This window comes from Arthrobacter sp. LjRoot14, assembly GCF_964253905.1.
Taxonomy (GTDB): Bacteria; Actinomycetota; Actinomycetes; order Actinomycetales; family Micrococcaceae; genus Arthrobacter.
The window spans coordinates 2102340-2160010 of record NZ_CAXURL020000001.1 but is presented as its reverse complement, the minus strand read 5'-3'; the positions used below and the strand labels follow the sequence as shown (position 1 = coordinate 2160010).

46 protein-coding genes (2 of these 46 cut by a window edge) are annotated in these 57671 nt (G+C 62.4%); 16 read left to right on the top strand and 30 right to left on the bottom strand.

Annotation, left to right across the window (positions count from 1 at the left end; translation table 11 throughout):
• From ACSQ12_RS09660 to ACSQ12_RS09600, 13 genes are all read right to left on the bottom strand, one after another.
• Positions 1-1699: the start of a hypothetical protein gene (locus tag ACSQ12_RS09660; protein WP_436065227.1), read on the bottom strand. It extends 2231 nt beyond the left edge of the window; 1699 of the gene's 3930 nt are visible here — the first part of the coding sequence; it begins with the start codon at positions 1697-1699; its stop codon lies beyond the left edge, outside the window.
• 134 nt (positions 1700-1833) lie between these two features.
• The gene (locus ACSQ12_RS09655) at positions 1834-3462 is read right to left on the bottom strand and encodes a hypothetical protein (RefSeq protein WP_436065226.1); all 1629 of its coding nucleotides are present in this window, start codon (positions 3460-3462) and stop codon (positions 1834-1836) included.
• Positions 3463-3508: 46 nt separating this feature from the next.
• Positions 3509-4441, bottom strand: a complete 933-nt coding sequence (locus tag ACSQ12_RS09650; RefSeq protein ID WP_436065225.1) for a carbohydrate ABC transporter permease — start codon at positions 4439-4441, stop codon at positions 3509-3511.
• Positions 4438-5451 carry an ABC transporter permease gene (locus ACSQ12_RS09645; protein ID WP_436065224.1) on the bottom strand — a complete coding sequence of 338 codons (1014 nt, stop codon included), beginning with the start codon at positions 5449-5451 and terminating at the stop codon, positions 4438-4440. The genes ACSQ12_RS09650 and ACSQ12_RS09645 overlap by 4 nt, the downstream gene beginning before the upstream one ends.
• A gap of 149 nt (positions 5452-5600) precedes the next feature.
• Complete coding sequence (locus ACSQ12_RS09640; protein WP_436065223.1) at positions 5601-7529, bottom strand: glycoside hydrolase family 127 protein; 1929 nt, start codon at positions 7527-7529, stop codon at positions 5601-5603.
• A 70-nt stretch (positions 7530-7599) separates the two neighbouring features.
• Positions 7600-8553 carry an N-acetylglucosamine kinase gene (locus ACSQ12_RS09635; protein ID WP_436065222.1) on the bottom strand — a complete coding sequence of 318 codons (954 nt, stop codon included), beginning with the start codon at positions 8551-8553 and terminating at the stop codon, positions 7600-7602.
• Between the two features lie 36 nt (positions 8554-8589).
• Positions 8590-9840, bottom strand: a complete 1251-nt coding sequence (manA, locus tag ACSQ12_RS09630) for a mannose-6-phosphate isomerase, class I (RefSeq protein ID WP_436065221.1) — start codon at positions 9838-9840, stop codon at positions 8590-8592.
• Positions 9841-9949: 109 nt separating this feature from the next.
• Positions 9950-12046, bottom strand: a complete 2097-nt coding sequence (locus ACSQ12_RS09625) for a glycoside hydrolase family 36 protein (protein WP_436065220.1) — start codon at positions 12044-12046, stop codon at positions 9950-9952.
• Between the two features lie 2 nt (positions 12047-12048).
• On the bottom strand, positions 12049-13098 hold the full coding sequence (locus ACSQ12_RS09620) for a hydroxyacid dehydrogenase (RefSeq protein WP_436065219.1): 1050 nt from the start codon (positions 13096-13098) through the stop codon (positions 12049-12051).
• Positions 13095-13943 (bottom strand): sugar phosphate isomerase/epimerase family protein, encoded by an 849-nt coding sequence (locus ACSQ12_RS09615; protein ID WP_436065218.1) that lies wholly within the window; start codon positions 13941-13943, stop codon positions 13095-13097. The genes ACSQ12_RS09620 and ACSQ12_RS09615 overlap by 4 nt, the downstream gene beginning before the upstream one ends.
• Positions 13944-13965: 22 nt before the next feature.
• Positions 13966-14835 (bottom strand): carbohydrate ABC transporter permease, encoded by an 870-nt coding sequence (locus tag ACSQ12_RS09610; RefSeq protein ID WP_436065217.1) that lies wholly within the window; start codon positions 14833-14835, stop codon positions 13966-13968.
• Complete coding sequence (locus tag ACSQ12_RS09605) at positions 14828-15784, bottom strand: carbohydrate ABC transporter permease (protein WP_436065216.1); 957 nt, start codon at positions 15782-15784, stop codon at positions 14828-14830. The genes ACSQ12_RS09610 and ACSQ12_RS09605 overlap by 8 nt, the downstream gene beginning before the upstream one ends.
• On the bottom strand, positions 15781-16929 hold the full coding sequence (locus ACSQ12_RS09600) for an extracellular solute-binding protein (protein WP_436065215.1): 1149 nt from the start codon (positions 16927-16929) through the stop codon (positions 15781-15783). The genes ACSQ12_RS09605 and ACSQ12_RS09600 overlap by 4 nt, the downstream gene beginning before the upstream one ends.
• Positions 16930-17212: 283 nt before the next feature.
• Between ACSQ12_RS09600 and ACSQ12_RS09595 the strand changes: the two genes are divergently transcribed.
• The 3 genes from ACSQ12_RS09595 to ACSQ12_RS09585 all read left to right on the top strand — a co-directional run bounded on the left by ACSQ12_RS09595 (position 17213) and on the right by ACSQ12_RS09585 (position 20564).
• Positions 17213-17836, top strand: a complete 624-nt coding sequence (locus ACSQ12_RS09595) for a DUF624 domain-containing protein (protein WP_436065214.1) — start codon at positions 17213-17215, stop codon at positions 17834-17836.
• A 39-nt stretch (positions 17837-17875) separates the two neighbouring features.
• The gene (locus ACSQ12_RS09590; protein WP_436065213.1) at positions 17876-18913 is read left to right on the top strand and encodes a LacI family DNA-binding transcriptional regulator; all 1038 of its coding nucleotides are present in this window, start codon (positions 17876-17878) and stop codon (positions 18911-18913) included.
• A 1321-nt stretch (positions 18914-20234) separates the two neighbouring features.
• Positions 20235-20564, top strand: coding sequence for a recombinase family protein (locus ACSQ12_RS09585; RefSeq protein WP_436065212.1), 330 nt, complete (start codon positions 20235-20237; stop codon positions 20562-20564).
• Between the two features lie 123 nt (positions 20565-20687).
• Here ACSQ12_RS09585 and ACSQ12_RS09580 read toward each other — a convergent pair whose 3' ends face one another.
• The 10 genes from ACSQ12_RS09580 to ACSQ12_RS09535 form a co-directional block, all read right to left on the bottom strand.
• Positions 20688-22190: an esterase/lipase family protein gene (locus tag ACSQ12_RS09580; protein WP_436066968.1), complete on the bottom strand. Its 1503-nt coding sequence runs from the start codon at positions 22188-22190 to the stop codon at positions 20688-20690.
• A gap of 50 nt (positions 22191-22240) precedes the next feature.
• A complete protein-coding gene (locus tag ACSQ12_RS09575) occupies positions 22241-22606 on the bottom strand; it encodes a hypothetical protein (RefSeq protein ID WP_436065211.1) in 366 nt (121 codons plus the stop codon).
• 135 nt (positions 22607-22741) lie between these two features.
• Positions 22742-23281, bottom strand: coding sequence for a hypothetical protein (locus ACSQ12_RS09570; RefSeq protein WP_436065210.1), 540 nt, complete (start codon positions 23279-23281; stop codon positions 22742-22744).
• A gap of 161 nt (positions 23282-23442) precedes the next feature.
• Complete coding sequence (locus tag ACSQ12_RS09565; RefSeq protein WP_436065209.1) at positions 23443-23778, bottom strand: hypothetical protein; 336 nt, start codon at positions 23776-23778, stop codon at positions 23443-23445.
• Between the two features lie 31 nt (positions 23779-23809).
• Entirely contained in the window at positions 23810-23977 is a 168-nt protein-coding gene (locus tag ACSQ12_RS09560; RefSeq protein WP_436065208.1) for a hypothetical protein, read from the bottom strand.
• 16 nt (positions 23978-23993) lie between these two features.
• On the bottom strand, positions 23994-24752 hold the full coding sequence (locus ACSQ12_RS09555) for a hypothetical protein (RefSeq protein WP_436065207.1): 759 nt from the start codon (positions 24750-24752) through the stop codon (positions 23994-23996).
• A gap of 12 nt (positions 24753-24764) precedes the next feature.
• A complete protein-coding gene (locus tag ACSQ12_RS09550) occupies positions 24765-25031 on the bottom strand; it encodes a hypothetical protein (protein ID WP_436065206.1) in 267 nt (88 codons plus the stop codon).
• A 186-nt stretch (positions 25032-25217) separates the two neighbouring features.
• Positions 25218-26216, bottom strand: coding sequence for a hypothetical protein (locus tag ACSQ12_RS09545; RefSeq protein WP_436065205.1), 999 nt, complete (start codon positions 26214-26216; stop codon positions 25218-25220).
• Positions 26213-27406 (bottom strand): sensor histidine kinase, encoded by a 1194-nt coding sequence (locus ACSQ12_RS09540; protein WP_436065204.1) that lies wholly within the window; start codon positions 27404-27406, stop codon positions 26213-26215. Before ACSQ12_RS09540 ends, ACSQ12_RS09545 begins: the two co-directional genes overlap by 4 nt.
• A gap of 2 nt (positions 27407-27408) precedes the next feature.
• Positions 27409-28149: a LuxR C-terminal-related transcriptional regulator gene (locus ACSQ12_RS09535; protein ID WP_436065203.1), complete on the bottom strand. Its 741-nt coding sequence runs from the start codon at positions 28147-28149 to the stop codon at positions 27409-27411.
• 166 nt (positions 28150-28315) lie between these two features.
• Here ACSQ12_RS09535 and ACSQ12_RS09530 point away from each other — a divergent pair, with 166 nt between their 5' ends.
• Both ACSQ12_RS09530 and ACSQ12_RS09525 read left to right on the top strand, forming a co-directional pair.
• On the top strand, positions 28316-28690 hold the full coding sequence (locus ACSQ12_RS09530) for a hypothetical protein (protein WP_436065202.1): 375 nt from the start codon (positions 28316-28318) through the stop codon (positions 28688-28690).
• 563 nt (positions 28691-29253) lie between these two features.
• Complete coding sequence (locus ACSQ12_RS09525; RefSeq protein ID WP_436065201.1) at positions 29254-29721, top strand: hypothetical protein; 468 nt, start codon at positions 29254-29256, stop codon at positions 29719-29721.
• A gap of 392 nt (positions 29722-30113) precedes the next feature.
• Here ACSQ12_RS09525 and ACSQ12_RS09520 read toward each other — a convergent pair whose 3' ends face one another.
• On the bottom strand, positions 30114-30539 hold the full coding sequence (locus ACSQ12_RS09520) for a transposase (protein WP_436065200.1): 426 nt from the start codon (positions 30537-30539) through the stop codon (positions 30114-30116).
• Between the two features lie 487 nt (positions 30540-31026).
• Here ACSQ12_RS09520 and ACSQ12_RS09515 point away from each other — a divergent pair, with 487 nt between their 5' ends.
• From ACSQ12_RS09515 to ACSQ12_RS09490, 6 genes are all read left to right on the top strand, one after another.
• The gene (locus ACSQ12_RS09515; RefSeq protein WP_436065199.1) at positions 31027-31494 is read left to right on the top strand and encodes a sensor histidine kinase; all 468 of its coding nucleotides are present in this window, start codon (positions 31027-31029) and stop codon (positions 31492-31494) included.
• Between the two features lie 594 nt (positions 31495-32088).
• Entirely contained in the window at positions 32089-32415 is a 327-nt protein-coding gene (locus ACSQ12_RS09510; protein ID WP_436065198.1) for a histone-like nucleoid-structuring protein Lsr2, read from the top strand.
• 880 nt (positions 32416-33295) lie between these two features.
• Positions 33296-33811 carry a hypothetical protein gene (locus ACSQ12_RS09505; RefSeq protein ID WP_436065197.1) on the top strand — a complete coding sequence of 172 codons (516 nt, stop codon included), beginning with the start codon at positions 33296-33298 and terminating at the stop codon, positions 33809-33811.
• A 111-nt stretch (positions 33812-33922) separates the two neighbouring features.
• Positions 33923-34996, top strand: coding sequence for a hypothetical protein (locus ACSQ12_RS09500; RefSeq protein WP_436065196.1), 1074 nt, complete (start codon positions 33923-33925; stop codon positions 34994-34996).
• 235 nt (positions 34997-35231) lie between these two features.
• The gene (locus tag ACSQ12_RS09495) at positions 35232-36653 is read left to right on the top strand and encodes an EAL domain-containing protein (protein WP_436065195.1); all 1422 of its coding nucleotides are present in this window, start codon (positions 35232-35234) and stop codon (positions 36651-36653) included.
• Between the two features lie 712 nt (positions 36654-37365).
• Complete coding sequence (locus ACSQ12_RS09490; RefSeq protein WP_436066967.1) at positions 37366-37710, top strand: Hpt domain-containing protein; 345 nt, start codon at positions 37366-37368, stop codon at positions 37708-37710.
• A gap of 35 nt (positions 37711-37745) precedes the next feature.
• Here ACSQ12_RS09490 and ACSQ12_RS09485 read toward each other — a convergent pair whose 3' ends face one another.
• The gene (locus tag ACSQ12_RS09485) at positions 37746-38537 is read right to left on the bottom strand and encodes a response regulator transcription factor (protein ID WP_436065194.1); all 792 of its coding nucleotides are present in this window, start codon (positions 38535-38537) and stop codon (positions 37746-37748) included.
• A gap of 412 nt (positions 38538-38949) precedes the next feature.
• Between ACSQ12_RS09485 and ACSQ12_RS09480 the strand changes: the two genes are divergently transcribed.
• Complete coding sequence (locus ACSQ12_RS09480; protein ID WP_436065193.1) at positions 38950-39399, top strand: DUF7793 family protein; 450 nt, start codon at positions 38950-38952, stop codon at positions 39397-39399.
• Positions 39400-39831: 432 nt separating this feature from the next.
• Here the strand turns inward: ACSQ12_RS09480 and istB are convergent, their stop codons facing one another.
• The 4 genes from istB to ACSQ12_RS09460 all read right to left on the bottom strand — a co-directional run bounded on the left by istB (position 39832) and on the right by ACSQ12_RS09460 (position 46463).
• Positions 39832-40620, bottom strand: a complete 789-nt coding sequence (gene istB / locus ACSQ12_RS09475) for an IS21-like element helper ATPase IstB (protein ID WP_436065192.1) — start codon at positions 40618-40620, stop codon at positions 39832-39834.
• Entirely contained in the window at positions 40617-42089 is a 1473-nt protein-coding gene (gene istA, locus ACSQ12_RS09470; protein WP_436065191.1) for an IS21 family transposase, read from the bottom strand. The genes istB and istA overlap by 4 nt, the downstream gene beginning before the upstream one ends.
• A gap of 45 nt (positions 42090-42134) precedes the next feature.
• Positions 42135-43295 (bottom strand): IS110 family transposase, encoded by a 1161-nt coding sequence (locus ACSQ12_RS09465; protein WP_436065190.1) that lies wholly within the window; start codon positions 43293-43295, stop codon positions 42135-42137.
• A 723-nt stretch (positions 43296-44018) separates the two neighbouring features.
• Positions 44019-46463 (bottom strand): sensor domain-containing protein, encoded by a 2445-nt coding sequence (locus ACSQ12_RS09460; RefSeq protein WP_436065189.1) that lies wholly within the window; start codon positions 46461-46463, stop codon positions 44019-44021.
• Positions 46464-47241: 778 nt separating this feature from the next.
• On the opposite strand from ACSQ12_RS09460, the gene ACSQ12_RS09455 reads away from it, so the two are divergent.
• The 3 genes from ACSQ12_RS09455 to ACSQ12_RS09445 all read left to right on the top strand — a co-directional run bounded on the left by ACSQ12_RS09455 (position 47242) and on the right by ACSQ12_RS09445 (position 50559).
• On the top strand, positions 47242-47484 hold the full coding sequence (locus ACSQ12_RS09455; protein WP_436065188.1) for a DUF4192 family protein: 243 nt from the start codon (positions 47242-47244) through the stop codon (positions 47482-47484).
• A 470-nt stretch (positions 47485-47954) separates the two neighbouring features.
• On the top strand, positions 47955-48845 hold the full coding sequence (locus tag ACSQ12_RS09450; RefSeq protein ID WP_436065187.1) for a hypothetical protein: 891 nt from the start codon (positions 47955-47957) through the stop codon (positions 48843-48845).
• A gap of 1192 nt (positions 48846-50037) precedes the next feature.
• Positions 50038-50559 carry a hypothetical protein gene (locus ACSQ12_RS09445; RefSeq protein WP_436065186.1) on the top strand — a complete coding sequence of 174 codons (522 nt, stop codon included), beginning with the start codon at positions 50038-50040 and terminating at the stop codon, positions 50557-50559.
• Positions 50560-55107: 4548 nt separating this feature from the next.
• Here the strand turns inward: ACSQ12_RS09445 and ilvD are convergent.
• Positions 55108-56814, bottom strand: a complete 1707-nt coding sequence (gene ilvD, locus ACSQ12_RS09440; protein ID WP_436065185.1) for a dihydroxy-acid dehydratase — start codon at positions 56812-56814, stop codon at positions 55108-55110.
• Between the two features lie 517 nt (positions 56815-57331).
• On the opposite strand from ilvD, the gene ACSQ12_RS09435 reads away from it, so the two are divergent.
• A protein-coding gene (locus ACSQ12_RS09435) for a gluconate 2-dehydrogenase subunit 3 family protein (protein WP_436065184.1) crosses the window boundary here: on the top strand, positions 57332-57671 show its 5' portion. The gene runs 305 nt beyond the window's last position; the window shows 340 of its 645 coding nt (coding positions 1-340); its start codon is at positions 57332-57334; its stop codon lies beyond the right edge, outside the window.

Genomic DNA, 57671 nt, shown 5'->3' with positions numbered 1-57671 from the left:
GGATGTCATCGTTGAGTGCTTCGTCCCCGGTGTGCCCGAGGGTCCGGAAGAACCAGCAGGGGAAGTAGTTCGTGGCTTCCCCGTATACGCCCACGTAGCCATTTTCGCGGGTGAGCCCGGCCAGGCCCAGCCCGTAATAGCAGTGACCGTAGGGGATCCGCCGGACCTGGGTGCCTTGGTTATCGAGCTTACTGCGGGCCAAGCCCTTCATGATCACCTGGATGTAGTCGCTCGTGTATTCGGCGTTGCCGTCGTGGTGAAAGAGGGAATGGTGGACCTCAAGGTCGCGGCCGTCCGGTCCGGTCAGGACTTCCTCGCCAAGGAAGGGCGCAACGCCCAGAAATTCGCGCACGATGCGGTGGCTGCGTTCACGGCCCTGGTAATGCCCGGAGCCTATGATGCGCAGTCCTTCGTGGGCTTTCCAGGCGCCTTCATAGGTGTACATCACCTGGTTGTAAATGTAACTGAGCCGGGAGCGAGCGAAGTCAAAACTTGCTTTCAGAACGCGTTCCCATGCGGCCATGCGGGTCAGCGGACCACCGTCCCAGCCGGCGTCCGCAAGTGACGTGTGGCCTGCCTCGCTGCCGGTTGAAAAGGGTTCCAGCAGGAACGACTCGAACTCCTCTCTGCCGCACACTTCCGGGGCAGTGATCAGGTTTTCGACGATGTACAGCGCTTCACCGAGGGCTGCGTAGTAGCCGCCCCAGTCGGATTGGTGTCCTCCGGTTCCAAGGAGCATGACGTTCCCGTAGTACTCGCGGGTGTAGTGGTCTATCGTCGCGAAGACGCGCCGCAGTCCTTGCCTCCGGCGTTCCGTGGTGGCGGAGGGCGACCAGGGCATAAGGAGCGCTTCGGCGTAGAAGCGGAGGTCGTCGTCGTACCGGCTGATCGGCAGGGGCTCCCCCGAATCGGCAAGGGCTTCCAGGGCCTCAAAATGCTCCTGTTGCCAATTGCGGAAGCCGTCGACCAGGGTGCTCTCCTGCTCCAGAGCCGCCCGTTCGGGTTTGATGTACGAACGCCTGCCGGGGTCGGCAGCAGCTGGGGGGTGGACGGGCAGTAGCACGGGGAGTGGCAGGACCGCGGTCGTATGGGTACCGGCCGAGAAGAACCTCCGCGACGGCTCAGTCGCCTTTTCGAAACCGGTCTGGCCGGCGAGGGTCCTGTAAGACAACACATAAGTCCGGAGCGTGATCTCAACGCTTCGTTGCCCGGTCGTGGACGCCAAGGGAAGCGCAGCGGTCGAGTGGAAGAAGCGGCCGGGCAGGCCACCCCGCGTCCCGACATTCAATGGTTCGTAGTCACCAACGGTCCGGTACTGTGCCTGCTCGCCGTTGACCAGGACCAGGGTCTTGTACGGGGATGAGTCTTCTCCCCAGAACTTGACCGTAAGGTAGTTTTGCAGCGCCGGGTCGACCTTCATGGTGAAGCGCAGGTCTGCCAGCCGGGTCGCTGGCGGATGAAGGGGCAGTGCTATCCGCCCGGGTTCACCGGGGTTTCCATGAAGTACCGTTGCAGCGCCCGGGGCCAACGGCCCGGTCGCGGGATCAGGGCCCTCGGCCATGACGGTGCTCCGTTCACTGCTGAAGGCATGCACGGTTTCGGACGCTGTGTCCCCAAAATCTACGAAATCGTGCCAGTGACCGGTCCTGGGTCGTTCGGTGTCCTGCGTTGGCGAGGTCAGTCCGGTGGCGGATGACATGGGGTCCTTTCGGGACGGATGCATGGCTCGGGGCAAGAGTGGGCCGGATGGAGTGCGACCCAGTGGTCTTTCGTGACTGGCCGGTGCAGGAACGGCGCCGAGGCTGGTCACCGTTCCCGCCGCCGGCCAGATGCTTACTGTGCGGCGAGAGCCTCCTCGAATTCCTTGCGGGCCTGCTCGCCGCCTGCAGCTTTCCATGCTGGAACCAGTTCGGATTTCACGGTTGTTAGAGGTTTCCGGCCGAGTACGACATCGTTGATGGCGGTAGTGATCAGCGTGTTCAGCTGTGCCTTTTTGTTGCTCCAGGTATCAGAGAAGAGAACGAGGCTCGGATCAGTGATGAGCATGGTCTCGGTCTTGGTCTGGAATTCGTGGATCAGTTGGGTGCCGTCCTCGAAGCCGGGGTTGAACTGCGGGATAGGGGCGTTGCTGAGGTAGCTGAAACTGACGCCCTTTTCGGTCTTCGCCAGGTCGGTTGGTTTGATGGTTCCGCTCTTCTCTGTCCAATGGAGCTCTTTGACGCCATAGGTGATGTTGAGATGTTCCTGGCTGCCAAACGGGGATGCCATGTAATTGGCGATACGGAGCATTTCCTTGATGCGTTCGGTGTCCTCTGTTTTTGCAAAGGCAGTGAAGAACCCGTACGGGCTGCTGGCGTGGAGCACCGCCTTCTTGCCTGGGGCGCCGGGAGCGACCCAGGGCGCGACTTTCGTGCCGGCCTTCGCAGCAGAAGCGTAGACGCCCGGCCAGCCGGTAGCACTGCCGAGGGTTGTGGCCACGTTACGGGCACCGAACAGCCGGTTGCCGTCTTCAACCGTGATCCCGTCCGGGTGGATTGATCCGTCCTGTTTGACCCCGACTGCCCACGCCAGCGCCGCCTCGAACTCTTCGGTTTCGATTTCGTGGGTGAATTTGCCACCATCTTCACGCCAGTTGTTGGGCGAACCGTTACCCAGGCGTCCGTAGTAGGCAGCCGAAAAGGGGTTGGAGACCCCCCACAGGGATTTGCCCGGCTCAGTGACGGCCTTGAGGGCTTCACGCAGCTCATCAAGGCTCCCGGGTGCATCCGCCACGCCGGCTGCCGCGAAGCTGTCAGTGTAGGCCAGAATGGGCGCCCCGCCTGTGGGCCGCGGGCAGGGGACCCCGTAGATGCCGCCGTTGAAAACGGTCGCCTGCCAGGCCTCCGAGGGGATGTTGGCCAGGTTCGGGTAGTCCTTGATGGCGTCCCCGGAGACATGGGTGGTGATCTCGGTGAATTTGGACTTCAGCAGGGCCGGGGTCTGCGGAATCGGGTAGTTGCTGCCGAAGGTCACCATGTCAGGGATCTGCCCGCCGGCGACGACGGTCTGGACCTTCTGCAGATAAGAATCCGCGAGGGTGGTCTGGACGTCCATGTCTGCGTTCAGTTCCTTGTTCATGAACTGCCAGTACTTGTTCTGCTCCTTCGGGGTTCCTACCGCGCCAAACGTCAGGGTGAGGAAACTGAAGGCGCTGCCGACACCCGGGGCCTGCTCTACGGTCTTTTTCAGGTCATCGAGCGGGTACTTAAAGAAACCCGGCTGAATTGCCGCGCCCTTGCCGGGCAGATCAGCGGCCACCAGGTCAGAGGGGATGTAGGTGGGAAGAATCACTGTGGTGTTGGCGGCGGCGTTCCCGGTGGAGGAACCGCCGCCACAGCCGGACAGCAGCCCGGTGCCTGCCGCGCCGCCCAGCAGGACTGCTGCGCTGAGGAATCGCCGCCGCGATGGTTTATGAACGGTCATGTTGTTTCTCCTTTGAAAAAAATTGCGGACTGGAACCTGCAGGGCGTCAGCCTTTGACAGCACCGGTGAGCATGCCTTTAGCGAAATGCTTCTGCAGGAATGGGTAAACAATGAGGATGGGCACAATGGAGACCACGAGGATGGCCATTTGCAGAGCGGCCTGCGGCGGCGGGATGGAGCCGTCCAGCGATTGCTGGTAGGTCTGGCCCTGCACAACAAAGGTTCGCAGGACGAGCTGCAGGGGCCACTTGGAATTGTCGTTGAGGTAGAGGACGGCGTTGAAGAACGCGTTCCAATAGCCCACCGCATAGAAGAGGGCGACGACGGCGATCACCGCGCGGGAGAGCGGGAGAACGATGCGGGTGAGGACGGTGAACTCGGAGGCGCCGTCAATCCGGGCGCTGTCGATGAGTTCCTGCGGAATGTCCATAAAGAAGGACCGCACCACGATCACGTTGAATGCGTTGACGGCAACTGGAAGGATGAGTGCCCAGTAGGAGTCGATCAGGCCCAGTTCCTTCACCATCAGATAGGAGGGAATGAGCCCGGGGGCGAAGAGCAGGGTGAAGAGGACTGTCATCAACAATGGCTTGGCCCCCAGCGTTTTAGGCCGTGCCAGCCCGTAGGCAAGGGCGACTGTCGTAACAATGCTGATGAGCGTCCCGACCAGAGTCACGCCTGTGCTGACCATGACGGAGCGGGTGACCACGCCCCCTGAGAATATCTGCTGGTATGCGGCGAAAGTCGGGTCGCTGGTCCAGAGGACGAAACCGCCGGCCTGCCGCACCGTTTCCTCATCGGAGAGGCTGGTTGAGATCACTGCAACGAAGGGCAGGATAACCAGGGCGCAGGCAACAGTGAGAACGACAGCCTTGAGTGCCTGAACAGCAGGGTGTGGCTTGCCCATCCACATGGGCCGATCGCTGGCCGCGGAACGCCGCTCGCGTCCCGTGCGCTTGGTGGCTGTGGAACTGATCATGAGTGGTACACGCCCCTTTCTCCGAACATGTGGGCCAGTTTGTTCGCGCCAAGGACCAGCGCCAGGCCCACGATCCCCTTCACCAATCCCACTGCTGTGCTGACGCCCCATGCTCCGCCGATGACTCCGTTATTGAAGACGTAGGTGTCCAGAACTTCTGAAACCTCAAGCCCGACGTGTTGTTGCTGAAGGATGATCTGCTCGAAGCCGACCGTCAGGGCGTCGCCCAGCCGGAGGATGAGCAGCAGGATGATCAGTCCGCGCAGGCCCGGCAGCGTGACGTGCCAGGTTCGCCGCCAGGGTGAGGCCCCGTCTACTGCTGCAGCTTCATGCAGTGACTGGTCGATGCCGGCCAAAGCGGCCAAAAACAGGATGGTGGCCCACCCGGTGTCCTTCCAGATCACTTGCGAGGTGATCAATGCCCTGAACAGGTCAGGGTTGCCGATGATCGACACGGTGGCCAAGTCTGCAGACCGCAGCATCGAGTTCAGCAGCCCTCCACCACCGAGCATGTGCTGAAACACAGCCACGACGATGACCCAGGACATAAAGTGCGGCAGATAGAGGATGCTCTGGACCCACTGCTTGAGCCGGTTCGACATCAGGCTGTTGAGCAACAGCGCAAGCGCGATGGGAGCGGGGAAAACCAATACCACCTGCAAGACCAGAATGATAAGCGTGTTCCCGAGGGCCCTCATGAAGGCAGGGTCGCCATTGAAGAGCACCCTGAAGTTTTCCAGCCCGACCCACGGGCTGTCCCAGATGCCAATGAACGGCTGGTAATCCTTGAAAGCGATGACATTGCCGAGGAGCGGCACATAGTGGAAGGCCAGAATCAGCACGATTCCCGGCGCGGCGAGCAGCAGCAGTGGCCAGTCGGTACGAAGCCGGGCCTTGAAAGATCGTCTATTCCTTGTGCCGCTGCCGCGGTCGGGCAGCGGACCTGACCCTGTTGGCGGATCCTGCGTGGATGCCGGATCCGCAAAGGGAGCCGTCTTGATGTTGGACATAGTTCCTGACGCCTTTGTTGGAGTCGAGCTTTTACGGACTGGGGACGCGGTGTGCTGCATCTTGAAAAATGGACCCAGTGAAATCGATATCAGAAACCCTACGACAAACGCCCGGTGTTATTCAAGTCACATTCGACGCTATTAAAGTGCTATTGGACGGTCGGGCTGTACGCCGGGATCCAGATCCGCATGGTGGAGCTCCCCCGCTCTGCCCAGGAGTGGTACGGCACCAGCGCCGCTTGGGCGCTGGCAGCGGTCACCGCCTCATTTAGGCTGTTGAAGGGCCAGGCGCTGCCGGACTTCCTGCGGTGCAGTCCGACAAGCCGTACGGTGACGGTGCCGTCCTTTTCGCCGATGCCCGCTGTGGTGTCTATTTGGGCGTCGGAGAGTCCCCATCCGACTGGGAGGTCGATGGATTCCAGAGCGAAGACTTCGGGGCCGCGCTCGATGGCCACGCAGCCGCGGACAGCGTCAATCCGGTCATCGGGCCAGGAGAACCGCGGGTCCATGGGAAGGTCGAGGATGATTTGCTGGCCGGGCCGGAAAACCCGGGTGACTGTGGTTGTCCCGAGGACGGCAGGCTCCGTGCCTTCGCCGGCATCCAGCGTTGCGCCGGTGGCCCAGGCGGGAACCCGCAGACTGATGCTGACGGGAGTACCGGGCGCGTCCGCCACGGTCAGCGTGATCCGTCCAGTGGCCGGGTAGCTTGTTTCGATGTCCAGGATCAGGGCGCCGGTGGCCAGTTCGGCGCGGATGCGTCCTGCCGCATACTGGTGGATCTGCACCCCGTCGGCGTCCATGGTTGCTACATAGGAGCTGAGGCTGGCGAGTGTCCGGGCCACGTTGGGCGGGCAGCAGGACACTTCAAACCACGCTTCACGGCCGCTTGAGCCTCCCCGGATGCAGACGCCGTCTTCGTTCAGTGGCGCCTCTCCTGCGGTGGTGCGCTGGTGCAGGGTGTTGGCGTAGAAGAAGGACCTGCCGTCGGCGGAGGGCGAGGTCGCCACAATGTTGTAGAGTGTGCGCTCGATCAGGTCCGCGTATTGCGGGTCGCCGGTGGCCAGCAGCAGGCGCCAGCTGAACATGTTGGAGGCGACTCCGGCGCATGTTTCGCAGTACGAGCGGTCCGGCGGGAGCACGAAGTCTTCCCCGTAGGCTTCGTCCATGTGGTGAGAGCCCATTCCGCCGGTGATGTAGGTGCGGCGGGCGACGGTGTTTTGCCACTGGAGCTTCAGGGCATCGAGGAGTTCGGTGTCGTTGGTTTCAACCGCAGCGTCGACTGCGCCGGCTGCCAGGTACAAGGCGCGAACGGCATGGCCGCGCAGGACGGTGGCGGCCCGGACGGGCATGTCGTCCTGCCAGTAGGCTTGGCCAAATTCGAAGAGGGGCAGCGTTCCGGTGCCTCTGCGTTCGATGAAAGTCTTGGCCTGGTCCAGGTAGCGCCGTTCGTCGGTGACCCGGTAGAGCTCCACGAGGGCTACCTCGATTTCGGCGTGTCCGCATACTTGATCCAGCCCGTCGTGCCCGAACATGGTGCAGACGTGGTCAGCCAGTTTTCGGGCAACGTCCAGGAGCTTTGTCGCTCCGGTGGCGCGGTGGTTGGCGACTGCGGCCTGGATGAGGTGGCCGAAACAGTACAGCTCATGGCCCCACTTGAAGTCGGAGTAGCGGGGTTGCTGCCAGGGCCGGCCAAAAAGAGTGTGGAGGTATCCGTCGGGATCCTGGGCTTGGGCCACCTTGTCGATGAAGGCATCCAGGATCTCACTGAGTTCCGTTTCGCCCGAGCGGGCATGTTCCCAAGACATGGCTTCGATCAGCTTATAGATCTCCGAGTCGGCGAATTCCCGTCCCCGGTGTTCGTACTTCTCCTTCCCGGCCGCCTTTTCAAGGTTGCCCAGCCAGTCAAGGCGGGTGACCCAGGAGACCGCATGGGGAATGATGGCGGCGCGGTTTAGTTCTTGGCGTTCCCCCCAAAAGCCTCCCGACAGCGATACGGCAGGTAAGGGCAGTGGCGAAAAAACACCCGCCGAAGGGGCGACCGGGAAAATATCTGTTGCGGGGACGTGAACGGACTGCATGAAGGCCTCCATGCCGCTTCAACGCGGCGGGCGAAATGTCGACAAGGATTGAGACGATTGAAAACTACGGCTAGTTCGAGCGCGTCAGATGTTCGGCGACGAGCTGGGTGACACCGAAGACAGGGGCCTGGTCAACACTGCGGACATCAGTGATTCCGTCCTTGGCCAATTCTTCACGGAAAGCTGATTGAAGCCGCGGTACGTGCATGCCAAGGCCTCCGCCCAGAACAACAGGTCCCGAGATGCCCAATTGAGACAGTGTCTGCGCGGTCATATCAGCGAGATCCTGCCCGGCACGATCAAGCATCTTCTGACTGGGGACGTGTCCAGCGTCAGCGGCGTCTACTACCAAACGTGCCTGCTGCGCCCAGTAGCGGCGTCCTGTGCCCGCCGAGTGGAACAGCGCGATCAGTTGGTTCGGATGGTCCAGGTCGCAGGCGCCTAGAAGAGCCCGGGTGAGGGTGTCCGCTTCGTAGCCTTGGTTCATCCTGCGCAGGCTGTGGCGCACAGCTTCCCGGCCGAGCCAGTATCCGCTTCCTTCATCTCCCAGCAGGTATCCCCAGCCCCCTGCCCGGGCCTCGGCTCCGCGCGGATTACGCCCCCAGGCCGCTGACCCCGTCCCGGCGATGACGGCGACGCCGGTGCTGACACGGCCTGCTGCCAGCAGCAGCCGCGAGTCGTGGACGACGGTGGTCACGGCTGTCGGCGCGAAAGGGCCAATGAGAGCTTTCAGGGCTTCGGCATCGGCTTCGGTGTCGATTCCGCCGGCACCGGCGTACACCTGCCTGATGTCTCCGTAGCCAATGTCCGCGAAAAGCTCTGCGAGGTTGGCCTGGGCAGCTTCCCGGCTAACGTTCTGGACGTTGGCACTGCCTGCGATACACTCAGCGACAGGCACGCCGTTTTCGAACCGTACGCCGTGGGTCTTGGTTCCACCAATATCCAAACCGATCAAGGCTCCCGTTGCACCGCTGGCCGTACGGATCCCCTCAGCTGTGAACTGGGAGTTTGTTGAGTTGGTCATATCACGCCTGACGTGGTCGTAAGGAAACGGTCATGATCAGTGTGGCGTCGGTTCCTGGATCCCCGTGGTGGCGACGAATGCCACCACCGGCTCCGTGGCTGCCCGCAACGTCACAGGGGTCTCATTGGCGCCGGTAAAAGCGCTGTCGCCTTGCCCCAGTTCAAACGACTGCGCTCTTGTCTCAAGCACACCACTGCCGGAGGCCACCAGGACAAGCACCGGAACCCCTGCCGGCAGCTCCGGGCTCCGGCCTCCTGGTTCCAGTTCGATCCGCTGCAATTGGAACTCGTCGAAGGGAGGCTGCCAGATCAGGTGGCCTTTTGCGGGAGAAGTCGGGGCGAGTCGTGGAACGGGCAGTGGCATGAAGACCACTGTTCTCAGCAGCTCGTCAACGTCGATGTGCTTGGTGGTTAGTCCGCCGCGCAGCACGTTATCCGAAGATGCCATCACCTCGATACCCAGGCCGTGCAGATAGGCGTGAATGTTTCCGGCGGGCAGGTACACCGCTTCGCCCGGACGAAGGGACACTCTGTTCAGGAGGAGGGATATCAGAACCCCCGGGTCGCCCGGGTACGCTTCGTTGAGCTCCAGTGCCGTTTTCAGCGCCGCGGGGTGGGGGCCATCGTAAGGGGTGGATTTCAGCAGCGCCGCCGTGGCCTGAACCGCGCGGGAGACTTCGTCGCCGCCCCTGATCAGACCCGCGAAGGCTTGCTGGATGGAAGTTGGTTCGTCTGCTCCGGCGAGAATGCAGCTTATCTGGTGCAGGACCTTGGGGCTTTCGGTGCCTGTCTCCCTGAAAGATGTCACGAGCGCTTCGAAAATCGCTTTGGTCTCGGCGGCGGAGCGGAATCCGCACAAAGCGTCGAAGTCCGTTAGGGCCAGGATCATCTCGGGCTTGTGGTTGTGGTCCTTGTAGTTGCGTGTCTGCGCATCTTTCGGGACACCGAGGGCCTCTTCGGCTGCGAAGCCGGTGGCAGCCTGTTCCCGGTTTGGGTGCACCTGAAGTGACAGCGGAGATTCAGCAGCCAGCACCTTCATCAGAAATGGCAGGGCGTTCCCAAAGGCAGCCCGGCTGCGTGGCCCCAGCAGACCTTCCGGGTCAGCATCTATCACCTCATCCAGGCGTGTGTGACCTGTGTCCAAGAGTGCCACAGACGGCGCTCCGGGATGGGCGCCTATCCACATTTCCGCCTCGGGAGCACCTGAGGGGCTCCGGTCAAGGTAGTCGGCGATGAGTGTCTTGGACCCCCAGGGGTAATCCCTGATGCTGTTGGCCAGTTTGTACATAGCTTCTTCTTCTCCGAATCAGGGAATCGCAAGTTTTTCGACGAAACCGGCGGGAGGGATGCTCAGTTGCCGGGCACCCGGTGCTGAGGCGCACCCCCAATGCCCGCCTCTATGCAGCCTGCACGGTGAAGGTTGCTGCGAAAGGGTGCCGGCTCCGTGGCGTGGCAGAGAGGAATAAGTACCCGGATGGGTCCCACTTTGTCTCGAAACCTCTACCGGATCCCAGCCAGCAAATCGTAATTTCCTGCCCGGTCCAACGAGGCAAATGCAGGGTCAACTCGTTCTGATCGTGACCGCGCTGCCATACGGTAACCAGGTCCCTTTCGGAAGCCCGGAGTCCGACAGACAACCACTGATCATTCCAGAGGGGTATTCCTGAGGGATAGAAGGCGCTGGACGCTTCGATTTCCGGAAGTAATGCCTTGTGCTCCGAAACGGCTTCACGTACCAGCGCCAGCTGGCCGGCAGTCATCTTGTCCAGGAAGCCCGAGAGGCACATCCGGCCGAGCATCCCGGTTGCCATGGTGAAGCGGATTTCCTCATCGTCCATCTCGGGTTGTGGGTAGGCCCAATGGGCTGCCTGTTCCGGCAGGACACTGAAGAAGGCATTGGCTGCGATCGGCGGGTACCTGAGCAGGTCCTGCTGGTCGGACGTGGACTGGAGGTCCAGGCGGGACAACAGGGCGTAGTCCTGCCGCATGGCCCCCGAAGCGCAATTTTCGATCGTGACCAGCGGGTGCCGGGCCTTTATGCCGTCGAGCCAGTCAAGGTAGGCGCGGTTGTGCCCGAGCAGGCCGGCGCCGGTGGAGCTGGCATCGACGTCTGATCCTGGGCCGGCGGTGATGTTGTAGTCAAGCTTGAAATAGCTCACTCCGAAGTCACGGACGAGCCGGTCCACAGTTTGGTCAAGATGTGCCCTGGCGGCCGGGTGGCGGAAGTCCAGGTGGTATCTGCCGTGTTCCACCACCCGCGTACCGTTGCGCTGCAGGAAGGCCGCTTCCGGCAGCGCATCAGCGATGGGGCTGCGTACTCCGATGACTTCGGGTTCAAGCCAGATGCCCACGCCCATGCCATGGAGTCCAATGGCGTCGGTGACTTCGCTTAGCCCGTTGGGAAAGCGGGCGGTGGACGGTTGCCACTCCCCGACCGCGTCCCACCAGTCGGTCCCGTCGTCGTACCAGCCTGCGTCGATGCAGAACACGTCTGCGCCGGCGGACTTCGCACTCTCGATCAGGGGCAGGAGTTTTTGAGTGGTGGGGTCACCCATGAGGGTATTCATGAAATCGTTGTAGATTACTGCCGGCCCTGAGGACGCGGGCAAGCCACGGAGTGCCCGGCGGTGCGATGTCATGTCAGCGAGTGCACCCTGCAGCCCTTCCTGGCTGATAGCCAGGGCTGCCGGCACGGTGGAAAATTCCTCGCCGGGCTGCAGGGAATGCAGCCAGCTATGTTGGTCATCTGTCGGCCCGAGCAGGGCGAGGCAGAGACCGTCGCGGGTCTCGCTCAGTTCCCAGGCCCATCCCCCGTTATGTTCGACCTGCCACATCCAGCACCACCGGTCATCGGCGTCCACGAGAGCCGCTGTGGGCAACGGCCCCCCGGTGGACCAGGATGAGGTCGAAGCACGAAGCAGATGCCCCCGCTGGTCCTGTGCATGAAGACCCAGGTTCAAATCAGGCAGAGCACGGCGTACGTCCTCAAGTGTCCATTGGTTCTCACCCAGCCATTGCGAGGTGGCCGAGGCCAGCCGCAAGCTTCCGGCGTCGGCAGGCCGGTGTCCGGCCAGGATTGGGAGTGCCAGGGTGGACACGGCCTGGAGCGAGACCGGGTTGCTTCCGTGGTTGCGGATAGTCGTCACAGCCTGGATGGTACGGCCGCCGTTTGCGGCACGGAGGACAGCTTCTACTTCCAATCCGGTTTCTGCGTCGCGCTGCAGCACTGTGAGGACGTGCCAGTTACCCTCCGTTGTGGCTGTGTGGTGGGCGTATCTGAGGCGCTTACCGACGGCTGATTCGGCGTACCGTTGACTGGTTCTGGCTCTTCCCTCCTCTACAGTGAGAATTTCCACGAGTGCAGGACCGGATGCCAGCGGAACCGACGGTGCTTCTGCCGGGTGCAGGTAGGCGATCCCGACCGGGCTTTCCATATCGATAATAAGCGCCAGATGCAGCGTGCCGTTAGACCACGCAATATTGCCGGTTTCCATGTTTATGCCATCCTCATCAGGTCAGTCAGGCCGACCGGGAACCGCTGCGGTGCGGCCGCGGCGTAACGTTCAATTTCATCCAGTGCATAGGCTGCCAGGCGGTGAAGCTCCGTGCCCATCGAACCGGCAATATGGGGTGTCAGCAGGACATTGGGAAGGCTGAATAACGGGTGGCCGGCCGGCAGAGGTTCCGGGCTGGTGACGTCGAGGAAAGCATTGAGCCGCCCCGTCTCCAGCTCATCAACCAGTGCATTGTGGTCCACGAGTTCACCCCGTGCCGTGTTGATGAGTGTCGAGCCGTCCTTCATTGCAGCAAGCTGGGCGGGGCCGATCATGTGCAGGGTCTCTGGCAGAACCGGCGCGTGCAAGGACACGATATCGCTGCAGCTCATGAGTTCATCCAGGCTCACCCGGCGTGCGCCCAGCCGCAGTGCTTCGGCGTCGCTGATCGTGGGATCGTACACTGTGACATCGAAGTCGAAGGGCCGGAGGCGCTCAAGAACGAGTCGTCCGATGGTGGATGCTCCGACGATCCCGATGGCCCGCTCGTAGTTGCCGGTTTCCGGAAACTCCCGCTCTCGATCGATTTTGGTTTGGCGCTGCTTGTAGAGGTGGCTGGCAGCGATCGTTGATTTTCCGGCCAGGAGGATGAGTCCGAGGGTGTACTCGGCCACCGGCAGTGCATTGGCCTCTGCAGCCGTTGTCACTGTTATTCCCCGCTCCCAGCATTCGGGCAGGATGTGTCCTTTGACGCTTCCCCCTGCGTGGGCAATGAGCCTGAGCCGGGGCATGCGGGCAAGAACCGTTGCGTCGATGCGCGGAGAGAACCAGCCCGTGAGGAGAACATCGACATCTCGGATGGCATCATCGGGTGTCGCTTCGAAGTCCTGAATGACCATGCTGAAGTCGCAGTCACACATTGATTCGAGCCGACTGCGGAGACGTTTGGAAAACAGTGCGTCCCGCAGGTCAGCATCCTGCATCGCCAGGGCAACTTTGGGCCTGAACACAGGCGTTCCCGGCGCGGCGATGCTGTGCAGTGCTGCACTCAATTGATGTCCCCATCCCAATGTCTGTCGAGCCATGTCCGGAGGGAAGGCAGCGCTACGTCCAGTTGCGCCGCCTCCGGATACCATGCCTTCTCCCACTCAAGAGTGACCGCTCCGCGGTAGGCGTTGCGGACCAGCAGCTGGCCAATTTCCTCAGTCGGCAATGAACCTTTGCCGATGGGCAGCGGTGTGCTGCTGGCCGGCATGTCGGCGTCTTTGATCTGGACGCTGCCGCGGCCGGTCGCCAGCCAGGGTTCGAGGGTCTTCCACGTCTCTTCCAGCTGTTCGCCCACACGCCAGGGATGCAACAAATCCCACACCACCCCAACGGGGCCGTCCACACGGTTGAGGATCGCTGCGATGTCTGTTCCGGCGGGATGCGAATCGTGAGTCTCCAGCACCGGCAGGACGCCGGAGTCGGCAGCGTATGAGGTGACGGCACTGAGCCTGCGTGCCGCGCGTCCATCCACCTCCTCACGTGGTTCCGTCAGGGGCGGGGCATCGGTGAAGGCGGCAGGTCCGGTGTCTGCTCCGGGGAATACCCGGACCATTGGTGCTCCAAGGTCCCTGGCGAAGTCAACCGCCCGGATGAGCCCGGCGACAACTGTCTCATCGGCGCCAGGGGCCGCCACCTTCACGTAGCTGGCGATGCCTGTGACCTGCACGCCTGCTGCGTTTATCTGGTGGCGGAGGTCATGCCGGGCCGCAGCGTCCATGTCCGGGTCGGCAATTTCGCCTCCAGCGAGCCGCAGTTCGACGCCATGGATGTGGTGTTGTTGCAGCCATGACAGGACGACGTCCACGGGTACTCCGGGCGCGCCCAGCGTTGAGGCTGACGGCGTAATCATGTTGTTCCTCTTGTTTGAAGGGTTAGCCCTTGAGACCTGCGCTGGCCATGCCCTCGACGAATCGTTTCTGGGCAAAGATGAACAGGGTGATCATGGGCAGCGTGGCGAGCGTCGCCCCGGCCATGAGGTAGGGCCATTGCACGTTGAGCGGATCCTGGGAGAAGATCGCGAGTCCCACTTGCAGGGGGCGGAGCTCATCGGAGTTGGTGACAATGAGGGGCCATAGGAAGCTGTTCCACGCCGCTTCTACCTGAAAGACGCCGATGGTGACCAGAGCGGGCTTGACCAGGGGCGTCATGATCCGGAAGAAGATTCCGAATTCCCCAAGCCCGTCCACCCGCGCCGCGTCGGCCAGCTCGGAAGGAAGCGTGACGTAGAACTGGCGGGCAAGGAAGGTGTAGAGCGGTGCGATCGCCAGCGGGATGATCAGGGCCCACCAGGTGTTGAGCCACCCGGTCCCGCCCATCCCGAGGATGTCGTTGCCACCGAAGAACGGGATGGACTTCACCAGGAGAAACAGGGGCACCAGAATGATCTGGAAGGGAACCATCATCAGGGCGATGAAATAGTTCAGGATTCCCTTCGCCCCCCGGATCGGAGCTTTTGCCAAGGCGTAGCCAGCCATAGTGCAGAAGACCAAGGTCAGGGCTGTCTGCCCGACCGTGAGCACCAGGCTGTTCCAGAAATACCGCAGGAATGGTGCTGCGTCCATGGCTTCCACGAAGTTGGACCAGTGGAACTCCCTGGGCAGCCAAGTGAATGTGCCGACCTCGCCGGTTGATTTGAGCGCGGTGAGGATCATCCAGATGAACGGACCGACCATGAGCAAACTGCCCAGTGAGAGTACGGCGTAGAGGGCCACGCGTCCTGGCGTTAGTTTCGTCTTAACCATCCTGGTTCTTCCTTTGCGAACGACCACCCAGGTAGATGAAGGCAGCGACAAGTATGAGCATGATGACCGTTTCGGCGGAAGCGTAGCCCAGCCGGAGGCCTTCAAAGGCGTTGTTGTAGATGTCGAAGGTCAGCACGGTAGTGGAATTGACCGGACCGCCCTTGGTCATCACGAAGACAAGGTCGAAGACCTGGAACGTCTGCACGATCGCGGTGATTAGCACGAAGTAGTGGGCCGGTCCCAAAGCTGGCCAGATCACATTCCGGAATACCTGCCAGCGGTTGGCACCATCAAGGTTTGCAGCCTCCAACAGTTCCTTGGATACGCCCTGAAGAGCGGCCAGGTACACGATCATCTTTGCACCCAGTCCCTGCCAGATGCCGACGGCGATCAAGGCGGGCAGCGCTGTGGAGGGATCATTCAGCCACTCGGAACGGGATAATCCGAAAAGGCTTCCAACAGCGTTGGCAAGGCCGGCGCCCGGATGGTAGATCCAGAGCCACACTGAGGCGACAGCCACAGTCGCGGTCACGACTGGCAGGTAATAGACCGTCCTAAAAAACCCCAGACCGCGAATCTTTTGGTTCAAACCCAATGCGATCAGCAAAGCCAAACCCATGGACAGGGGAACCACGGCGAGGGTGTAGAGGATGGTGTTGCGGAACGCGGCCTGGAACCGGGTGTCCTGAAACAGCTCTACGTAGTTCTCTGTGCCGATCAACTGCCAGGCACCCGAGAAATCGTAGTTCGTGAAGCTCAGGAAGATTGCGGCGAAGGCCGGAACAGCGAGAAAGAACGTTGAGTGCAGCAGGGCCGGCGCCAGGAGCAGCCAGCCGGCGCGTGACTGCTGGCGGGTGAGCCGTGACTTCCGCCCCGCAGGGCGCGCGGCGCGAGTGTGAGCCGCCCCCGCCGCGCGCACCGCTGGTTTGGATTCCTTGAGAGCGCTCACTTTGACTGCTGCTCCAGAGCCTTGAGCGTCTCCTCAGCTGACTTCTTACCCAGGAGGGCGTCGTCAAGGCTTGTTCCGAACGTCCCCCGGAGATCGAGCCAGTTGGCCGCTCCGCCCTCAAACTTGGCGTCATCAAGGTTCGCGGCCACGAACGTGCTCGCCGGGTTCGACTTTACGACCTCCGAGTCCGCGGCATCCTTGCCCGCCGGGACGGCGAAGTTCAGGGTAGCGATGCCCGCTTCAGCTTCCGGCTTGCTCAGCTCCTGGATGAAATCCCAGGCCGCAGCTTTCAACTTGCTGCTCTTACCAACCGAGGCAAGCTGCCCGCCGGTGAACATGGAGCCTTCCTTGTCCTCGAGGTTGAAGTAGACAAGGTCATCACAGACGGCCTTCCCAACGCCCTTGTCGGAGCAGTCAATGTAGCCGCCAGTGAACCCCATGGCAGCTTCGCCCGTGTTGACAAGCGGGGATTTCGCCGCGTTCTGCGCACCGTACTTCTGCACGTTGTTCACCATGCTCTTCATCCATTCAAGGGTCTGAACGCCCTCGGAGCCGGCGAACTCGGCCTCACCGTCGGTGTTATACAAAGGCTTGCCCAGCGAACCGAGCAAAGCGACGAAGTCCTGACGGTAGCCGCCCGGCGCGGCCCAGAAGTCAAAGCCGGCCTGGGTGATGTTCCCGGCTGCATCCTTGACGGTGAGCTTCTCGGCAGCGGTCTTGATTTCGGCCATGGTTGTCGGCGGCTTTGACGGATCAAGGCCTGCCTTTTCGAAGAGTGACTTCCGCAGGGCCAAGGGCTTTGGCCCTGCGATCAGCGGAACGGCATAGACCTTGCCCTTGTACTCCGCAGCCGGCACGAGAGCCGGGTTGGTCGACGCGCCGAGCGAATCCGCCGTTGCGCCGAACGTGGACAGGTCTTCAAAGACGTTCTTGGCAGCGAACGGAGGGACCCATCCGATTCCGGTGACCAGGACGTCATATCCCTGCCCGCCGGCGATGGAGGTAGAGATCTTCTGGTTCAAAGTGTCGAAGGTAGCGAAGTCGGGTTCCACCGTGACCTTCGGGTACTTCGTCTTGAACGAGGTGACGACCTTCTCAAGCTGGGCCTTGCCCTCATTACTGGCAGGGTAGCTCGGCACAAGCACCCGGAGCGTACCTGTCACCTCCGCAGGGTCGGAAGCCGGTGCGCCAGCTGTACCACCCGAACCACAGGCCCCAAGGGCCAGAGTGCCAGCAACTGCCAGCGCGAGAAACCCTGCACGTCGACGTGCCATATCAATCCTCCTGAGTCGGCCATCCACCTTTGGAAGGCGCCTGCACCCACTGTATGATATCGATATCAGAGATGCAAGTCACAACTTCCTGCACCTAGGATGGAACGGTCTGCGGCCCTGGCTCGCAACGTCGCTGCAAGGAATGGATGAACAAATGGATCAGCAAAAACGCCGACCTCGGAGCACCGCCCTCATGGCCGGATTTGAAGTCGTGGGCGACATCTTGCTGCTGCAGATTCTGTTCGTGGTGGCCAGTCTGCCACTGGTGACTATCGTCCCTGCGGCGATAGCCCTGCAACGCGCCTTGCGGAAAACCGTGATAGAGCAAAAGCCCGGTCTCACTCGAACCTTTCTCAAGGAGTTCAAGTGGGCCTGGCGGCGCTTGGGACTGGTCGGCCTTATCGCTCCGTTCGTTGTGGCTGCCGCCGTGCTGTCCATCCTTTTCTGGCTCGCCTCGCCGGGAGTTGTTGGACTAGTGGCCCTATGCGTGATCATTCCTGTGTGTGGCCTGGCCGCCGCAGCCTACCTGGCGCTGCTCGGAGCCGCAATGACTGCCGAAGAGAACACCACACGGAGTGGGCTAATCGCCAGGACACGCGCTCTCTTGCTCAGCAATGCCCTCCCTCTTGCCGGGGCCTTGATCGCCCTCTCCACGTGGCTGCTGCTCGCCTTCCGCCTGCCGACGTTGATTCCGATAGGAAGCGGCCTCGTCCCGGCACTCTTGGCCTGGCTGCTTGTCCGCCGGCAAATATCCGCCCTCGGCGGCATTTCAGGATAACGTTCGCAGGAGACCAAAGAATTGAAATACGAGGGCCCAATGAGAGTTACTAAGGATTCCCGCCAACCGGTGATCGCTGACGTTGCGCGCTTGGCCGGCGTTTCCGTGCCGACTGTCTCCCGGGTGTTGACCGGCAACATCCCGGTGAGTGAAGAAAAGCGCGAGCGTGTCCTGGCTGCCATCGAGGAACTGAATTACCGTCCGAGTTCCCTGGCAAGGGCACTGAAAAGCGGTGAGCGGACCATGATCGCCATCTTCGCATCAAGCACGTCTGCCTACGGGTATGCCGTGACTCTCGCCGGCATTGAGGAAGTCGCCCAGGCGGCGGGATTTTCCGTAGTCATTTCCGCGGTGAAATCCCCCGATACGGCTGATGTGTCGGCCGCGTTGGAAGTAGCACTTCAACAGCAACTCGCCGGGATTATCGTGCTGGACTTCGATCCGTCGGCCGCTGAAGTGCTCAGACAACTGCCGAAGAACATCCCCACAGTCGCGGCGTCCGGATTTCCGAAGGGACAACCAGGCTTCCCCTACGCCTTCATTGACGAATATGCCGCCGGCCGCGAGGCCACACAGCACCTACTCAGGCTTGGACATAAGACGGTCTACCACCTGGGCCTTTACCCTCTGACGCAGTTTTCGGGCAGGTATCAGGGGTGGCACGACGCGCTGACAGAAGCGGGCATCACGCCCCCACCTGTGCTGGAAGCTTCGCGCGCCCCGCGCTCTGGCTATGAACAGGGTCTTCGAATTGCGGCGGACCCAGGCATCACGGCGGTTTTCTGCTCGAACGACGGGCTGGCCGCGGCCGCCCTCCGGGCCTTGTTGGAGAGGGGTGTCCGAGTTCCGGACGACGTCTCGATCATCGGCTGGGACAACCAGCCGTTCAGCGAGTTTACGTGGCCTTCGCTCAGCACGGTCGCACCTGATTTCAAGGATCTGGGAGTGCGGACTTTCGGCCTGCTTCAACAACGCCTCGCCGGGTCGGATGCTGTGCCCGACTCCACTGCAGCTCCGGTCCTCCTCGAAAGGGAATCCACTGGACCGGCGAGAGTCCGTGACGGGAACCGAGACTGACGGGGCCTGGGCTTTTACATCACGTTTGGCCCGTGCTCTCTCGGCGTCACAGTCCTGACATCAAGAGAGTCATTCCCCGGAGATATCGTGAACGGCCGCGTTCTAAAATGGGCCACGATCCAGTCCGGCTGGCTGCCCGGCTGGTCTTAATTTCTAAGACTTTGGCGCACCTTGAGGTACCAATGTTCGCGTGTCCAAAAGTCCCTGGCAATTTGTCCACCTGTTTGGACTGAAACGCCTCTGACCTGTGGCAACGCTGAGTCGATAGGCGGGTGCAGTCCCACACACTTTCAGTCTCCGATGCTCCCCCGCACGTCGCACCGTCAGGTGCTCCTGCCCTCGACGTCGTCCTGGCCGCGGTCACGCGGGGCTGCCGCAATTGAGTTGCCTGCTGATCACGTGAGGCTCCGGCGCGGGCATGACGGATGTCACCAAAAGGAATAAGGAGTGGAAAGACTCACGATACGGCCGCGCGTCATGTTGCACAGAACGTTTGGACGCATGAACACCTACCAACTCAGAGTTCAGGAAGGACCAAGAATGGAGTTCCAGTGACCGCCCGTGTACAGGGTGTGGACAATGTCCACACCCCTTTGACCAGACAACGATCACGTTTTCCGCCCCACTCGACCACAGAAATCGGCTGAGCGAAGCGAAAATACTTCGAGAAATCGCACCCAGGTCATGTCGTCAACACAACTCGTAGCCATGAATGAGTGATGGCTTACCAAGCCATCAGGACACCCCAGAAAGAGAGGACAAATACCCCTAGATTCCATCAGGCGGAGGGCCCACAGGCCAGGACCCTGACTCGCCACCCGCACAACCGAACAGGCCACCGCGGCGCCAGGCACAGACCGCGGACAGTGTCAGAGGGACCCGCGGAGGGTCAATGTCCACACGTTAAAGCAAAAACCCCTCTGACGAGGGGTTATGCGTGCCCGAGGTGGGACTCGAACCGGGTTCCAGCCCTTGCCGACACTGGGCTCCCGCGGAAACATGCCGAGTACGGCCCGATCCAGCCCCAGTACGACCGAGTCCGAAGCCCAGAGTGTGCACAATGTGCACACCCCCTTTTGCCTACTTACCTGCCCCATATAGCCGGCCAGACCGTTGATCCAGAACTTGTCCCGCGCGTCCTCTCCTCTCGCCCTCCCCCGGGCCGCTGGTTCGCTACGGACAACGACAGCCTCGAAGGGTGACTGCACCAAGGCAACACCAGGATGAGCCGACTTAGGCCAAGACGACAAAACATCCGATATAGGCGTTATCAAGCACGGGAGTAGAAGTAGCTGCGAGAACTCCTGCCTCCTTGGCGAACTTGACGTTTTCGCATGACCCCAGCACCAATGGGTATTCCGCCGAGCCTCACCCGGCCGGCACATCCACGCCGGACACCTCACAACCGCGTGACTCCAAAGCTGACGGGGCGCAGACCACGGACCTGCAGCGCGACGCGCTCCTAGCCTCCGGCATCGACGCGGACTCCCTGTACGAAGATCGGGCTTCCGGGAAGAAAGCCGACCGCCCCCAGTTGGCCGCTTGTCTCAAAGCCCTCCGGCGCGGCGACACCCTCGTGGTCTGCCGAGATCGCTGCGACGAGCGCGTCGCCGATGGGCTCGACGAGCGCATGACCACGTCAAGGGGATAGCCACCGATTCAGATTTCCCCAACCTATCCTGACCGCAAATGAACCAATGCCACCGTAAACGTTGGCCTAATAATCCCTAACCGCTGCAGGTGGCCCTGCAACAGTCGGGGATTGGTTTTTCGTCTAGGGCTGTCTGCAGGTTGTAAAGGAGCATCGGTCGAGCAGTGTGACGGGTTGGTTGATAGTGGACGTCGTCCCATTGTCTAGCTCAGCGCGAATGCTGAGGACATAATCTCCGGCAGGAACCGAATCCACGTTCCCCCCGATGTAGATGGACTCCTGGCACCAACTCGAGCCACCTTTTTCGTGCGGGGTCGTCGATCCGACCCTGGTGAATGTCCACGTCACAGCGCAAGTGTTCCAATAGGTTGACTCCTCAAGGGTCACCCGGACATCGTAGGCAAGGCAGAAGACCCTTTTTTCCTTCTCCGGGCACGCAATTCCCTTGCCCTTTCCCATCTGATAAGGGCCGCCCAGTTCTGCCGTGATGGCGAGTTTCTCGTTGGAGCTCGAAGCTGAAGGTGCGGGTATGGTTCCGTCGCCTGCCCCATCCGCCTCCGGTTCACCGCCTGATCCAGGCGACATGGTGTTCAAGTAGTTCGCAACTGCCGTCATAGCGTCATCATTGTTGGGAAGCTCGTTGTGGTAGCACTTTGAAGCCATTGCCAGCGCCACGAGGCCCGATTGCGAAGCGTCGGCTTTGCCCTCAAGCATCGTGTCCAGTGCCCGTATATCGACGAGCTCCTTGGCGATGGTCAGGGCCAGCGTGGCTATGACGCGTCCAGCAATGCCAAACCGGGCTGGTGTCTTTACGAGTTGCTGGGTGAGGTAGCTGGATTCTTCTGTGCACTCGAGCTTGGTCTCACCGTCAAAGAACCCTGTCGGGTATGCGCCCTTGGCGGAGTTGATATAGCCGTTGGCGGATAGGGCAGGAACGATGGAGTCACCGAACAGAGGAATATCCGCAGTGGGGCTCTTTATCAGCGGCAGGTCAAAAAGAGTCCGTCGGATGGTGATCTGGGATCCGATGGTGGCGATTCGAGTACCTTCAGGAAGGTACGGAACAGCGGCGCAGGATGATGCTCGAGGCCATCCGAGGCACTGCGCTGCTGATGATGCTGCGGCAGGAAGTGGGGTTCCGCCGGTGAGCCCGTTCAAGCGTTGCAGCAGGTCTGCGTACACGGTGCCTCCCCATGGAGAGCCTTGATGGGGCGTCCCCAAGGTCACGACGCCGGCAAGGCTGGATGCTTCCCCGGTGTCAGCGAGTACCGCAGCAGCTGACCTGATCACGATCCCGCCCATGGAGTGCCCGACCGCCAGAACTCGGCCGTCGGCTCCCGAGGCCTTGTAGGCGGAGGAAGCTTTGCTGATGTACTCCGCCAGGCACGTCCGGGTTTTTTCAGACGCCCCCCATTCCTGATTCGCCCATGAATAGTTGAACGAGAGGACGTGGTAGCCCGGGCCCAACTTTCCGGTCAGCAGCTCGGCCGGACCAGCGTTGGGCTGTGCGGCGCCTAGCCAGCCGTGGACGTAGATGACCGGTCGCTCTGACAGGTTTCCGGGGACCGGGTCAGGCTGGGGCGGGCAGCCCGCGGTGGACGCATCGTCGGCAGCAGCCGGGGACATCCCGCTCAGAAGCAGGGCCAGGGACGCCGCAAAGATCGCAACCAGTCCCCTCATCGCGATGCCTCGGCGTAAATAACTATCAATTGCTCCCCGTCCCTGGTCAAGCCCACTTCCCATTCCTTTCCGGTTCGGTCCGTGGCCTGGATGCTCCAGACGCCCGGAGCCGCTTCCAACTGCGACGCTCGGTCGAGGACCAAACCGAGCTCATGGACGCCGTGCGTGAAGCCCGAATCGAGCTGATCCGTCGCTTCCACCGCAAGATAGGGCCGAAGGGAGTCAGCCGATCCAGACCCGAGCGCCGCACCTAGGGAGTCCACCTCCTCCGCCTTCGGAGCCGTCGTGGTTGCGGTGGTGGCGGTAGGGCTGGGCGTCACCGCTGCCTCGCCGGGTGTCGTCCGTGCTCCGAACAATGTCATTGCCGCAATCGCTGCCCCGCCTAATAGCAGGCAAGCGATTAGAGCTACCACAATGACCTTTCTGCGAGTCATTTAGATTCCCCCTTCAGATAGGACCGGCCTCACTTGGCCGAGCCTGTTCTTTCCTGTGATGGCCTACTGACCGGATGGCAGGATTTTTTTTGCGATGGCTTCCAGAGCCTCACGCCTGGTCTCGATGACAGGTGGGTTATTGACGGGGAACGTGTAGACAGTGATGAGCGTCGCGCCATCCAGCACGCTCAGCTGCCCGCCAGGACCTTGGTCCCACCAATACGCTTCATCGCCTAAAGCGACCTTCTCACCTGTGCCCCTGCGCTGAACGACAGCGGCAAAATCTTTGGCGCCCTGGTAATTCAGAGAGACGCTCAGGAAGTCCCTGGAGATGTAGTCTTCTTTCCCCTCGGGCGACGCCCCACCGACAGAAAACACACAAGCGGTAATGGGGGACGCATTGGGGTTCGTGAGGGTGCTGCCGGTGAGTGTGGACTTTCCGATGGCGGACTCCACCACTTCATCGATGTCGAGGTACGCGCATCGTTCCACGGTCGCAGGGGGCACATTGACCGCGACATCGTAGATGGCTGGCTGGTCCCTGGATGATGAGATGCCTTCCGGTGCTTGGGCGTGAGTCAGGCCAGTCGCTTCGTCGGACATCGCGGCCGTGCTGGGTGTTGGCGCTGTCGCGGCTGGGGGCGTCCGAGCTGAGGTCGTTAGGGCCGGCGCGGCCTGAGGTGCGCTGCAGCTGGCCACTGAGATAACGAGTGCGAGCCCGCATACTGCACTCAAACCAAAGCGACCGGCAACGCGCATTCCCCTCACCAACGCTTTGCCGACCAGTTCACAGCCTCATCGAGCGGGGTGCTCGCGTTACGGGAAGCCTTACCCGGCTGAAATCCGCCGCTAAGGCCGCAGAAGGAGTCAAGGGCTTGACTCAGTCCTACCGTATTGCCGACGTCATTGGGTTCCAGGTCGTGTTCGGCAAGCAGCGCCTTGGATGTGTTCTGTTTGTCCGAGTAGCTCTTCGCAGCGTACTCCGAGCAAGTTGTTTTGCCGGCGTTCGAACAACCGGTAAGGCTGGCGGCAGCCAGGATCGCGAGAGCAGCGGCGGCCAGGACGTGAGTCTGGCGCCGTGATGATACGAGTGAGTGCATAGGGATTCCTCGGGGTGCGAGTGCGGGGTGGCTATTTGGTGGGGAGTTTTTGGGCAACGAAAGTGCAGATGGCTCCGACGGCGAGGATGCCGATGAAGAGCGGTGCTTCTCGGGGGTAGTAGCCCAGGATGGAGACTTTGAAGATGCCGATGGCGATCAGGATGATACCGATGGCGATAAGGATTCGTTTGGCGTTCACGGGTGACCTTTCGGGGTTATGGGAGCGGTTCGGGGTGCTCTGCGGGAGGAGTTGCCGGGGGTCCGGGCGGCAGGGTCGGTGGTGCGTACTGCGCAGCGGAACCGGCGGGCCAGCTGCTGGGGAGCTTGTAGACGGCCATCGTGCCTTTCTCGGGTAAAGGCACCGGCCGTGCGGACAGGAGTGCGTTGAAGCCTTCCGCTTCGTCATCCTCGAGCGGGCTGGTGTCTGCTTTGCGGTAGGCCACCGTGCGCTTCATCAGATCGTGGGCGAGGGCGGCGGTATCCGTCGATCTGTCCAGGGTCAGCTGCAGGTACATGGCGTTGCCTTCGGAGTTGAAGGCAAGCCGAAGCGTCTCGGCTGTCAGCACACCTTGGCGTGGCTGGAAGAGGATCGAATCCAGCCACGGGTATCGCAGATGCCCCGCGAGGGCATTGCCGCGGCTTCTGCCGGCCGCGAGCAGCTTACTGCCGGCGTTCAGCAGTAGCGCGGCTCCTCCGCCGACCCAGCCGCCTCCCTTGTCGTAATTGGGACATACCATCGCGAAGCGCGAATCGGTGACGTAGCAGTCGATTCGCACCTCGTCCACGCCTGCCAGTTTGCGGAACCGGCTGCTGCCTGCATCGTAGATGTGCACCTCGGCGGAGGATGCGTGGATGGGACCGATGATGTCCCCGTCCAGGTCCTCCCAAATCAGTCGAAGTTGCTGGTTGATGCTGGGGTAGGCGAATGATTCAGGTTCCCCGGGCTCAGTTATCGTCAGCGGGCTGTAGGCCACGGTGCGCTCCGTTCAGTGCTTCACGAAAGGGTTGGGTCGGACCCGCGGGTCCTCCGAGACGGCGGCGTTTCCGCCGCGGAGCATGCGTGGCAGCACCAGGAGCAGGAACGCCGCGTCGGCAATGAGACCTCCGGCACCGAGGACCCCGAAAATGGCGAGTACGGTGATCCAGAAAACCCGGTTCCGGTCAGCGGACAGCCACAGCGCGGACGGGCGAGTCAGCGCGTAGACGAAGACGGCGGTATTGGCGATGTAGCAGATGGTGATAAAGGTGTTCATGCGGTCCCTCCGGCGGCGAAGAACTGCACGCCGGATTGCCCGCAGTCCCGTAGACCAAGCTCAGCGGCCCGGATCCATGCAGGATCCTAGGCATGAGTCCGCACGATGGTGCAGGGTTTGCAGCCGCCGCAGCTGAAGTGTCCCCGGAAGGGCGTACACTCGTCAGCTATATGACGGGAGGTGTTCTCAGATGTCCGGCGAACGTTCGGCGAACTCCACGAATGTCGGCTCGTCGGGGTTGTCAGGCGTGGACGCGACAATCGTGACGGCGAGCTCGCCGCCCTGAGGCCTTGCACGGGCGGTAACGGTGCCGGCCCGGGCCTGGTTGAGGATGCTGACGACGCGCTCTGAGACCGCTGCAAGGACGCGCGGGGTCAGGTCCTGGCGCCTGTCATCCAGCAGTTGGACGGTCACGCCGCGCTCACGGGCCCTGCGGGCCGCTTCGACGACCTCTGCCGTGGCCAGGACGCGGCCACGGATCTCGTCACGGAACTGTGCTTCGGCGAGTTTGAGTTCCTGCCGTTCGGCGTCCGTAATTTCGTGTCCAGCGTCAGCGATCCGGACCAGTGCCGGGCCCGCAACCTCCCGAACGTGCTGCAGCCACTGGGTGCGGGCGACGTGCAAGGCCTGCTCTGCGGCGTACCAATCCGCGGCTGCCTCGGCATCAGCGCGGTACTGGCCGACCTTGCGGTCGTTGCTGCGCAGCAGGTGACCGATCCCGGTGCTGACAAGGACCCACCCGACAGTGGCGATGTTCAGCATCAGTCCGCCAACCACCCCCATGGAGGCTCCTGACGCCCAGGCGGTCGTGATGATGATGGACAGCAGTACGCCGATCCAGGACAGCAAGACACGACCGCGGATGTTGACGACAACGAGCAGCGTGTAAGTCGCGGCCAGATGCCAGGACGCGTAACCGGGCCATCTGTCGGTGGGAAGGACGGCGCTGACCAGGATGGTGACAGCCGTGGTGGCGGCCAGCGCGGCAATTCCCGAGGCCAGCGGCAGCCGGCCGGGGCTGGGCTTGACGACGACGACGATGCCGGCGAGATAGACGACCATGGCCAGGTACACGGGCCATGGTGCGGACACCATGTCCAGTGCGAGCAGACCCAGAGTGATGTGGACGGCGACGAATACGGCGCACAGGATCGTCATGATTTTGGTGGAAATGGCGCGGATCATGCCTCTTCCCCTTCCCAACCCAGCCGGACTTCCGTTCCGGCACGGGGAGCGGTGATGACCGTGGCCGAGCCGCCCGCAGCCTCCATGCGCCCGACGATGGAAACCCGGATACCCAGTCTGCGGTCTGACACGAGGCCAGGGTCGAACCCGGTACCGTTGTCCTTGATGCAGACGTTGATCTTAGCTGTTCCGCCGGCCCGGTGCCCCGTCAGGATGACCTCGCAACGGCTTGCCCCGGAGTGGCGGATAGAATTCTGCACGGCCTCGGTGGTCGCTTCGAAGACAGCCCGGACCACGTTGCCAGGTAGGAGCAAGTGTTCAGGCGTTTCGCATGGGACGGTGACCGTAGGCTTGGACGTGCCTGACCCGACCGTAAACCGGATCCGGGCTGCAACCTCGGCAAGAGCAGCCGGACCCCTTTCCGAGTCCTCGGTTCCCTGTTTTTCAAGGCGCTGCAGTGCGCTTTGGGCCAGCCGTGCTGAGGCCTCCCGTTCTTCGCCGGAGCCGGCGTGTGATGCCGTGAGCAGGGCCGTCATGACGGAGTCGTGCAAGAGTCCGTCGAGGCGGAGCCGCTCGTTGCTGAGTGCTGTCGCTGAGGCGGCTTCCCGGTACTGGTCGATAGCCTGGTCGGCTGCGGTGTCGGAACGGTCAGCGGCGTGCCTGAGAATACCGATGGTGACGCAAATGATGAGACCCAGGACTGTAGCAAACAGGGCATCCTCCAGCGCGACCTGGAGAGTGGCTGAGCCTCCTTCAGGCGTGGTCCTCACCGGAACGAACACGGCGCCGATCACCAGAGCGTAAACGCACCCGACCCGGGCCCCGAAGCTGAAGGCGCACCAGGCCGCGCCGACGTTGATCATGGCCCACAGCCATGGCGTTCCAAAGTCACCCGGGACGGCCGTCGCCACACCCAACGGCCAGGTTGCCAGGCCAGCAAGGACCAGGACGGACAGGATTCCGGCGATCGCAGACAGCCCCCTTCCGCGGACGGAGGCCAGTGTGAAGCCCGCAACCAGGGCCAGGAAGAGCCACAGGAACACCGCGTTCCACCAGCCGGCCGCGTACGGTGACTGGCTTGCTAAGGAGCCTGAGGCCTGGTACAGCAGAAGGAGCGCGAAGGCTGCAATGCCACGCCCCATCAAACGGTGTGTGTCCAGGGCCGAGATCCCGGTAGGCAGCTTCAGCATCTTCACCGCTTCCGTAGCGGCAGCAGCGGGGGCAGGATGCCGTCTTCAACAGCCCGCCGGTAGAGATCGATCTTGGTGCTGGCCGGACGGCCCGCGGCCTCATACTTTTCCCGGATCCGGTCGACGTTTTTCTTCACCGTGCTCTCGGCGATACCCATGCGCCGTGCCACCTGATACTGGCCGAGCCCGGCTGCGTACAACGCGATGCATTCGCGTTCCCGGTCAGAGAGGTTGGCCTCGACGAAATCGGCGTCCACTTCGATCGCTGCGGCGAGCTCCTGGCTGTCGATGGTCTCGCCGGCCGCGATACGCCGCAGCTTGGCGAACGTCTCGGAGATCGGCTCCGACTTCAGCGAGACTCCCATGGCCCCGGTCGAGAGGGCGTCCTGGATCTGCCAGACATTGTCGCCAAGAGTGAACACGAGGATCTTGTAACCTGCGGCCGTCAGTTTGGCGACGTTGTCCCCTGGCTGGGAGCCGTCGGCGAGAGACAGGTCGAGGGCAATGACGTCACAGATGTCCGTCCCGGCCCGAAGAAACACGTCCACAGTCGGGGCGGCGCCCATGACGGTGATCCTCGGCGTCTTGTGCGGCGCTTCCCGCGCCGCCGACAGTGCGAAGCCAACCCGCACCGCTTCGTGGTCGTCAATGATTCCAGCACGTACTGTTTCCAACCCCATTGCCCCCTCTGTGATCGGCAGGCCGATGAGGATCAGTTTGGGGTTCGACGCGAATTGTTCCAAGTGTGACGCGCCGCCTTTTCGCTGCCTGACTCGCCCTGGGCGGTGTCCACACTTCCGGTGACAACTCAGGGCCGACCAGCATCTCCGCGGTCCGCACATCAACTGCACGGTCTAATCTCGGACCGTGCCCCCGCAGCGGGGGTTACCAAGCATCGAAAGGCAGGCCATGGTCTCCTCAACAAAAAGGGTCAGGGCAGGGGCCATCGCGGCCATCCTCGTCGGCGCCGGCGTATCTCTGGCAGGATGCGGCGGTGAACCCACACTGACGGGCAACTGGTCAGCCGATGACGGAAGCGGCACGAAAGTAATCAACGAAGCCGGCGCATGCCGCGGGATGCTCTACTCCGGCGGCAAACCCTTGGACATTGGAGGGGGCATGTCCTGCTCCCTCTCCGACAAGAAGGGATCCAACGGCCGGTACTCCCTGGTCGTCTCCCAACCGCCAAATGAGGCCTCCTACCAAGTGGAGTTCAGCGGCAACGACTCAGCCACGGTCTACGACCGCGCCGGCGCCCGCCTCTACTCAATGAAGCGGCTCTAAGCAGAGCCACCACCGGACCGCGGGGATTCCAACGGCGATGATGTGGGGGGCCGTTGGATTCCCTGCAGTCGGGGCGCCCTGACAGGCTGAAATGTTTAGAGGACTAGGCCCGTCGCTCGAGGCCCTGACGCTCGGCGGAACTGTATGTTTCATCCCGCGCAGGAGGATGGTCTCCCGTCCCCCGGACCGCCGTGACTTAGGCGCAAATTGTCCATTCACATTCGACCAGGTCAGACCCCCGGCGAAGTGGTAACCTCACCAGCGAAAAGGCGTTTGCGGACGGATGGGTCCTTTTCGATGCGCCGAGTGGATACGATGTCCGAAGCCGCCGGCGCGGCGGCCGCTCAACCCAGGGGGAAGAAATGAGATGTTCCAACGCGGCAGTGCCGCTGGCCGGCGCCGCACTCGTCGCAATGCTGGCATCCTGTTCCGGCGCTCAGCCGCAGGCCGGGACTCCGGGCACCGCCCCTCCGTCGCAAGGCGCACCGGCTACTAAATCGACCGCCGCCTCTGCCACTTCCACGGCTGACCAGCTGGCCAGTTGCGTCCTGACTCCCGCGGAAGTGAAGGAATCGTTTGCAGAATGGATCGGCCCCGGAGACGTGGCAATCTCCCTGGAGGACACAGCAGATTTCACCTGCCGCTACCAGGTCTCCGAAGGCTCGTTCAATTTAGGCGGTGCCGGAATTGTGGTTGAACGGACAGCCTACGATGACCCCGAGCTCAGGGGCACTAAGGTCTACAACGTGAGCGCAACCTGGGGTGGCGGGACACCCGAAGAAGTTTTCAGCTCTACAACCGCGGCGTGGAAGAAGCTGGCCAGCGCCGACGGCCGAGGAGCCCCCATAACCCCCCATCCAGAGATCGGCGGCGGGGCCGTATTCAACGGCGAAACGCAGATTGTCGTCGCGCCCAGGGCCGACTACTGGTACTCAGTCACAATCACCGCAAAAAAACCCAACCCCAAGTACGAGGGGTCCCTAGTGGCCGCGGCCAAAGCTATCGATAAAAAAGTCTCCAGCGGCAGCTGACGACCTGTACGACACAAAAAATGGCCCCTCAATAGAGGGGCCCTTCTGCCGCCCGGATCATGAAGTATCAACCTAACGGCTGACAGGGGTCAGGCGCGGCTTTCCCCATCTGGTCCGCCACTTAGCGTTCCAAACCTGCGTCATCTCTCGGCATTGAATGTCGTACCCCCTCAATAGGGTCGTGCGTATGAACAAAGGAGGAGGTCCATACGCACCACAACTACTACCGCGCTTCGATGGCGGAAAGTGTCTGAACCGTCCCGGGAATCATGCCGCCTGTTTGTTGGCGTCGTCGGGTAACGGGCCGGCTTGTAAATCATACTCCTATATGTTTGCTCATACTCCTCTGGCGTCTGATGATCCAGGGCGGAATGCAGGCGTTCATTGTTGTACTAGTGGACCCACTCGAAGACGATCTCCACCACGTCGGTTTCGGTTTTCAACGCCCCGCTGCGGAACGGTGAATCCTTCGCGACTGCCTCATTCTTGAACAACCACATCACGGTCTCGGCGGCTGCATTGTCATAAGCGTGACCCACGCTGCCAATGGACGGCTGCACGCCCTCCAATGCCAGTGTGTCGGTGTAACGAATGGAGGTGTACTGGCTGCTCGCATCTGAATGATGCATCAGTCCGACCGGTGCCGGGCGGCCGGTGTGTTGGCGTCGCCACAGGGCCATCGGCAGGCAGTGTTCGACGAACGCGGTGTCCTTGATAGTGGAAGTTTCCCAGCCGACGATCGCCCGTGAGTACAGGTCGATGACGAGGGCGACGTAGACGAATCCGGAGGAGACCGGGACGTAGGTGAAATCGGTCACGCAGAACTGGTTCGGGCCGGGGCGGTGAAGTTCCTGTTCAGCAGATCACCGGCGCCGCGGCCGTCCTTGCCGGGGATGGTGGTGCGGGTCTTACGGCCTCTGATGAGGCCGTTCATCCCCTCTTCGCGCATAAGGCTAGCGGTTGACCGGAGCTTCGATCCAGTGTGCGGACCCAACCTTAGAAAGGGCTGGGAAGCTGACGCAAGAACAGCCCCCCGTTTCCTCGCCGCGCGACGCAATGATCAACGGGTTCGAGTCGACCTCAAAATTCGGGGTACTTGGACCTACGGCGGCATGGCCGTGGAATGGTCCCGCTCTAATGCGGAGCCAGCCGCGGCAGCGTTTATCGAACTCTTTCAGAAACTTGCCGCTGAGCTGCGGATAACTGCGGGAAATCTTGATACTCAGAAGTCATTGTTGATCCAAAAGGCGCATCCTTTCCGCCAGATCGGGTGGACAAATACTCAGCAAGGAAGCAGGGAAAGCCGTGGAGCAAGCAGGAGCTCTCGACGAAGGTGCCACCGGCAGCGTCATCACCACCGACCAGGCTCGCGACTTCCACACGCTGGGACTGGCCGGCTGCATCGACAAGCTGACCATTCCCCTTCGCCAGAAGGGGATCTTCGTGCGCTTGGAAACACCGCACCACGGCGTCGAAGTACCGGCAGCGTGCGCTGCGCTGCTCTACCACACAGCACAGGAGACACTCAGCAACGCCTTGGAATACTCTCAGGCCACCGAATTGACCCTCAGACTGGCGGCCGTCCACAACGGTGTTCGACTGACCATCACGGACAACGGCACCGGATTCCAGAGCCAACTCCTTGGCGGCAAGAGGCACGGGAATGGTGTATGCCGGATGACCGTGGCCGCGCACGAAGCCGGTGGCACTATCGCCATGGACTCCACTCCCGGCAAAGGCACCCGGGTATCGATCACCCTCCCTCTGAAATAGCAACGGCATCCGATAGCTCCCCACGTCAGCCCGTGAGCTGGCCAACTGTTCAGCCGATTGCCCCACCTGCAACCGGCGCACGGAGTGCAGGTAACATTCAGGCCGGCTTCGTTCCCCGCGCACAACAGACGATGCAATGGTGCTGTCCGGGTAGCGTGAGCGGCAGCCAGCAGGAGCCCAGGGCAATCAGAGGGACCATCGTCGGTGGCACAGGTCGCCGAGGGTGACTCCCACCGCTCGAATCCGGCGTCCCGGAAGAAGGTTTCATTGATGAAGCGCCTGATTCGGGGATTCCATCAGCATCCGACCCTCCTCGCGCAACGTGCGGCCTCGCCCCGCCGATACTTGCGCTGGTAGGCCTGCGGCCGCGGCGAGCAGGGCACGGAACCAGACCGTCGACCCCGCCGCAGGATTTGGCCTTCGGTGACAGCCTGTAGTCCCCGGTCCGGCGGCTACGGACTATCTCACACGTCTCCATTCCGCAGCTGAATTGCCACTAACTCACTCATGCATCTTGATCAATTGATATTGATCCGGAATTAGACAACACCAATACCGAATTTAGTTGTAACGGTAAGTGATACCCTCGTCGGCATGGCAAAACGAGTAATAACCACACTGGAAGATGATCTTGACGGTTCCGAAGCAAATGAAACAATCGCCTTCTCCATTGACGGTACCGAATATGAGATTGATCTCAACGAGGCCCACGCCAACGAAATGCGCGCAGCTCTGAACGTATATACGGCCGCCGCACGCAAGACAGCCGGTCGAACCAGATCGGCACGACCGTCGAGCAGCGGCACGGGTGGCGGCGATACTAGGGCTGTCCGCGCGTGGGCCGACCAGAACGGCATCCCGGTCAGCATGCGTGGCCGCATTCATACTGAAGTAATGAAGCGCTACGCAGCAGCGCACTAAGCAACTCAGCTGCCGGTTGGTCACAAAGGGGGCTGGAGCGACCCTGAGGCTTAGCAAAGAGAATAGACAGAATCAGGACCGGAACTTAACCGGCTTCCGGTCCTGATTTGATCATTGCGCTGCCACTCTGGAGCTTAGCGAACGACGTGGAAACAAGAGTCAAGTAATTGCTTGGGTGGATGCCACCGCGAGTTCCTCCCCGCGTCCGAGTAGCGCCGCTCTCCCGCCCGGTCGTTGATTCACTCAAGTCGTCCCGATCTGCAGTCATTCACACAGCGAAGACTTGCGCAGGGACATTTTTATGTACAGCTGAGATCAGAGCAGGCCGGGTCCTTGATCAGCCGGTAGTTGCCACCCGGTCACGGAAGCAGGCACACTGCGCTCCTCCCGCGTCCTTGGCCTCACAGATTTAGGCGTAACGGCGTAGGAAGCTCGGCGCGGTCGCGCCCGGCCCGGCTACGACGATCACGGCCTAGAGGGTGCAGGCCGGGCATCATCGTAACGACGACGTGCATTGGCCCGAACAATTCTCGCTGAAAGCATCGGGATTCTGCTGCGGACCCTTGAGCCCGCGGACAATCGCCACCATGCAAATATTTGTTTGCGGCCTCCCAGGTCGGTCGAATACCAGCATCTGGAAGTTTGACCCGTACACACAGAATGCGCGCAGGTTTATCACAGGTAAGCCGCAACCGACATAAGCCCTGCCTAGTTTCTCCACAGTATGGATTAACGGAGGGGAAGGCGCTGCTAGCTTCGAAGTACCGGGGGATTTCTGCTGCGGATGCCGTTGTTCCATGAACAGGAACAACTATTGGCAGCGGGATGATCCGCCCGGGTTTTGCATCCTCACTCCACTTCCATCAAAGGTCTCAAACCCATGCGTAGCTTTTCCCGTGTTTCCCTTGTTGTAGCAGCTTCCGCCGCCCTTGTCGGTTCCATGGCTCTGCCGGCGTCGGCAGCTGACACCACCGCGACCGTCCAGGTTCCGGTCGGTTCCCTGTCGGTTTCCGCACCGGCCGGTGCGGACCTCACCACAATCACTCCCGGCGGGAGCGCTTCGGCGACGCTGACCGGAGTGCAGGTCACCGACACCCGCGCCGGTGAAGCTGGCTGGTCCGCTCAGGTTGTCCTGTCCAACTTCGTGGGTGCCACCCCCACCAACGTCATCCCGGCGACCGCAGCTGTTTACACCCCGTCCGTGGCTGTTACGAGCGGAACCGTCACCGTTGAAGGTGCCGTGCAGTCGGACCTGTCCACCGCCAAAACGGTTCAGACCGCCACGGCTGTCACCGGCAACAACGCCGCCACCTGGGACGCAAACCTTTCCGTCACTGCCCCGGCAGACGCACTGGCCGACGTTTACACAGCGACGCTGACCCACTCGGTCCTCTAAACCGACGAGATCCCCCGTCCGGGGGTGCCTGTGCCGCGCGCAGGCACCCCGGGAAGGGGCGGCTTCGCCCGCTTATCCACTCCGCTTTCCCAACCACACCGAGGTCCCGTTTTGCGCTTCCTGTCGACACTGTTCGTGATGATCATGCTCGCCTTTTCCGCCGCGCTTCCCGCCACGGCAGCGGGGCCGCTACCGGCCGATACTGCGCCCTCCCCTGCCGGGATAGGCATCAGGCTGCTGGATATCCCGGCCAGCACCAAGGATGATCCGAGAGCCCGGACCTACATCATTGACCGGCTTGCCCCGGGCAGCGAGATCAGCCGCCGGATCCAGGTGGAGAACAACACAGGGGCCGCTCAGACGATCCGCCTGTATTCCGGATCCGCGCACATCGTGGGCGGTGCCTTCATTGGCGAGGAGGCCGGGTCCAGCAATGACCTCAGCACCTGGACGGCTGTGGGCCGGCCGCAGGTTGACCTGCCTGCCGGCGGTAAAGCGGACGTTCCGGTGACCATCAAGGTTCCTTCCGATGCGCCGGAAGACGAACTGTATGGTGCCGTGTGGGCCGAGGTCCGCAGCGCGGCGGACAAGGGCGGCGTCGTGCAGGCTAACCGGGTCGGCATCCGCATCTATCTTTCGGTCGGACCGGGAAACGGGAAGCCGGCTGACTTCAGCATCACATCGCTCACCCCCTCACGGAATCAGCAGGGGAATCCGCAGCTCAGCGCCCTCGTGACCAACACAGGGGGCCGTGCCCTCGACGTTACCGGCGACCTGCGTCTCACGGCCGGTCCCGGAGGGCTTTCCGCCGGGCCCTTCGGCATCCAGAACGCCACCACCATCACACCGGGCAAAGCAGAGAATGTCATCTTCACGCTGCCACCGGAACTCCCCAACGGTCCATGGACCGCCGCCGTCGCCCTGAAGAGCGGCCTGCTGGAGAAAGCAGCGTCCGCGACCGTCACCTTCCCTGAAGCCGGTCAGGGCGAGACCGCGGCCCCGGCAGCGGATACCAGGCTGCAGTGGCTCGCTCCGGCTGCGGCCGCTGCCGTGTTGCTCACCGCGCTGCTCATTTCAATCCTCCTCATGCGGCGACGGCGCAGGCGCCTGTCAGCACCCGAGGCGGCCGCGCCTGCTGCCGGGACCCGCAGGGCCGGACGCAGGAACGCCGATGCCACGCGGTAGAGAATGGTCCCTGCCCGGTCCGGGACCATCAGCATCACGCAGTAGCGGCGCAACCGGCGCGAGGCGTGACACGCAAGCGGCTTCCCGGGGGCTCACGCGTAATACTTCTGCGGAGGCTCTTCCTCCGGTCTTTTGCCGGTCCGACAGCGATGCAGCCACCGCGGTTTCCTGGCTTGCGCTTGCACCAGTGCTGGACCCGTGCCGTCCCGGCCAGACGGCCGACGGCGGGCACATCATGGCCCGCATCCTGGCAGTTCAAGCCATGTTCGCGCTGGGCATGGCGGCCTGCCTGATGTTCCTGCCCGCAGTCGTGCCCGCCCATCCCGGCGTGCAGGTCCTCGCCGGATCACTGCTGCTGATCCTGCTGGCCGCTGCTTCCTTTGGCCTCAGAAGGATCGCCAGGGCTCACCGGAGGGAGCGCACCCGGGCAAGGAGTGCCCTTGACCTGGTGGACACCGTTCTGTGCACGAGCCGGGAATGGCTGTGGGCTGTCGATGACCTGGGATATTTCACGATTTCCAGCAGTGCGAGCGAAGCTTTGCTCGGCTACGACGCCTCGGAACTGATCGGCAAGCCCTGCACTCTGGTGATCGGGGCCGAAGACCTGGCCCGGGCCAGGGAGTCCAGGAAGTCCGCCCAGGACGCCGACACCACTCTCTGGACGGGCGTCGTCGTCCGCTGCCGCCACCGTGACGGCAGCACCGTTTGGATGGAATCCTCTGGCAGGACCAGCCCCGCCAGGGCGGGACAGCGGGGCGGATTCCAAGGGACCAGCCGGCTCCTTGCGCCCGGGACAGCGGCGGAGTCCGCCGCCGATCACAGCAGGGCCCGGGTCCGGGAAGTCATTGACAGGCAGCTGATCGTGACGGCATTTCAACCCGTCCGCGATCTCGGCTCCGGGAACGTCATCGGCGTCGAGGCGTTGTCCCGATTCGTCAGCGATGACGGAGCCACGGCGGATTACTGGTTCGATGAGGCCGCTGCCGTCGGGCTCGGCCCAGAGCTGGAATTCGCTGCGCTGGAAGCCGCCCTCTCAGCCGCGCGCCAGATTCCCGCCAACATGTATCTGGCGCTGAATCTCTCCCCGGCCACGTGCCTGGACCACCGGCTGCCCGGGCTGCTGGCCCTCTCGCCCGTCCCCCTGGACAGAATCGTCCTGGAACTGACCGAGCACCATGAAGTAGCGGACTACGACCACCTCACAGCGGAACTGGCCCACCTGCGGATGCAGGGACTCCGCCTTGCCGTTGACGACGCCGGCTCCGGCTTCGCCTCCATGCGCCACATCGTGCACCTGCGACCGGACATCATCAAACTCGACCGCAGCCTCATCGCCGGCATCAACGACGACATCGGCCAGCATGCCCTCGGTGCGGCCATGGTTGCCTTCGCCCGCCAGATCGGCGCGACCCTGATAGCCGAAGGCATCGAAACGGCCGCAGAACTCGCCGCAGTCGACGGACTCGGAATGACCGCCGGGCAGGGATACTACCTGGGCCGTCCAACCATCCAGCCGGAGGAATGGGCCAAATGGGCCGCAGGACCCGGGAACCGGCCGATAAACGGCGAAGCAGCCGTACCCGGCTCCGATCCGGCCTGCAGCGATCATGCTTCATTTCCGGCTTACCGGCCTTACAACCAGGCCAGCCCGAACTGACCAGACCGGCGCGCCGACCCCGAAACGCTACAGAGAACGCTCCCCATATGAGGCCCCCTGCAGGCAGGGAAGAGCGACGCACTGGCCTGCGGAGGCGGATGTGACTCTGCGGATTCCGGACTGCCCGCTAGTATCATCCCCGGTTCCCCCGATGGAAAGGCTTCCTGCCATGGATCTCACCCGCTATCTGAGCAGTCTCGCGATATTTCTCTCGGTGTCCCTGTTGATCATGACCACCACATCCGTGATTCTGCGCCGACGTTCGCTGTCCAAGACCGAAGCCCCCGCCGCTGAGAGGTAATGGACCATGCCCTACATCGACATCAATCCTCATCGCTCACGGCCGAAATGGCCGGCATACGCCCTGCTGGGACTCCTTTTGATCCTGACCACCGTCGTCGTCACCGCGGCGCTGACCGCCGGATAGGTCACGTCCTCAGGAACCCCGGGCACGATCGCGCCTCCAAGTAACTCCAGTGGCCAGAGGGCGCACCCGGCGGGCACGGGACATAGCTGCCCGAGCAAGGAAACCACAAGGTTTCCGCAAGATCCGCCTCATCCAGGGCAATGACGGCATCCGGGCACGTAGCCTTATCCTATGTCCAGTTCAGATCCCGATCCCGGCGCCGCCAGTTCGGACCGCGCCGACGCGCGGTCCCGCGGCGGGCAGCAGCCTCGAATCCCGGGCCCATGTGGCAAGGAACTGCCATTGGTGGATTGGGGGGTTCTCGCGGAGCTGGAAGAAGAGCTGGGCAGTCCGGTCATCGCGTGGAAGTTCGCCCGGGACTACACGCTGATCTGGCGGCGCCGCCAGCGGGCACTCGCGTCGGCATTGGAGCAACGCGAGCGGCATCGGGCGCTGGACGCGGTCATCAGCCTGCGGGTATCGGCGGCCATGATCGGCGGGATGCGCCTGGCCCAACTCGCACAGACACTCCAGCTCCTCATCCAGGCAGGCGATCTGGAGGGCGGCGAGGCGCTTCTGGGAAGGGTCGATGACTACGGTAGCGCAACGACGAGGGAACTTCAGCGCAGCTACCTCCTAACCGGCGACTAGCTGTACTGCCCGCAACCGGGCCACCCGCGGGTGCGTTAAGACCGGCCGTCCCGGCGTTCTGCACGCTCCGGCGCCAGCCGGTATCCGACGCCTCGGACCGTCAGCAGCCACCGCGGCGATTCCGGGTCTTCCCGGAGCTTTCGGCGGAGATTTCCGATGTGCACTTCGACGGCGCGCTGGTCGGAATCGCTGATGTAGGTGTCCTCGCTGTAGTAGTCGCCCCGCACCACACGCACCAGTTCTGTTCTGGACCGCACCGCTCCCGCCGCACGCAGCAGGTCATGGAGGAGGTCGAACTCGCTCCGTGTGAGTTCAAGGGTTTCCCCTGCCACCGCCGCGGTCCGGCTCCTGGAGTTCAAGTACAGCCCGTTGTGCTGCAGGACCGACGCATCCATGCGGTTCGGGGTCGTTGACTGTGCCGATGGGGGTACGGGCGGTTCCTGGGTGGGCGCGTGGTGCCGGGGTCGACGCATCATGGCACCGATCCTGGCCCGCACTTCCCGGGGGCTGAACGGCTTGGTGATGTAATCATCGGCGCCGAAATGCAGTGCCGTGAGCAGGTCCGGCTCCTCGGTCCTGCCCGTGAGCATCATGACGTAGGCGGTACTGAACTGCCGCAAGCGCCGTAGAACCTCGAACCCGTCTATGTCAGGCAGGCCAATATCCAACGTCACCACATTGGCCTGTGTGCTCCTGACAACTTCCACTCCCTCACGGCCGTCCGAGGCTGAATGAACCTCGAACCCCGCCTGAAGAAGCACCGCCTGCAGAAGATTCCTCAAATCGTCGTCGTCTTCAATGACGACCGCCACGCCCAAGTCGCTCATGGCCCCCCGCTTTTATCTGCTGAATTCCCCGCATCAGCCCAGTACCGAAACGGAACCAACCCTACTTTCCACGGTACAACGCTAAGCCTGCTTTGTATAACCTTTATTGATCGCATGAAATGAATCAAATTCAGTAAAGTCACCGCGATAGGAAAAATGATATGGACTATCCGGGCACCCACAGCGTTCGAAAACCCGCCCAAGCCGCCCCGCTGCGCCCGTAGACCCGCGGGCTGTACGGGCGGGTGAAAGACGCGCATGGCTGGCGGCACACGTATTGCTGCAGGGAGGGGCCTCTGCTGATTTGTACAGCAGAGGTGATTCACCCCTCTCATTTCTCTGCCTGGACGTAAGGATCGAGGGTGATGCATTTGTTTGTCATATTTTAGTGACACGAGCGTAAAGTTACGCTGTGTTCACTGTGGTGCGTGAGCATAAGGAGCTTACGGTTCCGGAGCAGTTCAATAGCAGTCCATGGGGGGTGACAATGGCGGAAGTTTCGATAGGGGCAGGCAGAGGTGCGGTTGAGCTGTCGGCCGGGATTCTCCACCTGAAATGGTCTACCGGTCAGGCCATCAACGAAGAAGACGCCCGGGCGGCAGTGACAGCGGCGCAGCAGCTCAGCGGAAACCACCGTTATCCCATGCTCGTGACGATGGCCGCGCCCGTCTGGCTAAGCTGCAAAGCGCGGAAGGTCCTTGCACTACCCGGACAAGCCACTCGAATCGCCATCCTCGGATCATCCCCGGTTGACCGCGTGATCGCCAAGTTCTTCCTCACCGGCAACACCATGCCCTGCCCCGCGCGCTTCTTCACCTCCACCGAAAAAGCCCTGACCTGGCTCAATGCCATGACCGATTGAAGAAACTAGCCAGCCTTGCCGGCATTATGAACCGTAAGGCACACGGTTCCGGCCCCGGGTTCCTCCGCCCCGTCGAGGTTCCACGTCCGTTTGGCCGCGCTGTATATCAGCCAATAGGCACAGACCGGGACCCGGGGGCAGACGCGCGTGCTGACACGGACGCGATGTCCATCCCGTGGAGATTGAAACCCGGAGCTGGCCTTCTGCGCTGGGTTGTCCTCCACATCGTCGGGCTTCCGGTCGATGGGGACGTGTCCGGGCCCCGCGGCCGGTGGCTTTGTCCGAACCGGGCCATTCCTGTCAATGGCCATTAGGTTCTGCCCATGGGCGGCCAGCTGATGTGCCCGCTGGTGGCCAGTAAAACTGCCCGGTGATGGCCAACAGATCTGCCCACTGATTGGCTTCGGCGGGGTTGGCCATCGTTTGGGTTGGTCAGTTCAGTCGGGTCACTCCTTTTCCGGCGAGGGCCTGGGTGAGGCGGACGGAATCGCCGCTGGTCTGGCAGACGTGGGCGTGGTGCAGGAGCCGGTCCACGGTGGCGGTGGCGAGGGTTTTGGGCATGAGTTCGTCGAACCCCGCCGGGTGAAGGTTGGAGCTGATCGCGACGGAGCGTTTTTCGTAGGCTGCGTCCACGACCCGGTAGAGCCCTTCGGCGGCGTCCGTGGCCACCGGCAAAAGGCCGATGTCATCGATGACCACGAGCTCGGCGCGAAGGATCCGGGCGACGGCGCGGGTGACGCTGTCATCGGTGCGGTGCGCCCGGATCAGGACGCCGAGGTCTTCGAGCCTGAACCAGGCCACGCGCATCCCGGCTTCGACGGCCTGCTGGCCGAGGGCTTCGAGGAAGAAGGTTTTTCCGGTGCCGGAGGGCCCGCAGATGACCAGGTTCTCCCTGCGGGTGATCCATTCCAGGGTCCGCAGCGCCTGCTGGGTCGGGGCCGGGATGGAGGACGCGTCCGGGCCCCAGGCGTCGAAGGTTTTCCCGGTCGGGAAGCCTGCTGCTTTGCGGCGGGAGGCAAGCATGGACCGGGCCCGGCCTGCGGCCTCTTCGGTGAAGAGGGCTTTGATGATCTCGACCGGTTCCCAGCGTTGGGCGCGGGCGGTCGCGATCAGGTCCGGTGCCAGCGCCCGCGCGTGGGGCATTTTCAGGGACCGCATCAGGGCCTCCAGGTCCGCCGGCAGCGGCGGGGCCCCGGTGTTGGTGGTGGTGACGGGGCTCATCGGGCGTCCTCCGGCGTGGTCTTCAGGGCCGGGTTGCCGATCGCGGCCCAAGCACCGGTTCCCTGGGTCAGCGAAGTCGACTCGCTGGCGGCGTGCGTGGTGGTGCGGCGGATGTTGGCGTTCAGGATCGAGGCGAGGTCCGGGTGCGCGAACCGGCCGTGCAGGGCGGCGTCGCCCAGGGCGCGGTCGACCTGGTCGGTGCCGGCGATTTTGGCCAGCGTGACGGCTTCGGCCATTTTCACGTTCATCCGTGCCGTTCCGGCCGCGGCGGCTTCCAGCAGCCAGGTCCGGGCGCCGTCGCCGATCGCCAGGAACGCGGCCTCGTCCGCGCTGCGGGCCCTGACCTCATAATCGCCCGGGAGCTTTGCCCTGGCTCCGGGGAAGTGCTCATCGTTGATGGCCGGGCTACCGGGCCGTGCCCGGCCGTGGCGGGCGACTTCGACGGGCCCGGCGGTGCCGTGGTGGACGATGATGACATGCTCGTCCGGTCCGGTGCCGTGGGTGCGCACGAACACCCGGGCCCCGAGCAAATGCGCAGGGACCGAGTACTGGGCGTTTTCGAAGGTGACCATCGGGGTGTTTTCCGGGACGGTGCGGGCCAGTCCGAACGCGACCGTGTGGGCGGCATCCGGGATCCGGTGCAACCTTGGTGCTTCCTCGGCGAGCATGGCAGCTGGTTTGCGCCGGGTCACCCGGTGTTCACGGTTGTTCACCTCGTCCATGAACGCCGTGCAGGCGGCCTCGAGTTCCGCGAAGGAGGCGTATTCGCCGCGGAGGTTCGTGTCTTTGGGGACGAGGTCGGCCTTGGCGAGTTTCACCGACGCTTCGACCCCGCCCTTGGTGGCCGGGTCTGCGGGCTGGCAGGTCAGCACGGTGATCCCGTAGTGCCGGGCGAAGTCCAGGGTCTGCTGATTCCGGACCGGGACCCCGGCAACATGGGCCGTGGTCACGGTCTTTTCGTTGTCGGTGAGCACATAAGTCGGGGCCCCGCCCAGAATCCGGAAGCACCGGTCCAGGGCAGCGAAGACGCTCGGCGCGGTCCGGTCCCTGAGCGGGATCACGATCCGGAAGCGGGAGAACGCCAGCCAGGCCACGAACAGGATCGTCTTCACCCCGCCGATCCGGGGCCCGTCGCCGAAGTCGTACTGCAGCCACATGCCCGGCTCGGTGATCCAGGGCCGGTGGACGCGGGTATGTCCCAGCCGCCACGCTGCTTTGACCTGCGCGATCGCCCGGCGGGTGGACCGTTCCGAGCCCTCGTAGCCCAGGGCGAGGAGCTTCTCGTGAGCCCTATCGGCCCGGATCCGGCCTTTGGAGGTTTCGATCCATTCCTCAATCTTGGGCAGGAACGCGTCCGTGACCCGGCCCCGGGCCGCTGGTTCCCCGATCGGCCGGCCCGCGTCCCTGGCCTGAACGTGTTTGGCAACGGTGTGGTGCGAGCAGCCCGTGAGCTCCGCGGTGGCGCGCAACGACCCGGTCAGATCGTAGGCAGCAAGACTCTTCTATGGTCTGTGTCAAGCCATGATCGTCTGCAGCCTCCGATAGAGCTGGCGTGCGACATAGCGTTTGAGGCAGCGCTGTATCTCACGTCGGTTCATCCCCTCGGAGGTCCGGCGCTCAGCATAGGCTCTTGTTCTCGGATCGAACGTCAGCCGTGTTCTCGCGATGACGTCGAGTGCGCGATTCAGCTGCCGGTCGCCGTTGCGGTTGAGCCTGTGTCGTGTGGTGTTTCCGGAGGACGCGGGGATGGGGCAGGCGCCGGCGAGGGCGGCGAAGGCTGCTTCGGAGCGGACCCTGCCGTGATGTGAGTAGGCTGCGAGGACCAGGGCCGCAGTCACCGGTCCGACCCCGGCTTCGTTTTGCAGTCCAGGAGCGAGTTGTTGAACCAGTTCGCCCAGGAGCGCTTTGTTTTCCTTCAGTGAGGCGGTTGAGGTCAGGATTTCCCTGGCGAGTCGGCGGGCTTCGTTTTGCAGTCCAGGAGCGAGTTGTTGAACCAGTTCGCCCAGGAGCGCTTTGTTTTCCTTCAGTGAGGCGGTTGAGGTCAGGATTTCCCTGGCGAGTCGGCGGGCTTCGTTTCTTGCCACTGCGACTTGGATGGGGTCGGCGGCTCGCGGCCGCCACGCGGCAACGAGTTCAATCTGCGCGTCCGTCAGTGCACGCCGTGCGTCAAGGCCCAAGTCGGTCGTCCGGACCAATGCGTTCAGCGCGTTGCGGTTGATGGTTCGTGCAGTGTCCAAGCGGCGCCTTGCGGCCAGGAGTACTGTGAGTGCTTCGCGGGTTCCTTCGGCTCGCGGCCGGACAAGCCGAGCGGTGTCTAATGCGAGCGTAGCGCGGGCTGCGGCGGTGGCATCGATGGCGTCAGACTTGCCCCTGCTTCCACGGGAGCCGCGCCGGGGCGGCCGGGCTTCAACCACGTGCAGTCCGCTGCTAGTGAGTGCCCTGGTTAGGGCGGCGCCGTAGGAGCCGGTGCCTTCGATCGCGACGATGACGGAACGCTCTGGCCCGCCAGCACGGTGTATCCACGCCGCAGCTCTGTTGATGCCGGCTTCGCTGGCCGGAAAGGTTTTGGTTTCCTCGATAGCTCCAGTTCTGGCAGCCATGAGGGCGTAGGTGTGGGTGCGGGAGTGGGTATCCACTCCGACAATGAATTCGTAGGTTTCCGCCACCATGGTCATGGGGCTGGGCTCCTTCCCGTAGTCGGTACCGTGCGGTGCCAGTCCGGCTGGAGCTGCGTTGAGGCACTTCTCTAACGGGTCACGGCGCTCCTACATCGGAAGTCCCGGACAATCTTCTATCAGGCCATCAGCGCGGGCGGACCGGCGCAGGCCCCCGATCTGAGGTGGACGAGTCTTGCTGAAGGCACCAAGCCACATGAGGTTCGGGCCAGAATTTCCATGAGTCACACCCCAGAGGGGCCTGCACCAGCCTCCCAGCCAGCACCAGACCAGCCAAGACCATTAGAGAATTTCCATGATTTCTCCGTCAGACTTCATACAGGGCCTCTTCCTGGTTCGCTTTTGGTGCGCTTAGACACCGTCATCAAACCCCAGGGAGAGGCCCCCCACCGCTTAAGACGCGGTCGGTTCAGTAAGGAAGTGGGCAGATCTCATGGCCACCGGCGGGCAATTCTGCTGGCCGCCAGCGGGCACTTTCGTGGCCGCCTATGGGCAGTTTTTCACGGCCGCTAACACATTCCCCGCTTAAGAGGACCCCGTGCCGGGATGCGGACCGGTCCGGCAAGCCGAAACCGCTGTCACCGACGGTGACACGTCAAAAATCCGGAGGACAGGGTCTTCCGGCCCGTCCGCCGATCCACATCTTGTTGATTGAAGGAGCAGAACAGCTGCCCTGTGCTAGCCAACGCGGCGGCGCCAGGTCGGTGGGTATGCAGCCAACCCCTACCGGACGTGCGGTGACGGTTTCTGCCCGGGATTTCCTGCGGTAAGTGCCGTCAGCCAGGACGGGACGGAGGCGGGCGGCATGGGTTTGCTCCACAGGAAGCCCTGGGCGTGCCGCACGCCCAGCCGGCGGAGTTCTGAGAGCTGAACCTTGGATTGCACCCCCTCTGCTATCACGTCGAGGTTGAGGCTGCCGGCCATGCCGAGCACGAGTTCGATGATCGTCGCACCGTGAGGGTCGCTTCCCAGCTCCTCCACAAAGGTCCGGTCTATTTTCACGGTCCGGGCTGAGAGCCACTTCAGATAGTTCAGGGACGAGTACCCGGTGCCGAAGTCATCTATTGAGAGCCCGATGCCAAGGCGGGAGAGCCGCTGCAGGGTTTCCTTGGGTAGGTCCGGCTGGTCCATGAGTACTGTTTCGGTGACTTCGAGGTGGACGGCGGCAGGGTCAATCCCCGAAAAGAGGATGGCTTCTTCCACGATCTCGGGAAAGTCTTTCGCTACCAGCTGCCGTCCGGAGACGTTCACGGCTGCCGAAAAATTCTCCGCGGCGGGCACGCTACTGCGCCATTCCTGTACCTGCCGGAGGGCTTCGCGGAGCACCCAGGCACCGATCGGAAGGATCAGGCCGGTCTCCTCGGCGATGGGAATGAATGTGTCCGGCATAATCAGTCCGTGGTCCCGATGTCGCCACCGCAACAATGCCTCGAACCCGACAGGCATTTCGGTGGCGACGTCCATGATGGGCTGGTAATCGAGGGAAAGCTCGTTGCGGCTGAGGGCCAGCCTCAAGTCCGATTCCAGATCCAGGCGGCCCACGGCCCGCCCCGTCATACGGACGTCATAGACAGCAGAAGAATCACCGCCGGCCGATTTGGCCTTGTACATGGCCAAATCCGCCCCCTGCAACATCAGCTCGGCCGTGTCGTCAGCAGCCGCCGCTGCGATGCCGACGCTGACATTAAGGTACACCCGGCGTCCGTCAACCTCGAAAGGCCGCCGCGTGCATTCCCGGATTCGCTCGGCCAGCTCCTTGGCACCCCGCATCAGCAGGTTCTCGCACACGACAACGAACTCATCGCCTCCGAACCGGGCCACAGTGTCGTCGGCCCGCACGGCAGCTTTCAGCCGTTTCCCAAGGAGTATCAAAATGGTGTCGCCTGCTGCGTGTCCGATGCCGTCGTTGATGAGTTTGAACCGGTCGACGTCGACAAACATCACCACCGGGCGGGAGGCCCGGTCAATGCAGCTCTGGAGCACCTCAGTGATCATATATCTGTTCGGAAGACCGGTCAGAGCATCATGGCGTGCCTGCCACTCCAGAATCTGTTCCGCGTCCTTGCGTTCCGTGATGTCCAGGACGGTGTCCAGAAACCGGAGGGGTTTCCCGTCCGGGCCCTTCACGCTCCGGACACGTGAATGCAGCCACCGCTGCCGGCCATCGGCCCTGATGATCCGGTATTCGAAATCCGCTGTGTCAGCCCCGTTATCCAGACTCTTCCAAACCTGGCGAACCGGATCCTGGTCCTCCGGATGGGTCAGCTCCAGCATGGAATCCCGCGAGTGCGCAGCGTCCTCTGCCCGTCCGATGATCCGGGAGAACTCCTCCGAGTGCCACGTCTCCCCGGTCGCGACCGTGTATTCGACGCTTCCGACATGTGCCATCTCCTGGGCAGCCAAGAGCCTCTCACGCTCGGCCGCGGCTGCCGCCTTCAGCCGCTGAATCTCCGTAACATCCCTGGCGATCGCGGATGCCCCAACCTGGGCGCCGTCAGGGCCGTAGACCGGAGACACCGTCAACTCCACGTCGATCAACGACCCGTCCTTACAGCGCCAGCGAGCCTCCACACCGGTGACGAACCTTCCGCTGCCAATGCGCGCTGCAACTTCGTCGTCGAAACCGGAGGCCTCCCCGGTATTCAACAGCCGGTAGCTCTGTCCGACGGCGTCCCGGGAGCTCCAGCCGAACATTCGTGCGGCTCCCGCGTTCCAGCTGGTAATAATCCCAGCCAGATCCGCGCCGATGATCGCATCCCCCGAAGATTCCACCATGGCCGAAAGTCGGCGCAGGATCGCCTCGCTGTGCTTACGGTCCGTGATGTCCTTCGAGATCGCCACTACCGCGACAGGAACCGTGTGCCGGCCCCGGATGGGGCTGACCGTGGCGTGAACCGGGAAGTCAGCACCGGTACGCCGACGCATCCAAAGCTCACCGGCCCAGTCCCGGCCGCGCGCGAGTGTGTCCACGATCTCTTGGGCAGTGGGACTTTGCCCTGATGGCTCAGCACCGCCGACTATGGCGAGATCGGTGATACCTTTCCCCAACGCCTCCGCCTGACTGTATCCGTAGAGCCGCTCCGACGCGCGGTTCCAATAGGTAATCCTCCACTGATCGTCCATGCCGATGACAGATTGGCCGATTTCGTCGAGCAACAGCGACTGCATAACCAGATCATCATGGTGCGCCTCAGCCATCTATATCCCCCCGGACAACCAGCACTAACAGGCACCCTTTGCCGCAACGGCGGCAAAGCGAAGTGCCATTCTGATTTTGAAGCCTAGCCCGGACTCACGGCAGGAACTATAGAAAGCACACAGGCTTTTTTCGCCGCGCGGATTTGAAGGCCCACCAAAAGTGTTGACGGGACAAGGTGCAGGACAGCATTGGGTTTCCTGTCGCAAACTGCTGCAAAGGCGAAACTGGCCTCTTCAGGTTGCCGAAACCCCGCAACTGACGGTCACTCCGCAGGCCCGGTCAGTCGGTGACGCCGAACCCTCTCGCGGGGAGCAGATCCAAGGAGACCAGACAGGCATCGACTTGATAGCACAGCTGAATAGAACAGCCCCTATGGCAGGTCGCAGGTTCAAATCCCGCTCGAGGCGTAAGTTTTGACGCAAAACTTCCTGAGTCCGGATTCAAGACGTCATGCCGCCCCGCTCCCCCATAACCATGAAGCACCAGAAGCAACTTCGTCGTTTGTCGTTCTGATCCCCATCATCGCTGGGCGGGTCCTCCGCGCAACCAGGGCGCTACGCGCCGGACTCGATTCAAAGTTTCGTTCGGCGCTCCTCCGTCGCTATTTCCTCGCGAAACTTTGAACCGCTCCCGGTTCCCCAAGTTGCGTTCCGGACCCTCAAACCCAGCGGTGACTCCGTGTATCAGAACGACGCCAACATCTGACAGACACATCCGGTGCCCGCCAGTCGCTAAAGGAGAAGGAACATGGAACCGCTCACCATCAAAACCCCGGCCGACGTCCTCAGTTTCGTCGGGCACACCCTCGGGTTCTGGCCGCACGAAAGCCTCGTGTGCATCACCCTGGACGCCAACCGCGTCGGCGCAACACTCAGAGTCGACCTCCCCACCCGCGAGGGCGGACTCCAGTACGCCCGCACAGTCGCCGACTACCTCGCCCACGACACCAGCGCCGCCAGCGTCCTCTGGGCATACGCAGACGACTCCTGACACGGAAGCGTTCGAAGTCGTCTGCACGAACCGTCTTTTTGCCCGAAGTCGAAAGCACGAACCGCCCCTGACGTTCGGGACCTTTAGTCGTTGGGCTGGGTCTCGGCGGTCAGAGGCTCCGGCGGACGCCGCGGCAGGTAACGGTAGAGGCGGGACCGGGAGATACCCGGGGCTTTGACGATCTCGGAGCGATAAGTGGATACGCCGTCGCACTCATCCTCGTCCTGCCCGGTTAAACCAAAACAACCGTGACAGGAGCCTCCACCATGGACGGGGCCAGAGGACGGTTGACACCACCCAGGGTCCGGTCCAAACTCGTAACCACCCGCCAGCGCAGGCGGGCGACTTGCGCCCTTGGCAGCTGGGAAGCCAAGACGTCCCGGGTAAGCAAAAAGACCCGCACCAAAAGCTGGCGGCCCACCAGCCGCGAGCAACCACCCTGACGAGCGTCGCACCCTCAAAGGAACACCATGCGAACCCCAGCACGCCTCATCGCCGCAGCACTCACCCTCCTCGCCGCCCAGACCATCGCAGCACCAGCCCAGGCCCACCTCACCGACCCTCCCCACGGTGAATGGATGGCCGGTTTCGGAATCAACGAAGCGATCCCCGTCTACGCCCCCGGCACGTCCTTCCAAACGAACCCCTACGTTGGTAGCTACAACGCGTCCGAACCATTCACCGGCACCAGAGAAGCGCCCCGCACCTACGACTTCACCTTCCCCGCAGGGTTCACCATCACCTACACCGACTACTTCACAAGCCAAGGCCCAGGAGACTGCACCGTCACCGGGGCCACCGTTCACTGCGAAAGCGGGAACGACACCATTACCTCAACAAACGACGACGTCATCACCCTCGCCGGAACCACAGGACAAGTCCCCGACGGGACCTACCAAATCACCTCGACCGGCACCATCACCGTGAACTCGCCAACCACAGGAGAAGCGCCCAAGACCTACACCGACACAGGTTCGACGTACCTGGAAATTCGGGCACAACGCACAACCGACCTCTCCAGCACCGGGCCCAGCCCCACCCCGCCGGTCAGCGCCGGAGTAGCAACCAAGATCAACGTGCACGTCAGGAACAACGGCCCAGCAACAGCACGAGACGTGTTCTTCTCCGCACGCCCGCAACTGGGAACCATCCGCACCAGCACCAGCGGCTGCAGCACATCGTCGCGGAGCATCACCTGCCAATGGGCAACCCTCGACCCAGGCGAAATGAAAACCATCGAAGTGCTCATCACGCCTGATCAACCCAAAGACCAAATGATCATCAGAGGATCAGTCAGGAGCTTCGAGAACGACCCCAAACCGGACAACGACTCCTGGCAGGTCGCCATCAAGACCAAATGACCCATGATGGGGACGGGCAAGGGCCGCTACCCAGGTAGCGGCGGCCTCCACAATCTGCCGCCCGGGCCTGTACCGGGCGGCATGGTGAACCTATCCTGATGGCCATGGGAGACTCAGTACCCGAGAGGCAGCCTCCTGCTGCGACGCACGGGCATTACGACCCGAGAAAAGCAGCGGCGAACTACGCGCCGATCGGCTGAGGCTTGATAGTTGACTGGAGTGCGGTGCCTCCATCACCGCCTCGGCCCCGCGCGGGAGCGTAGATGCTGCGTCTCGACGCGCCATCTCGAGCCGCCGGTTCGGGCAACCAGCCGCCAGAAAATTTGGCGGCCCGGATCAGGCTTGCTCGGATCCACATCCACGACATTGAACTTTCGCCAGATGACGGTGTGCGGACATTGATGAAGTTGTCCTGTCCGGCCACAGCCTCATAACCGAGGGTGGCGCTGCTCACGTGCCGCTGACATGCCCAAACGCTTCCTGAGCGTCGGCCACCGGTTATGCGAAGCCTGGCGTCGGGCGAGGCGCTAATAGGTCCGCTGTGCGATTCGCCGCTATCACGAACAAATTCGCGGATCCAGATGTCCGGCGTCAACGCCAACGGGCACCGCCGGGTGGTCCGCGATGCACCGTCAGCCAAGGCTACTTGTTCCTCCGACGGAAAGCCCCAGCCAGTAAAGCCCGGCCGTCTTGACCGCAGTTCCCCGAGGGGCCAAACTGCATAGCAAACAACGGACCGCGAACGTCGCCGGCGCCCGCGGATCTCCAGCATTGCCGATTCACTCAACGGTTGGAGTGAAGAATGAGCCCTCGACGCAAAGAACGGACATGGCTGACAGGCGCTAGCGTGGTAGTGACGGTGACGGCCCTGATACTTGCGGTGATGTCTTCCCTTACGGAGGTTTATTCCCTTCGGTCACCTACCCCCGTCCTGACCACCTACTACTCGACCCCCACCCCCGCCCTGAGCACTCGCTACTCGACCCCCACCCGCACCGCTAGCATTCCCGCCATCGATCCCCCTGCCCCTCCGGCGGACGGGAGTGGCCACCCTGCCCTCCCGCCTACTTCTCCTGGCCTTGGGACCACTTCCCCTAGCCCTTTGCCTACCGACTCCGGCGTCTCGCCCACTGGTTCCGTCCCCCCGTCACAAACGCAGCGGCCGGGCCTGGAGGGCTGTTTCGACGGCCAGATGGCCTTTAAGGCACCAACCCCACTCAAGCAGGGTGAGAAAGTCGAATTCGTGGTCAGGGTCGCCTTCAAAAAATCACCAATAGATCCCGGCGGCGGTCTGCCAGGAACGGGGGATCCGACCCGGCGCGATGTGCCTCTTTGCGCAAAGATGCGAGCTGATCTCACCAGCGAAGACGGCGGGATGAATATCGAACGTTCGACCAGCGAAACCATTCTGCTGTCTGAGTCCTATGTGGGCGAGTGGGGCTGGCACATCACCGGAGTCCAGCCCGGGCAGCACCAGATGGTGCTACGTTTTGTGATTCCAGACCCTGGCGGCGACAGGTACATTGAAACCCACAGGGAGACGATCACTGTCGATGTCGGAGTAATGTACGTGGTATCCGCCTGGATCAAAGACATGTCTGCTCCAATAAATGCCTTCCTCGGGTCCATCGCGATTGTCGGTGGCTGGGTCGTAGTGGCCTTCACACGAAGGGCGAAGAAGGGGAAGCACGCGCCGACAACCGGCGCACACTAGCATCCCCTATGGCCTTTTGCGGAAGTCAAGACCCTCTCCAGTTCACCGATCGCCGTGGCCGGCGTAGTCATTTCACACCGGCCGGATTCAACCTAGAGCCCCCGGGTCTCAGGATCCGTGACATCCGCCCGTGCCTCAAACGCACGCTTTGCCCGACATCTGTACCGCGTCATGGAAGCGCCGGCAGCCTCTCGTTCGGTTCCCTCTGCGGTTTGACAAACATAGGAGCGTCCAACCGGCTCCTGAGGTTCTGGTTCGAGAAAGGCTCGGACCTCGCGGTCCACACCCCGGAGGACCTCCGGAAGGTCGCCGCGAAACTCCAACCGCCGACCAAGGCCCACCCTCAACCTACAGACCCCAGCCAACCGGCTAAACAACGGCTGCTGCATAAACCCTGCGTTGCTCCAACTGCTTGACTTTGCCCATACCTCCGAAGGTGGGACTGCGATCAGAGAGATCGCAAGCCCAGAACCACCATCCCGGGGAAAGACAGCCGGCGTACCGGCGACCATGAACAGGAACTTCCCTACCCGGTTCCAGCCGAACTGGGCAACTGATTTCGCCTTCGTCACGGTCTAGTCCGGATAAGTTGACCTCGCCTGGTCATCGACATGTACTCCCGCGCGATCGTCGGCCCGGAGGCCTCAACCATCACGAACACTGCGTTCCTCGTTCACTGCCTACAACGGCGCGAACACGCCGGCCGCCCGGCACCGGCGGACTGATCCATCGTTCAGACGCGGGAATCCGATGCATTTCAAACTCTTACACCGACGCCGTGGTCATAGGAGCTTTCAGCCGCCCATGCGTAACGTCAAGCGATCTCGAGATTGTTTAGCATTGCAGCGCGTGGGGCCGCCCGAAAAATGCGAGCACGATCGCGGCCGCTTTGCCGGGGTGGCGTCGGTCAGCTGAATAGTCTCGCGCCCGTCAACCCCGTGGGATGGCATGCTCCGCCGCACTTTACAGCAGCTACCGTGTCAGCACGGAAGCGCAGCCCCCGGGCTTCACCGGAACATGGATTCACCGGGTCAAATTCGAACCGGAACCGTCCCCGGCCACCAGAGGTTAGCTACAGCTCGCCCACGCCTTGGGCGCCGCGATTGCACATGTAGCGAAAAGTAGCATCCGGCCGGACCCCGACACAGGAGACGAGAATGTTTAGAGCCACAATCCCGGTCAAGAGGACTGCCTTGCTTGCCGCAGCTTCGCTTGCCCTTACAGCTGTCCCGTTCGCTTTGGCCGCCCCGGCCCAAGCCGCAGTCCCGCCCTTATTTTCCTGCAGCGTTACGCCTTTGAGCCCGATATTTGTCGGCTTTGACTCGCACGGCAAGAAGCTCACCGATTTTCCCGTAAGGGTGAACTGCCTGAAGGATCGGTTTGTGACAGTCCAGCACCGGGTCTGGGAAGTTGATTTCCCCGCACCAAATCAGCTGATAAAGATTTCGTCGAAGACAGTTCATCTAGGAGCCAACACGACAGTGACGCTTCACAACGTGCTCCCCCAGATAAATACCGAATTGGGACCGGAAGAAGTCTTCCACCAAGCCCGGCATCAGGAGAGCCCTGTGTTTGGTATCCCAGTTTGGAGTAGCTGGAGGTCCACTCCAATCATCTCGATGCCCTAGTACCCACCATGAGATGGCGGCGTCAGTGAATTGGCGCCGCCATCTCCTCCGCGAACTCACTCGCCAGCGGCCCATTGCCAGCGGCTCCCAAAAACGCCAAACCTGGCAGCAGTAGTTGCTCACCACGCACCACCCAACCTCACCGCCAGCGGTGCACACACGGACATTTGGTCCATGTATAGGAGTCCGGCCGGCGGCTGACGGCCTGTTGGCACGCAATCGATCCTGCGAGGGATTAGCTAGCCACAGTCGCCGTTGTTCGTGTGCAAGGCAAAGAGCCCCACAGCCCAGGCACGGCTTTCCCCCGCGGCGGAGCATGCGCTTAGACCTCATTTCCCCTTAGCTTGGAACAATTCGCGAACCAGCGTGGTGCCATCAGATTTCGGAGTCTAGAATGCGAGGTAGCCAGCTGTTCTTGTACTCCAGGTGTGTGACCCGGGCTCCCCTGCAAACAATGCTCAATGTCGGCTCATCAGCCAGGAATGATGAAATCGATGGCCAATTTGACTGGCAGCATGGGACCACGATCGTGACCGGCAGATTCGGTGTGCAACCTCGCAAAAACACCAACTTCGTCAGGGTGACCGGAGTCTTCCTCGCTGCACTTACGGTTCTAGCTCTCCTTTCAGCATGTTCTTTTGCGCCCACCCGCGGCGGAAGTGCTAACGATCGGACCAGCTCCGGATCGGCCACGTCTACTGGATCGCCAAGCGTGGCCTCGGTGCCGGCCGGTCCAACAAGCTCCCAGCCAAGTTCAGAAACTGCTGCCCCGGCGCAGGATCCTTCGCCCTCACCAATCGTTGAGCCCCCTGCCGTGCCGACTGTCCAGCCTCCCCCCGTGCCGACGGTCGAACCCCCACCTGGCCCACCAGCGCCAGGGGGTCCGCCTCCCCTCGGTAGTGCGCCTGTAATCTGGCTTCCCGTTGGACCGGCCTTCCCGGAAGATCCCCCGCCTTCTGCGTTCTACCTAGCGCTTCAGGGAACGCAGTGCGCAGGCTTGCCGCACAGCAACCCCCGAGGGCCCGACCTGTGGGTTGCCGCTGCCTTTCTCTGCTCGGCCTTGGAGAGTAAAGACGAAACTATGTGGGCCAAAGGGGCAGCGGAACTCGCACGGGTGCCCCGCCCCACCGAAGACACCTGCCTGGCGTTGGCTGCCTACGACGCGTTGAACAGGCTGGTTATCGCCCATCAAGATCACCCCAAGACGGAAGTCGAGCTGATTGCTCAGACCGGCAGAGCCTGTCAACTTAGATTGACCGGAGTATCCGCCTCCCAGAATGGCGCTCCAGAGAGTCTGCTCTCAAGTTCCGTTTGCGGCGGAGAAAGTGTCTGGTTAGTCGGCATACTCACCCGCGTGAACGTAGTTGTTGTAGGTCAGCAGCGCGTGCCAGTGCAGCTTGCGGGAACTCGGTTGTTCTTTAAGGCTCCCCCGGTTCAGGTCCCAGGAGACCTGGCTGTGACGGCAGAGAGCTCAGCCGGCCCCGTTCAGGGCGCTGCGACCATTCGATACCAGGGGGATCCTCGAACGTGCTTTTCCCCGCCGCCCCTTCCGCCGCCGTCGCCATCGCCATCGAACTGAACCGTGGCCACGACGGGCCACGGCAGCGGTGCCTCTGGCCACAACCCAGAACGCCCTCAGCAACCGAGTGAGAATCGTGGACGGCAGCGGAAGAGCATGGCTGAGGACTGCCCGGATGAAGGTCCGGATCCCACACACCTGCCCTCTGTCGACGGATCGTGCGCCGGCTACAGACACCTCCGTAGACATTCCCGCTGAACCCTGAAAGTCCTAGGAAACCGACGGCCCGGGCCCCAAAGTCATGTCGCCTGCAACAAACACTTGCATGAATTGGTGTCGGCAGAACCAGGAGGAAGGGACCAAAATGAAGGTCGAAAAGCGGTCCGTGCACAAAGGTGTGCACAATGTGCACACCCCCTTTGGCCGGACAAACACGCCATGGGCGTCCTCTGTCTGGCTCGCGGCAAGCAGCTATCCGAGGAAGATCCTCGAAGACAATTCGGCTTGGTCATGTCGTCAGCACAGCTGGTGGCCATGAACAAGTGAGGGCCAACAACCGGCCACCGGAACAGCCAGATGGGACGACACATACCCCGGATTCCAGCAGGCGGAGGGCCCACAAGCCAGGACCCTGATCCCGCTACCCACATAACCGAATAGGCCACCGCGGCGCCAGGCACATACCGCGGACAACGTCAGAGGGACCCGCGGAGGGTCAATGTCCACACATTAAAGCAAAAACCCCTCTGACGAGGGGTCATGCTGTGCCCGAGGTGGGACTCGAACTGCATTCCCGCCTTTGCCAGCACTGGGAAGTCCCGGAAACATACGGAATCCGGCCCGATCCGACCCCGGTACGACCCAGTCCAGGGCCCAAAGTGTGCACAATGTGCACACGCTCTTTTGCCGACTTCGATGCCCGATCCAACCGGCTCGCCTGCCCGCAGAGGCGCCGGAGTCCACTAACTCGGTTGATCCAGAACCAGTCCCGCTTTTTCTCGTCTCGCCCTCCCCTTACCGGCTGGTCGGCTACGACGACGACATCCCAGAATGGCTAACACACAAAGGCAAAGCCAGGATGTGCCAGCTGAGGCCAGAACGACGAAAGGGTTCTTATCGGCTTGCGGAGGGGCAGCGGAGTCTCGCGCTCATGCTCGCGCCGCCACGCGGACCTGGCACGCCCGTCCTCCGAGAGCACTTCGGCGTGCCGCCATTCCGTCATGTAGTCATCCAACACCCGGGCCATGAATGGATATGAGGACGCAGCCGCGTAGACGGTACCACTGGACATCTGTTTGACTCCCGGACCCGTTGGGGGTCAGGGCTGTGGCGCGCACGCGTACCAACACCAACGTAGGTGACCCGTCAAAGCGGCCACGGTGGCGTTTCTGCGTTCGGATTCTAGCCGCAGTAGGCGCCGGTGGAGGCGCTGTGCACCAGCTTGGCGTACTTAGCCAGGACGCCCTTGGTGAACTTGGCCGGGAGCGGCTCCCAGCCGATCTTGCGCGACTCGAGCTCAGCGTCGTCCACGAGCAGGTCGAAGCTGCGGGCGGCAATGTCAACGCGGATGCGGTCACCGTCTTTGACGAAGGCGATAGGACCGCCGTCGACGGCTTCCGGCGCGACATGGCCGATACACAGGCCGGTGGTACCGCCGGAGAAGCGGCCATCCGTGAGAAGCAGGACATCCTTGCCCAGCCCGGCACCCTTGATGGCGCCGGTGATGGCGAGCATTTCGCGCATGCCCGGGCCGCCCTTCGGACCTTCATAGCGGATGACCACGACGTCGCCCTTGGCGATTTTGCCGTTGTCGAGGGCGTCAAGGGCACCCTGCTCGCGCTCGAACACGCGGGCCGTGCCTTCGAAAACGTCGGCGTCGAAGCCCGCGCTCTTCACGACGGCACCTTCCGGAGCCATCGAACCGTGCAGGATGGTGATGCCGCCGGTCTTGTGGATCGGGTTGTCCAAGGCACGCAGGATCTTGCCGTCCAGGTCCGGCGGGTTGATGGACTCAAGGTTTTCCGCAAGGGTCTTACCGGTGACGGTAAGGCAGTCGCCGTGCAGCAGCCCGGCGTCGAGCAGCGCCTTCATGATGACCGGAACGCCGCCGATCTTGTCGACATCGGTCATCACGTAACGGCCGAACGGCTTCAGGTCGCCCAGGTGCGGGATCTTGTCGCCGATGCGGTTGAAGTCGTCCAGCGTCAGCTCCACTTCAGCTTCACGGGCGATGGCCAGCAGGTGCAGCACCACGTTGGTGGAGCCGCCGAATGCCATGGTCACGGCAATGGCGTTCTCGAAGGCCTTCTTAGTCATGATGTCGCGCGCGGTGATGCCGAGACGGAGCAGATTGACCACCGCTTCACCGGACTTGCGGGCGAACTCATCACGACGGCGGTCCGCCGAGGGCGGGGCTGCCGAACCCGGCAACGACATGCCCAGCGCTTCACCGATGGCCGCCATAGTATTGGCCGTGTACATGCCGCCGCAGGCACCTTCGCCCGGGCAGATGGCGCGCTCGATGCGGTCAAGGTCTCCCCTGCTCATCTTGCCCGCGGCGCAGGCGCCCACGGCCTCGAAGGCGTCAATAAGGGTGACTTCCTTTTCGGAACCGTCCTCCAGCTTGACCCAGCCGGGCATGATGGAGCCGGCGTAGAGGAACACACTGGCGAGGTCCAGGCGCGCGGCTGCCATGAGCATTCCGGGCAGGGACTTGTCGCAACCGGCCAGGAGCACCGATCCGTCAATGCGCTCGGCCTGCATCACTGTTTCCACGGAGTCGGCAATGACTTCGCGCGAGACGAGGGAGAAGTGCATGCCCTCATGGCCCATGGAGATGCCGTCGGAGACGGAGATGGTGCCGAACTGCATGGGGAACCCGCCGCCGGCGTGGACGCCTTCCTTGGCGCCCTGGGCCAGCCGGTTCAGGGAAAGGTTGCAGGGAGTGATCTCGTTCCAGGAACTCGCCACGCCAATCTGGGGCTTCGCAAAGTCGTCGTCGCCCATGCCGACCGCCCGGAACATTCCACGCGCGGGAGCGGCGTGGATTCCATCGGTGACAACCCGGCTCCGCGGCTTTACGTCGGGCGTGCTCGGCGGGTTATTCAATGGGGTCCACCTCTCAGATAGCGGCGTCTAAGTAAGGGCCAGAGTCTTATCAGGTGTCCTGACCACTGGTGACTATTCCACGATTTTTCCTTCCCGGTCAAGCCGGCGTACGGCATCCGAGGACATGTCGTGGTTAGTGGGTGGTAGGCCGCACCCGCGTGGCTTGAACTCCCCGGAAGCAGATTCTTTGGGGCCCTTGACGTGGAAAAAATAGTCATGAGATAGTCAGACCACCTGATGACCCGGTGACAATGGTTACAAGGTAGCCCGACCTCCTCGCGGTATGAAGATGCGAGAACGCTTGCGTAGAGGAGAGACGACGATGCTTCCTAGTTTCCTCAAAAGCGGCGTCCCGAGGAGCCCCTCCAGGACCTTTTGGCTCTTGTTCGTTTGACGAAGGCCTTGGGGACCAAAATCAGCGCATCTTAGGTCTGCCTGGTGCACCCGCTTGAAGTGAGTGCACGGCTTCCGGGCTCCCCACCGTCCAGCGATTTCGACCCGAGAAAGGATGCAACACATGGATATCATCTTGAACACCAACCGACCGCCGAGTGCTGACCGCGATCCGCGTTCACGCTTCCGGGCGGAGAAACCACCTATCGGAGGCTGGCTTCCGGGAATTTCCATCACCCCAACCCAGACTTCAGTACTGAACGCTATGGCTGACCGACTAATACCCGGCGGGGGAGGATTCCCGGCGCCGAGCGAGGTCGATGTAGTTTCCTTCTTCCGCCGCTATATCGCGCCCGAAGGCCAGGAGCCGAAGTGGTTTCCCTTCATTGGAGAGTCGGAGTTCCAGGCACGCCTTGACGCTCTCGGTGAGGAATTTGTCCGGTTGTCACCGACGGCTCAGGTGG

Coding starts and splice junctions, on each gene's coding strand:
- ACSQ12_RS09655 (WP_436065226.1), bottom strand. CDS start 3,462: ATGACCGTTCATAAACCATCGCGGCGGCGATTCCTCAGCGCAGCAGTC.
- ACSQ12_RS09650 (WP_436065225.1), bottom strand. CDS start 4,441: ATGATCAGTTCCACAGCCACCAAGCGCACGGGACGCGAGCGGCGTTCC.
- ACSQ12_RS09645 (WP_436065224.1), bottom strand. CDS start 5,451: ATGTCCAACATCAAGACGGCTCCCTTTGCGGATCCGGCATCCACGCAG.
- ACSQ12_RS09640 (WP_436065223.1), bottom strand. CDS start 7,529: ATGCAGTCCGTTCACGTCCCCGCAACAGATATTTTCCCGGTCGCCCCT.
- ACSQ12_RS09635 (WP_436065222.1), bottom strand. CDS start 8,553: ATGACCAACTCAACAAACTCCCAGTTCACAGCTGAGGGGATCCGTACG.
- manA (WP_436065221.1), bottom strand. CDS start 9,840: ATGTACAAACTGGCCAACAGCATCAGGGATTACCCCTGGGGGTCCAAG.
- ACSQ12_RS09625 (WP_436065220.1), bottom strand. CDS start 12,046: ATGGAAACCGGCAATATTGCGTGGTCTAACGGCACGCTGCATCTGGCG.
- ACSQ12_RS09615 (WP_436065218.1), bottom strand. CDS start 13,943: ATGATTACGCCGTCAGCCTCAACGCTGGGCGCGCCCGGAGTACCCGTG.
- ACSQ12_RS09610 (WP_436065217.1), bottom strand. CDS start 14,835: ATGGTTAAGACGAAACTAACGCCAGGACGCGTGGCCCTCTACGCCGTA.
- ACSQ12_RS09595 (WP_436065214.1), top strand. CDS start 17,213: ATGGATCAGCAAAAACGCCGACCTCGGAGCACCGCCCTCATGGCCGGA.
- ACSQ12_RS09590 (WP_436065213.1), top strand. CDS start 17,876: ATGAGAGTTACTAAGGATTCCCGCCAACCGGTGATCGCTGACGTTGCG.
- ACSQ12_RS09580 (WP_436066968.1), bottom strand. CDS start 22,190: ATGTCCCCGGCTGCTGCCGACGATGCGTCCACCGCGGGCTGCCCGCCC.
- ACSQ12_RS09575 (WP_436065211.1), bottom strand. CDS start 22,606: ATGACATTGTTCGGAGCACGGACGACACCCGGCGAGGCAGCGGTGACG.
- ACSQ12_RS09570 (WP_436065210.1), bottom strand. CDS start 23,281: ATGTCCGACGAAGCGACTGGCCTGACTCACGCCCAAGCACCGGAAGGC.
- ACSQ12_RS09565 (WP_436065209.1), bottom strand. CDS start 23,778: ATGCACTCACTCGTATCATCACGGCGCCAGACTCACGTCCTGGCCGCC.
- ACSQ12_RS09550 (WP_436065206.1), bottom strand. CDS start 25,031: ATGAACACCTTTATCACCATCTGCTACATCGCCAATACCGCCGTCTTC.
- ACSQ12_RS09545 (WP_436065205.1), bottom strand. CDS start 26,216: ATGATCCGCGCCATTTCCACCAAAATCATGACGATCCTGTGCGCCGTA.
- ACSQ12_RS09540 (WP_436065204.1), bottom strand. CDS start 27,406: ATGCTGAAGCTGCCTACCGGGATCTCGGCCCTGGACACACACCGTTTG.
- ACSQ12_RS09530 (WP_436065202.1), top strand. CDS start 28,316: ATGGTCTCCTCAACAAAAAGGGTCAGGGCAGGGGCCATCGCGGCCATC.
- ACSQ12_RS09510 (WP_436065198.1), top strand. CDS start 32,089: ATGGCAAAACGAGTAATAACCACACTGGAAGATGATCTTGACGGTTCC.
- ACSQ12_RS09505 (WP_436065197.1), top strand. CDS start 33,296: ATGCGTAGCTTTTCCCGTGTTTCCCTTGTTGTAGCAGCTTCCGCCGCC.
- ACSQ12_RS09495 (WP_436065195.1), top strand. CDS start 35,232: ATGGCCCGCATCCTGGCAGTTCAAGCCATGTTCGCGCTGGGCATGGCG.
- ACSQ12_RS09485 (WP_436065194.1), bottom strand. CDS start 38,537: ATGAGCGACTTGGGCGTGGCGGTCGTCATTGAAGACGACGACGATTTG.
- istB (WP_436065192.1), bottom strand. CDS start 40,620: ATGAGCCCCGTCACCACCACCAACACCGGGGCCCCGCCGCTGCCGGCG.
- ACSQ12_RS09465 (WP_436065190.1), bottom strand. CDS start 43,295: ATGACCATGGTGGCGGAAACCTACGAATTCATTGTCGGAGTGGATACC.
- ACSQ12_RS09460 (WP_436065189.1), bottom strand. CDS start 46,463: ATGCAGTCGCTGTTGCTCGACGAAATCGGCCAATCTGTCATCGGCATG.
- ACSQ12_RS09455 (WP_436065188.1), top strand. CDS start 47,242: ATGGAACCGCTCACCATCAAAACCCCGGCCGACGTCCTCAGTTTCGTC.
- ACSQ12_RS09450 (WP_436065187.1), top strand. CDS start 47,955: ATGCGAACCCCAGCACGCCTCATCGCCGCAGCACTCACCCTCCTCGCC.
- ACSQ12_RS09445 (WP_436065186.1), top strand. CDS start 50,038: ATGGCCTTTAAGGCACCAACCCCACTCAAGCAGGGTGAGAAAGTCGAA.